The sequence below is a fragment of the Paenibacillus sp. MMS18-CY102 genome, assembly GCF_009789195.1.
GTDB lineage: Bacteria > Bacillota > Bacilli > Paenibacillales > Paenibacillaceae > Paenibacillus_T.
Genome location: NZ_WSTC01000029.1, coordinates 1 through 57,671, shown reverse-complemented (window position 1 = coordinate 57,671; position 57,671 = coordinate 1). Strand labels below are relative to the sequence as shown.

The window sequence follows — 57,671 nt, the reverse complement described above, 5'->3', positions numbered from 1 at the left end:
GCCGAGTTCGAAATCTCGCTGCAGGCGAGCATAGCCGTCGAACGGATCGAGCGCGGCGAGGAAGCCGCCGGCTCGGTCTGGCAGCAGATGACGCAGCGGAACCGCGGCGCTGACGCTGCTGGGGCGGCCGATTCGGAGTAGGCAAGCATATTAAAAGCGCACGGACAAGCGATCACCTCGCTTCCCGTGCGCTTTTGTTGCTTGTGCGCAAACATAGCGCTGGCGCGACAATAGGGCAGGTTTCTATGCCCTATTGGGCGCTTGGCGCCGCTTGCGCGACACTGCCCACAGCTTTATCTCGCTGACGGAATAAGCTCGATGTGCAGCAGCACCGAACCATCCGTTCGATAAGGAATGCTCCGAACGGAGTATCCTTCCTTGATTCCCGCACCATCAATGGCTACGCGGATATCATCTTGCCACGACTCGCCGTCCATGTACCGGATGGTCAGCTCCAGCATTCCCCGGGCGGCGATGTCCGCCAGCTTCCCCGTGAGTGAGGCAAGCGATTCCACTGTCCGCTCAGGTTTCAACCAGTCCAATCCGATCGCCGTTTCCAGCTTCGATAAGCTTGCCGCCGCAATATCACTGGCTGTCTTTTGCTCCGTATTAAGTACACTAGCATAACTAACAACCGCCTTCGGATAGGGCTTCGTCCACTTATGATCCGCACTTATCTGGTCATCTGTCAGCATATAATACCGATATCGCACCTCGCTGCCAATCGACTTGGCAAGAACCGTATCCTTCAGTGCTTTCGTATCTGGTGCAGCGTCATCCCACGTCGCATCAAGATGATACCAGTTGCCACCAAGCTTAACCAAGTTCCATGCATGATTGCCGGACTGTACTGTGCCCTCTGCGATCTTATCCTCAAATCCCGCTTTCTCCAACATCCGATGCATGAGCAGCGCGTATCCTTGGCACACCGCTTTTCCGTTCACCAATGCATCATAAGCAGTGTAGCGCTGAAGCGAGGTATCGTACTCGACCCGTTCAACGACCCAATCATGAATCGCTTTTACTTTCTCGTGGCCACTCATTCCCGGCTTCACAATCGTAAGTAAAGCATCATCCGTGATCCTGTCAACCTCCGCCGTCTGCGCAGCAGATTCACGATAACGAACAATCAATTGCAAATCCGCCCGCTCCGCGCGCGACCGTATCGTATAGTAATAGGAGTCCATCACGTATGCCGTATAATCATCAGCAGCTATTGCCTGCTTAATGGATTGCTTAATCCTAGCTTCCGAGAAGCCCACCCCACTTAATCGGATCGAAAAACGCTCAGTGCGCGCTTGCAAATGTTGATGGATGCTATCGACTAGCGACGGCTCATTTTGCACGAATTGGGCTGGACGGGCGGCAGAATTAAGCCATTCCGATTGTTTCAGCAGCTCCATCAACTTCCATCCCCCGACTATAGCTAGAACGATCGCCAACACCATGATCCGAAACAAACGCATAGATGGTTAATCCCACCTCTCCACCCATTCTAAGTAATTACCATTTATTATAACCGAACCATAGGGATTCAGAACGTCCTCCGCCAGCCAAGAATCAATAATTCGATCATAAAAAAACACGTGCCAGTACCGGATATACCGACAACCTGCACGTGTAAGCTAACCTACAAGGCCTTGCTGTTAACTCGTTGTAACAATGAATACAGTAAGCTTTTCTTTATTCCACTGCACCTTACAATTAAATACTTCGCTGACGAATCGAAGCGGTACAAAGGTCGAACCGTTCACTAACTGTGGTGCAGCATTCAATTGAACCTTTTGATTATTACTGTAAGCAGTCTTGTTGCCGATCTGCAAATAGACTTTCGTTGAGCCTTTTTGAGCTTGAATCGTCTGCAAGCCCTGGTCCCAGCTTACCGATGCTCCTAATCGCTCGAATATGTCCCTTAGCGGTACCAGCACACTCCCGTTATTCATGAGCGGCTTCGGATCAATATCAACTTCCTGGCAGTCCATGAATATCCGAATCTCCGTGTTCTTAGCATACGGATTGTCCGATGCGAACGGATCACATGCAGCATCAACAGTTCCTGCTTGATTATCTGTTAAAGCAGGACCCTCTTGTTCTGCCATTGGATTGCCGGATTGCATGTCTGCCAACTGCTTGTTTGTAGGGCGAAGCGTTATAATGCCATAGTCCATGACAAGCAAGTCACCATTAGCTTTCATATAGATGTCACTGGTGGAATACCCGTCTATATAGTGAAATTTAAAACGGAGCTTTCCGTCCCGATTGAGGCTATAGATACTGCCATCATCGTCAGAGAAATATACATTGCCGAATGAATCCGCCACTAGCGGTTCATCACCAAAAGTGATGCCCAACTTATAGGTCCAATTCTTAACGCCATGCTTATTCATTTGGACAATGCCTGCGGAGTCGACAAAGTAATAGTTTCCTCTTCCATCCCCCGGAATCAATGAACTGGCCGCTGAGTTTTCAGGATCCGAAATGATCTCCTTTTTGCCATCCATTGAACGTATGAGCGATCCACCGACATTCCGTTGATTAAGCAAGTACTCATGATCATCGGTCACTAGCAGATGGGAACTATACCGCTCTCCTTCAATAGGCGTTTGCCATAAAAGCTTACCATCCAAGCCCATTCCGTAGGCTACTCCCGTCCACTCATTCACTGCCACTACCCTATCATTCTTGGCCGTAATATACGTCAATTCGATATCACTAAAATAATTAGCGTTACTGTAACCTGCTACCATTGGCTCTGATTGTTTAAGGACAGAAATATTAGCATTTTTCCAGCGAAGTTTGCCACTCGTGTCGAATGAACCGAAGCCCTTATCGGTATCCACATACAAATTTCCTTGGTCGTCAAAGCTAGCGTTCCTAGGAGAATACGTAGGCGTCGCGACGGAAGCGTCCAGCGTATAAGAAATTGTTATTTTGCCCTCTTTATTAAAAATGAACGCTTTAGCTGGATGATAAATAAACTTGTTATCTTTATTCCCATATTCACCAACCATCTCGAAAGCCGAGCATTCGTACACGCCAATCTGTCCCCCTGGCGTTATAGAAATGAACCGCAATGAGGAGTCTGTGCGAGGAAAAGTATAGGTCCACTCCAGCGTACCTTCTTGGGTATACGCCATGATTGTGTTTGCGTCAGTGTAATAGAACATCCCATCTGCTCCGGCTACAAAATCAACATCATAGTTTGAAAAAGGAACATAAGATGCTACTTCATAAGGTACGCTGCCTGTCATTTGATAGTGATGATAACCCAATGTGTAGGATGTCGACTCTTCTTTTTGAACGCCTTGAGCAGCCATTGCATGCCCTAAAGGAATAGCTTCGCCTGAAGCTATTAGCATGGCAATAATCAAAACTAACAATCCTAATTTCTTCACAATAAACCCCCGACTAATTAATAAAATGTATTCATTTGAACCATAAATGTAATTTTCATGAAATAAATCCATATTGTCAATCACTATTTAAAATGTTTAAAACAAAAAAGACGGCTAAGCCTAATGCTTAGCCGTCCTTACACTTTTCCCAGGCCGGATCGAGCACGCTCAATTACAGTGACACCGGCAGATAGGCCTTATTTTTTTGACGCATATCACAATTAATCGCTATGTTTCGCAGCAGCAGTCTCCACTATAGCTGTGGCTGTAACCGTGGCTTTCGTTTCGGCATCAACACTTGCTGCCGCATAGCGGTTCGCCGGGATCGGCACGCCCAGATTGCCGCGCAGCGTATCGCTCTCGTATTCCGACCTGAACAGCCCGCGTTCTTGCAAAATCGGAACGACTTGCGCAATGAAATCCTCCAATCCGAACGGCACGGCTGATGCGATCATAAAACCGTCAGCTGCGCCTTGTTCGAACCATTCCTGAACACGGTCCGCCACTTGCACAGCTGTTCCAATAAAGGTAGGGCGAGGCGTTGCCGCCGCAAGCGCAACTTGGCGAAGCGTCAGCTTCTTCTCCTTCGCTACTGCTTTGATTCGATCAGTATGGCTCTGGAAGCTGTTGCGGCCTATCTCGCCCAGCTCTGGAAACGGCGCATCTAGATCATATTGGGAGAAGTCATGATGGTCGAAGTACCGGCCCAGATAGAGCAGTGCATTTTCCACCGATACTAAATTAACGACCTCCTGGTATTTGCGCTCCGCCTCTTCCTCGGTGCTGCCGATAACCGGAGCGATGCCTGGGAATATGACGACGTGGTCCGGATTCCGGCCAAACGAAACAGCGCGCGCCTTCACGTCCTGATAGAACGCGATCGCTTCCTCAATCGACTCGTGGCCAGTGAACACGGCATCCGCTTCCTTCGCCGCGTAGTTCTTGCCTACTTCGGATGATCCCGCTTGGAAGACGACCGGGTGTCCCTGCTTCGAACGCGCGATGTTCAGCGGGCCCTGTACGGAGAAGAATTCACCCTGGTGGTTCAACGTGTGCAGTTTGGCAGGATCAAAGAATACCCCGGATTCCTTGTCGCGGACGAAAGCATCATCCTCCCACGAATCCCACAACCCTCGTGTCACTTCCAAATATTCCGTCGCAATCCGGTAACGTTTCCCATGGTCGGGATGCTCCTTCTTCCCGAAGTTAAGTGCCGAGCCCTCCAGCGGAGAAGTCACGACATTCCAGCCTGCGCGGCCGCCGCTTATCACATCCAATGAAGCAAACTGGCGCGCCACCGTGAAAGGCTCACTATAGGAAGTCGACAGCGTCCCTACGAGACCGATCCGTTCGCTAACGGCAGCCAGCGCACTCAGAACCGTAATCGGCTCGAACCGGTTTAGAAAATGCGGGATCGACTTCTCGTTAATATAGAGGCCATCAGCGACGAAAGCGAGATCAAATTTTGCAGCCTCAGCTTTCGCGACCCAGCTTTTGTATAGCTCAAAATTAACGCTCGCATCCGCTTGAATATCGGGATGCCGCCATAACGACGTACTGCTTCCCACTCCATGCAGCATAGCGCCGAGCTTGAGTTGTTTCCGTTTAGCCATCGTTCATTTCCCCTTTGCGTTCTATGGTGTTCGAGCAGAGGCTCTGCAGCTTTGCTGCGATTATTAAATTATTAAATTCCTATTTGTTTAGTGAGAATTATCTAATTAATAATCTACCACCAGCTTGCAATCTGCGCCAATAGACATTCTCTATTAATCGATTGAACATTTGGAGTATCTGGTTCCATTGTACGAACTACAGTGAGAAGACCACCGATAGCACCAACACTGACGCCAACCACTGCGGCGCAAAAAAATAAGGATGCCCCAGCCATTGTGGCTTGTGGGACATCCCCTATTGCGTGCTTTTCCGTCACGTATCATCTATCCAGCTGAACAGAGATACCCTCCGTAAGAATGTTACAATGCGCTTTTAAAACCGGTCACTCGCTCGCTTTCCTCCCATAGCTTTCGCGCTAATTGCAGGTCATGGCTTAGCTTGGAAGAGCGCGCTTCCTTGCAACGAATGAAATATTGGCCACTGACACCCTCTACTTTGGGTGAGGATGCTAGAAATACCGAAGTAGCCGCACCCTTTTCAACCGGAATCATAAAAGGCTTCAGCGCCGCGAAGGAGAGCATCTCAAGGCCCGTCAGCCGTTTCGCAAAGCTTGTTTTTACAATCCCGGGATGAAGACAGTTTGCCGTTACACTCGATCCGCTTAACCTGCGCGCTAACTCATACGTAAACAGAATATTCGCCAGCTTCGATTGCCCATAGGCCCGCGAAGGCATGTATTTATGCTTTTTATGAAGATCATCTACATCTAACTTATACATCTTATGGGCCATTGAGCTGACTGTAACGATTCTCGAACGGCCGCTTGCTTTGAGCAAATCTGCCAACAAACCGGTTAGCAGAAAAGTTCCAAAATGATTAACGCCCATGATCGTATCCAGCCCGTCAGCAGTCGGCGTCCACTCATTCATCATGATGCCCGCATTATTAATGAGAACGTCCAGCTTATCATACGTGCGATTTACCTCAGCCGCGAACTCCCTAATTGAAGCAAATGATGCCAAATCCACCTTTACCACATCGATTCGCCCGTTTCCGCTGCTAGCCATGATCTCCTTGCGGACAGCTTCCCCTTTTGCCGTGTCCCGGCAAGCGAGAATTAAAGAAGCGCCTTTCTTCGCCAACGCCTCAGCTGTTGCCCTGCCAATGCCTGAATTCGCCCCCGTGAGCAATACGCTACGGTCTTTCATATGCATGAATTCCCTCCTAATTATCCGATTTTCGCCCCGTATGAACGCGCAAATAGTACGGCTTGCTCTCTATCCATTCTCATGCCTGTGGCCGTAAACGATTTAAAGTCCACCCCGTCCAGCTTAGCCCCTCTTACATCCGCACCTTGCACCTTCGTTTTGGCCAGTACAGCCATAGTCAGGTCACAATCTCTTAAATCGGCTTTTTCTAAATTAGCTCCTGCCAAATCAGCTTCGTAAAATTTAATTCCACGCAAATCCTGTTTAACTAATCTAGCATGCCTCAAGTTCGTATAGGACCAATCGCCTTGCACAATCGTGATCCCATCCATATTGGTGCCCGAAAAATCCGAACCCGTCATTTTACATTGGTCAAATTTCGCAACAAACAGATTCGCTTCGTTAAAGCTGCAATTCTCAAACGCTGATTCCTTATGAATAGAACCGTTTAAGGAAGCGCCGCGAAAATCACATGCAATAAACCGGCAATTGCTCGATGCAATCTCATCTAACGATCCATTCGCAAACGAGCAACGCGTAAAGGTGCAGCTTATTAGCTCGCCGTACCGCAAATCTTGTGTGCCGAACGCGATTCCTTCGTATTTTTGATTGCTATATTGAAACATCATTATTCCTCCTTGCTATATAGCCGTAAATGTAAGGCTTTCCGAAAAAAATCACTTTTTCACTATAGCATACAGGTGTCAAGTACCCGTCGGATTGCTGCTGAAAGTCAAGCGGTTTATTCTTTTGTATGAAAAAAAGCCTCGGCCAACCAACGGCCAAGGCTTTGCATTTTCGATATTAATGCCCCATCATCGCAGCAGCGTCCGGATTGTTCCCGCCGGCGGTTCCATCTTCCTTCTGCTGCTTCGGTTTACGCAACAGGAGAGACAATGCGACCCCCGCGGCCGCGAGGCACGCGGATAGGAAAAACGTATCGCCGTAACCCGCGACGACAGCGCTCAGCGGATTCGCATCCGCTCCCGCGCTTGCAGCGTGAGAGGCGATTTGCGAAGTCAGATATCCCGTCAAGCCCGCTACTGCAAACGAAACAACGACTTGCTGGGCCGCAGTAGTCAGAGGCGTAACGCGGCTCACCAATTGGCGAGGCGCAGAGTTCAGGACATGCGTGTTCAGCGGCATCATAGAGAAGCCCATACCTAGACCCATAATGCAGATGCACAAAATAATTACCCATAGCGAAGTATCCACTGAAATGCTGGACAAAATGAACAGGGAAGTGGATACGGCGGCAAGGCCGGCAAAAGCAAGCGGGCGCGCGCCGATCTTGTCAAACAAGCGGCCGCTGATCGGCATGCCGATTCCCGCGCACAGTGCTTGCGGCATCAGAATCCATCCCGTTTCAAGCGCAGAGTAATGCATGACGCCTTGCAGGTACAGAGGCACGATCAGCATTGCGCCAAACAGCGCAAGCTGTACAATCCACACCAAGATGATGCTGCGTGTAAAGTCGGACGACTTGAACACCTTCAGCTCCAGCAGCGGCTGCTTTTGCCCCAGTTCTACAAAGATGAAGAGGATGAGCGCAACGCCGCCGACGGCCAATCCTATGATCGTTGATAACGAGGTCCAACTAGTGCCACCCTCGCTTACGCCATACGCCAGCATTGAGAATGCGATTGGCGCAAGGCACATGCCGAGAACGTCCAAATGCGGTGCCGCATGGCGGTCCGATTGTGGCAAATACTTATAACCGAGAATCAAAGCGATAATGCCAATTGGCAAATTAATGATGAAAATCCAATGCCAGCTAACAGAATCGACTAACCAGCCGGATAGCACTGGACCAAACGCCGGAGCCATCAGCATAGGAATGCCGAGTACGCCCATAATCGATCCGCGGCGCTCAGGAGGCGCGAGCTTAAACACCATCGCCATCCCGATTGGGGCTACCATGCCGCCGCCCAAGCCTTGAATAATGCGGTAAATAATCAGTTGCTCCGGCGTTTGCGCGATGCCGCACAGCACAGAGCCAATCGTGAACAGGGCAATGGTTATCATGAAAATTTGCTTGGAGCCAAATTTATCGGTCAACCACCCTGCAAGCGGTATTACGGCTGATAGGGCCAGCGTATAGCCCGTGACGGTCCATTGAATCGTCTTCAGGTCAGTGTGGAAGTAGTCAACGAGTTTCGGAATGGCATTGTTGACAACCGTGCTGTCTAGAATAACCATAATCATGCCGACAATGATTGCCATAAGCGGAGGCAAGATCGCTTTTAGCGAGAAGTCGTCCCCACCGTCTGCCATCGGTTTTGTTTGCGTAGGAGCTGTCATAGGTCCCTGCTTTCTGCTCATCGAGCTTTAAATGGATGTTACTAATGGCCACGGAACAAAATTGGCGCGTTCGCACTCCTTTTTCGTTTTTTTAGGCAAAAAAGCGCATTGACAAATTAACGTTTCGGATGTAGAATTAAAGTAAGGATTAAACTGAATACAATCAAATTTTAATTTGCCAATAACGCTATTGATTATATCATAGCGTTATTTCTTGTTCAATTTATTTTTTTATGTACATTACAAGATTGACTGCAAACGGTTACGATTTTGTAATCTTTCTGTAACGTTCCACTCAGGTTCCTTTCATCTAGGGTCCCTATAATAAGTGACAAGACCCCCTTATGAATATATAAATTGAAAAGCCTGCGGCGAATGCTGCAGGCTACTTTTTTGCATTTTTATGAAAGAATCTCAATGATAACGTTATCTGCTGCGATGGTGAATTCCTTTAAAGGATTCTCAAATAAAACGTGAAGCTCAAATCCGCCTTCTGCTGCATATACTTCATCAGAAATCCAGTCACTGCCCACACTTAAATCTAGTGGTTGTAGATTTTTCACGCCTACAAATGTTACTTTGATATCGGTGCCATAATGCATGCTCCCTCTACAATCTAAAGTCATGACGAATATGCCATCGGAAGGCATCTCAAGCGAAAGAACTCTGGCATCGTGTAATGACTTTTCGTACAATTGCACAGCATTGTCTGGGAGTGATCCTTTAATTGATAAATAGTGGCCGCGGCATTCTTTTCCAATAAGGCTCATTCGCTGATCTAGCCCACTTCGCCACTGCTCCGCCATTTTCCTAAGTTCTTCTGAAGGAAACTGTGTATTTAACGTTCCTTCTTGAATATAAGGGTGAAAGAACTCTGGCAGAAATTTTAGCAAGTCTTTTTTGCTATACTCTAAACTGCTCCGATTCATTTCCTCAAAGTCTAACCCTTCCGATCTATGCCATGCGACATTTTCATCCCAATCCTTTTCCGTTTCAGGAAATGACAAAAAGCTTGCAATTTGCGTTTCCTCATATAGCTCTTTCGTAAAATATTTCATTCCCTATCAACTCCGAACCCAGCGCTCTCTGCCCAAATAATAATAAACGAGCTGATCCCTCAACTCTTGCTCTCTTTCGAATTTAAGTTTTTCTAGCAGTTTAATCGACCGCTCGTTCTCCTGTTCCACCGTAGCTTCGATCAAAGCTAAGCCCATATCATTAAACCCAAACGCGATTACAGGCTTCATCGCTTCATGCATAAATCCTTTGCCCCAATGCTCCTTGCCTAAATCAAAACCGATCTCAGCTCTAGCCTGTTCGCCCTGCATCCAGCAATGGAAGCCACATGTCCCAATGAATTGCCCATCCGATTTGCTAACAATTCCCCAGCGGCATCCGGTATCTTCTATATGAAATCTTATGATTTCTTCAGCTTCGCTTATGTCCTTACACGGGCTTATATCCATAAATCTCGTTACATTTTCATCTGCAAAATGGCTATAGACTGCTGCGGAATCTTCTAAGGTTAGTAGCGAAAGCTTCAATCGTTCTGTCTCTAATGCAGGAAATATAACCATAAAATCATCCAGCTCCTATTATTTGAACTCGATAAAATATCCTGTCGTTTCTATGTAATCATCAAACTCTTTATAGATATCCTCAATCTTGCCGGCTGGAGGCCCAAACCTTCGCTCGAGCGATTTTTTAATATCAGGCCAGCCCATCTTGTCAAAGAAATAATCATAGCTATACATATCCGATAAATAAATCGCTTCTGTGCTATCAAAATACCCCATCGTTTCCGAGCATATTTTTCTTACCAATTCTGTTGTCGGTGCATAACTTACGAAGTCGGTCCATCCGCGGTTAATTACGATGCACCCCGTTTGTGCATGCCTTATTGGAGCAAACATATAATCGACTGTTCCACATTTAAATTCAATATAATCATCATTGTCGGCCTGATACTGTTCAATCTGCATCTGGCGGTTGTCCGACCTATTTATATAAGCTGCTGCAGGGAAGAAGTTATCATCAACAAGCTTATCGCAAAATTTCTCAAGATCTGCGTTATTGTTTACTTGAAACAAAACCGTACATATTTCTCCTACGACAGAACCCTCCACTGAACAGATGATCACAACCTTGATCATAACACATAACAGGTAAAAATTTACACACTCGCATTGAAAGCGCGCACAATATTGTAATCTTACTGTAACGTATCACTCAGGTTCGTTTCAGCTTAGGTTTTTATAATTAGTGACAAGACCCCCCTTATAATATATACATTTGAAAAGCCTGCTGCTGAGAGCCGCAGGCTACTTTTTTGTTTATTTCTTTCATACTTTTTAAACGTCTTCATATTGTAATGATCCTGTAACGTAACCCTCAGGTTCGTTTCAGCTTAGTCTCCTATAATAAATGACAAGACCCCCTTATGATATATAAATTGAAAAGCCTGCGGCTGATGCCGCAGGCTACTTTTTTGCTCTTATTTTGGCTTCACAATTCGATTATAGCTTCGCTGCCACGTCAACGAACTGCCGTACCCGCTCCGTCACACGCTCATACTCGCCTGCCCGCACCCAGTCGAGGTTTACGAGCTTGCCGCCCATGCCGACTGCGCATGCACCAGCACGGAAGTAATCGCCGATGTTGTCGAGATCGACACCGCCGGTAGCCAGCATCGGAATCCGGTCCAGAGGTGCGCGGATTTCCGCGAGATACTTCCAGCCCAGCGTTCCCATCGGGAACACTTTAACTGCTTCTGCGCCCGCTTTCCATGCGCGTACGATTTCAGTTGGCGTCATGCACCCTGGCCATACAGGCACGCCGTGCTCAATCCCATAACGAATAACATCCTCGTCCAAATTAGGCGAGATGATGAACTGCGCGCCAGCGGCAACCGCTTCCTTCGCCATGTCGATATCAAGCACTGTGCCTGCGCCAATACGCGCTTCGCCGTCGCCAAAGCTTGAACGCCAGCTATTGATAATAGACGTGGCACCGTCCGTATTCATCGTCACTTCCAGCAGCCGAACGCCACCGTCGATGATCGCCTTCGCGGTTGCATCCGCATGCTGTAGCTCGATGCCGCGCAGGATGGCAACGATTTTGTGCTGCTGCAGCATCTCTAACAAACTGCCCATTCCCGTTATCCCCTTCCGGTTATTCCCCAATAATCGTGAAGCAAGCGCAAGAACAAATTAGGAAACGCTAGCGTATCTAACGCTTCTTGGCCGATCCAGCGATAGCCTGCCGGCAAATCGCCAACGAATGGCCCTTGCGCTTCTTCGCCGCCATCGCCTACCCCGTACATAGCAACTGTCTCAGCAGCCAAATCAGACCGAACCGGCTGTCCCGCTTCGCCACCCGCAACTGCTGGCATATCTGCCTCGAACACATCCATCGTCCAATGAATGTGGCTAAACACATGGTCAGCTTCCGCTCGATAACCCGTTAGCCGCACGAGCAGCTTCTCTTCCTCATGCAGCGTTCGCGCCAGCAGCCCGGCCAGCTTAGGCAGCAGTTCTTCCGCTATAGGCACGCCTTTCTTTCTGCCTTTGCTTCCAATCGCCTTCTCAGCGTCCTTGGACACAAGTACATGCGGCAGCTCCCACATCTTCGCTAGCAGCCCCGTATCCGGCCGCTGCCGGACGAGCACTTGCCCTACATGCTCACCTGAGCCTGCGACAATAACGCCTAGACGATGCTCCGGACGCGGCGGCTTCGCCTTCGTCTTGATCGGCAGCACCAGCTCCTTGCCTGCCAATCGCCCTGCACAGTGCTGCATGACCGGGCAGGTTAAGCAGCCCGGCGATTTAGGCGTACAGACTAGCGCGCCAAGCTCCATCAGCGCTTGATTGAAGTCGCCAGCTCGTCCCTCAGGAATGATCGAACGGGCAAGCTTTTCGATACGTACTCGCGTAGCCGGCTTCGCAATATCATCCTCCAGCTCCCAGAAGCGCGAGAGGACGCGCATGACGTTACCATCCACGGCAGGCTCCGGACGGTTGAACGCAATGCTCATAATCGCCCCAGCCGTATACGGCCCGACACCTTTGAGCGAAGCGACAGCCGCCGCATCATCTGGGACAATGCCGCGGTATTGCGACACAACCTCACGCGCGCCAGCCTGCAGATTTCGCGCACGCGAGTAATAGCCAAGCCCTTCCCAATGCTTCAATACATCCTCTTCCGGCGCTTCAGCGAGCGCTTGAACCGTCGGGAACCGTGCCATGAACCGCTCATAATACGGAATGACAGTGTCCACTCTCGTCTGTTGCAGCATAATCTCCGACACCCATACCCGATAGGGGTCACGGTTTTGGCGCCACGGCAGCACACGTTTAACCATGTCATACCAACCAAGCAGCTCGCGCCCAAAATAAACCGCGACATCCTGTTCCTCACCGGTTTGTCCAATCGGCTCCGTTGCCTGCGTATCCATACGCATATTATTTCTCCCCCCGTTCCACCTGCATGGCGGATTCAGCCGGCTTCATTTCCCATTCGCCTTCTTCATAAGGCTGTACCGCTCCATCAATCGATTGCGAGAGCTCCCGATACCTGCGTGGCGTAATGCCATATTGCTGTTTAAACAGCCTCGACAAGTAATGATTCTGCATGCCGATTCGCTCTGCAATATCCATCACAGGCAGCTCCGTATCGGATAGCAGCGAACGTGCCAGCTCTAGCCGGCGTTCATTCATATAGTTCACTGGAGAAAGGCCCGTCAAGCTTTTGAACATCGTTACAAAATAGTTCGGGTGCAAGCAAGCGATTTGCGCTAGCTGCTCAATCGACAAGCTTTCAGACAAGCGCTCCTCGATAAAAGCAAGCACCTCATCGAATCGTTCAATCATCTCCTGCTTCGCCTCAAGCTTTCTTTCCAGCTCTACGCTCTCTAGAAAAATAGCAGAAAGCTCCAACAGCACCGCTTTGGCACGCCAATTGTTAATTAATGCCGTCGATTGCTGAAGCATGAGCAGCCTATCAAAATGCGCGACAAGATCACTATGCTCCTGTACCTTTACTTTCATCTGAAACGGAACGTCCAATTCCTTCAACAAATTATAATCTGCCATATTAATGCGGTAATGCGTCCAATAGAAGACGAAACTATCGCTTCCCTGCGTGCCAAATGCCTGATCCACATCGCCTGGCAGCAAATAGAGATGGCCCGGGCGAAGCTCATAATGGTGTTCGCCGACCCTCAGCCAACCGGTGCCTTCCAGCGGATAAAACAATCGGCTTAACCCTTGCGAGGCCGATTCATGCACCCAACCTGGCTCACGGCTCGAAATGCCGCTTAATAAATGCTCCACGTCGATCTGTTTTAACCGCCTGTATAGAATACTTTCATAAGTCAATGGATTTATAACTCCTAGTAGGTTCGTTTATATTTTAAACAAAGTGTATCCCTTCTTATTATAGAGAGGTGCTAGGCAGATGAGAAGCCACAGTAAAATATGTTAAAATTATAGCGTAGAATTGGATTGTCCAAAATGAGATGAAATGCTTAGAGAGGAATCCATATGCCCATGATAAAAGTAGCAAAAGCAAGCTCCAATCGGTTTCTATCCATTGCTATTTTCGCCACTTTACTAACTCTTGCTGGCTGCGGATCGACAACAAGCAAGCCCTCCTCACTCGAAGGTCCCGCTGCGGCTATCGAGCTATACAACAACAGCTGCATCAGCTGCCATGCTTCAGACCTAAGCGGCAAGGTAGGGCCCGACAGCGACCTGCGAAAGGTCGGCAGCCGTATGAGCAAGACCGAGATTGCCAACCAGATTACGAATGGGGGCGACATTATGCCGCCGTTCAAAGGCAAGCTATCCGCAGATGAGATATCCGCCTTAAGCGACTGGCTCGCGGCACGCCAATAAGCCGGACCTCAATAACGCTGGCCGGCTTATTGATCGTTCCTTCTCAGTACAAACTATCCGTGAGCCGGACCGATCCACGGCTGCGCGTCCGCATTAATGCGGACGCGTACGTCCAGGTGGTCGCTCCCATCTCAGGATGGCGAGGAAACGCTTCCCCTCTTAGCAGATGCAGTTCCCCACCCCATCCATCAGTGTAGATGCCATCGTACAATACGCTTGTCCCTGTTTTGAATCGTCTAGCCTCTTGCGGCAACCGGCTGTTCATCGTTTCATCGCCCTCGCCTCATATGGAATATGGATGCTATACCTTATTCCTACTATAGGCAAATGGTGCCGTGCCTAAACTTAAAGGGCAGGCAACTGCTCAATAACAACGAAAGCCGAAGCTAGCCCACGTTCATGCGTAATGGTCACATGGAGCTGGCGGCGAAGCCCCTGATTCTCTTCCCCGCCCAGCCATCCAAGCTTACGCATCGTTGCGTTCGATAACCTCACTTCTGGTTTGCCTAGCGGATCACGCCCCACCTCAATATCATGAAGGCCTGCCGTCGCGCCAATTCCGCAGCCAAGCGCCTTAACTGCCGCTTCCTTCGCAGCGAACCTGCCCGCAACGAATTCCGCTAATCGCCGTCCGGTTAAGGATGACGCAATTTCCCGTTCAGAGCCGACTAGCACACGATCAATAAACCGCTGCCCCGTTTCTTTCTTCAAAATGCCGGCAACCCGTTCGACATCTGCAAGGTCATGGCCAATGCCTATAATCAATCCAATCCCTCCGCCCCGTATCTATACATGCGCAAAAACCGGGCTGCTGCGACGAATCGCATCGACAACCCGGTTTCTATTATGGTATCAACATGTTGTAATCATTAAATGCCTGGAATCGGCGAACGCTTATGCTCAGTGCGAAGATATTGCTTCTCGAGCTTCTCGCGCGCTTCTGGGGCAATTTCTTTTCCTTCGAGGTAATCGCTATTGTCATCATAAATGATGCCCAGCTCAGCCTCATCGGTCTGGCCTTCCCACAAACCTGCTGTTGGCGCTTTGTCGAGCACGCTCTGCGGAACGCCGAGCTTGGCTGCAACTTGGCGAACTTGGCGCTTATTCAACGAGCTGAGCGGCGTAATGTCAACTGCACCATCGCCCCACTTCGTGTAGAAGCCTGTAATCGCCTCCGACGCATGGTCCGTACCAACGACGAGCAAGTTCATATCAAACGCGATTGCATATTGCATAACCATCCGCGTACGCGCTTTTACGTTACCCTTGCCTCCGCGGCTCAAATGGCGGCTGATGCCGATCGCCTTCAGGCTGTGTTCAACCTCAAGGGCAATTTCATCTACCGTCTCGCCGATATTCGTTTCTACACGATGGGTCAGCTTGAAAGCTTCCGCTACCGCGTAGCTATCCGAGATATCAACCTGCTCCGTATACGGCTGGAACACGCCAAGCGTAATATATTCCTTGCCCGATTCCGCCGACAGCTCATCCGTCGCCTGCTTGCACAAGCCAGCTGCAACTGCGCTGTCGATGCCTCCGCTAATTGCGATCAGCAATCCCGTTGTACCGGACTTCTTCACATATTCCTTCAGAAAATCGACGCGTTTACGAATTTCCGCATCCGGATCGATCGTCGGCTGTACGCCGAACCGTTCAATGATTTCGCGTTGCAAGCTCATTCTCGTATTCCGTCCCTTCCAGAAACGTCTATCTACATTACCGGCAGAAGCGGTCGAATGCAGCCGTCAGGTCAGCTGCAATGTCAGCCGCCGAGCGGTTCTCGATTTGGTGGCGCTCGATGAAGTGAACGAGCTCGCCGTCCTTCATCACCGCAATCGATGGGGAAGATGGCGGGTACGGAGCAAAATACTCACGAGCCTTAGCCGTTGCTTCCTTGTCTTGGCCTGCGAATACCGTATACAGATGATCAGGCGTTACTTCATGCTTCAGCGCTTCTGCTACACCTGGACGGCATTGGCCAGCTGCACAGCCGCATACCGAGTTCACAACAACAAGCGCCGTTCCCTTAGCGCCCGGAATGCTTTCCTCAACTTGTTCTGGCGTACGCAATTCTGTGATGCCAAGACGGGTCAGATCATCACGCATCGGTTGTACCATATCCAGCATATATCGTTCGAAGGACATCGACATGTTCTCCACTCACCTTTCGCTCCATGTAGCGTTATTATTCTTACTTTATAATTCTTATTATAAACCTCATGGAAAATGAAAGTAAAGAAAAAGCAGCCGGTATGGCACGGCTGCCCTGTCCTTCCCGATACGCTATTCTTTAGCGCTTTGAGCCGATGCCGAATCGTTAATGGCAAAGCCAACATCCTTGTCAGGATGCATGAATATGCCGGGCAACGGCTGCTCGCCTTCCTCGAAAATCGCACGGTTGTCCGCTGTCAGAAATCCGATGTCCTTGTATGGATGAACCCACTCATCGCCAGCCATGATCGACGGGTCGGTATCCGTTGACCATTGCTCAAGCGGCGAATCATCGGATGCGTACATATGGTCTCCGATGACGATGCCATGTGAATTAACGAATGGCGCCCGGCCACCCCTGCCTTTGCGAAAAGCAGGCAAAAAATTTATTTCGTAGGGGTCAAGCTCCGGGTCGTCATGATTGCCATACAACTGGTCATAACGCCCCTCGTCCCGATCATCATATCGTGATGCACTCATCGTTTACTCCACCGCCATTTAAGTCGAAGGACGATTCGGGCCGTCCAGCTTTTTGTCAAACCCCTGCGAATCTGCCGGCTTGCTGGAGTCCTCGCGATGCTTCGGTGCTGCTACAGCATCGCGATTGTTTTTATTCTTCGCCATAAAATGAACCCCCTTCCGAGCGTTAGTATACGCGCGCAGGGGGTTCATTATCCTCCATATTCTAACCTTCAGCCAGAGCGCGGTCTGAAGCTGCCGATGCTTCCGCCATGCTCTGGCCAAGCATAAATTTCACAATGAAGGTTGTGCCTTTGCCTTCCTCTGACTCCACATCGATGCGGCCATGATGCCGCTCCGCAATGCTTAAGCAAACCGGCAGCCCAAGCCCTGTCCCCTTCGTCTTCGTCGTAAAGAACGGCTCGAACAATCGCTCCATCTGCTCTTGCGAGATGCCAACACCGGCATCCTGGACCCGAAGCTCCACCATATCGGCTGAAGTATAGGTAGATAACTGCAAGGAGCCGGCGCCTTCCGACATCGCTTCCAGCCCATTGCGTGCAAGGTTTAGTATGAGCTGCTTAATTTCTTTATCATTCAAGAACAAATCCGGCAAATTCGGCTCTAGCCGGCACTCGACAGCCAACCCGCGAAGATTCGCATCGGCTGTTATAAGGGGCAGCATTTCCATCAATAAATTGTTAAGCGACATCATGTTCTTATCGATCAACCGATCCTGGGCAAGTGACAGGAAGTCATTAATGATCGCATTCGCCCGGTCAAGCTCATCCATAATGATTCGAAAATAATCCTGCATATCTTGCCCGCTTCGCTCCTTCAACAGCTGGACGAAGCCGCGAATAACGGCCATTGGATTGCGAATCTCATGGGTGATGCTCGCCGCCATCTGCCCGACAAGGCTGAGCCGGTCCATTCGGTCAAGCTCTGCCCGCAAGTAACGCAGCTCCGTAATGTCATGAACAATCAGCGCGGCGCCCGTAATCGAGTTCATTCCGGAGCTCTCCGAATCGTGCAAGGAAAACGCGGTTTTGACGAGTACGCGCCCTTCCGTTTCGACCAGTTCTACCGACGAGCGCCTGCCTTCAAGCGCCTTAGCCACCATATTCAGGCAGGTTTCATCGCGCAATGGATCAAACAGCTCGACATACGGGTTCCCCCTCATTTCCCGGGTGCATTTTGTATTATTAGGCCCAGCAAAAAGGTTTAACGCCACTTCATTGAGATGTGTAATCTTTCCTTCAATATTCGTCAACACAACGCCGATAGGCGTCTCGTCTATAAACTGCTGCAGCTTCTGCACCTCTCCCCGATACTTATCGGAAAGCTGCTTCAACTGCATCTGAAGCAATTGCTTTTCTTTTATGCTTTCAATAATATGTACGGAACTCCAGACCATCGAATAAGATAAAGCGGATAAGACGATAAATAGCAATAAATGATTGCGCAAGCTGCTCGATCCCTCGTCCGAGGCATATAAGAGTACAGTAGCAGTAAAGAAGAGTTCTACGACTGTGAATAGCACCATTACGATCTTATGTTTATCCGCCCGCCTGGCGAATTGAAAGGGCCGGATCGATAACAACAGCAATGGGACAAACATAGCAATAAAAAGACCGAAAACGATAAAGTTCGTGCCCGTATCAATAAATGGCAATCGGAATGCCACATAAATCACGGTCAGGTAAGCTAAACTCCAAACGCCGCCGTACAATGATCCGATTACATAAGGGATATGCCGAAAGTCGAATTGGTACCCCTCACTCGAACGATGTGCCATCACCATGCACAGCATCATAGCTGCTCCACTAACAAATCCGATGAAACGTGCACCAGTTCTGTCGGATCGTTCTGCACGGTCATTCCACATCTGATAGGCTACAGCCGGCAACAATGAGATGAACAGCTGCAGCATCATCGTTTTCCACATTGGGAAATCTCCTTCTCTGCTATCTCTATTCCCTACGTTCCATTGTTATCATGTTATCTATCTATTAACACAAATTAAATCACAGATTCCGTAATTTTACTATACATCCACCTTAAATTTCCGCCCATTCACCTCGGAAAAAGTGGAAAGGCAACTATCACGACGAGATAGTTGCCTTTTTTGTAACCTTTTTACACAAACATCCTATTCCAAATACATTGCTTGCAGCTTCGTCCGCTCTGCTTGGGTGATGCCAAGCCCTTTCTCAACAAAAGCATCGAGCGAGCCGTACTGCTCCTTCATCGTGTCGATCGCCGCCTGCAAGTATTCCTTGCGAACATCCAGCAGCGCTTGGAAAGAAGCGAGCGCATCCTTGTCTTTAATGACAGTGCCCATATAAGCCATCGTTTGTTTATTGGCTTCCTCACGATAGACGTTGCTAAGCAGGTAATCGTCCATTACCGTCGATTCCGGTACGCCGAGCGTAAGGAGGACGAGGGCCGAGCCAAGGCCTGCCCGGTCTTTTCCTGCGGTACAGTGCTGAACGATCGGAGCCGCCTTCGCATCGAGCAATGCGTCCATCAACATAACGTAAGCATCGGGTGCTTCGATGAGGCCTTTATTCGCTTCAACCAACAATTCGCCCGGCTTGCCCAGCGCGCTGTAATCGCCAGAGGCGATCAGGCTGTTCAAGTCCGCCCCGTTGCTGCTGCCCTCCGTCTCTTTCATAGCTGGGATGCGAACGTTCGCCACGCCGCTTAGTGCTGGATCTGGCTTTTGTGCAACTTCTGCATTGCTCCTGTAGTCGATTACCGTCTTGAGCCCAATTGCCTTCATTTGCAGCTTGTCCGAGTCTGTCAGCCCCGCCAATTCGCCAGAGCGGAATAGCTTGCCCCACTTGACATGGCGCCCATCTGCCGCCTCATAGCCGCCAAGGTCGCGGAAATTAACAACGCCTTGCAGCTCGACTGCCCGCTCTGCTGCTTTGGCCGTTGCGCCATTTCCGCCTTTTACCAAGAAGTAGACACGTTGTCCCGGCAGCGGATCAGCCGCTACGAGGCCATTGTACCGCGTATAGGTACGCGCTAACTCTTTGCCATTCTTCTCGATATTGTCTGGTGATGTGCTCCAGTACACTTTAGCCGCTCCGAGATCCTGGTCTGCCTTCCAACGTATGATATAGTTGCCGTTCTTGCCGCGCTCTACGGATGATTGGATAAAATGCCCCGCCGATTGTTTGGCCGACACGGCCGGTACAGCAGCATTCACCTGAATTGGGCTAAATATTGCTGCTGCTGCGATAGATGCCGTTACAACAGATGCTGCGCAAAAACGATTAATAGGCTTCAACCTTCATCTCTCCTCGATGAATACATAATGGACTTGTCTCGTATACAAGACCATTATGGTTGTCCTCTGTTAACCGAATATCACGCCTATATAATGTTTTTGTAAATACAGCGATTCGTTCGTAATGCCTACCGATCCCTTAGCCAATTCGTCACGGTCCGCAACGTCTCAGGCCCCTCTGGGTCATGATGAAGCTCATGATAGCCGCCTTCGAGCGATACATATGTGCTCAACTTAGGGGCCATTGTTTCTGCCAACTGGCGGCTAGCAGAGGCCGAAGTGATACGGTCTGCTGTACCGTGCAAAATAAGGGTCGGCACGCTCAGCTCGCCCCCATGCTTGATTGCCCATTCCCCGCCGTCTGTCATCGCGTTAAACATTGCAGCTGAAATTTGCCCATGGGACCATTCGTCCTTATTCGAGGCAGCCAGCGGGTTTCCCGCCCGATAAAGCTCACCCGGCTGCAATCCAGCCGATTGCGTAAAGGTCGGCCAGATCGACCCGATCATTCGGCTTAACCGGACTTTCCACTGTGGCGGCTGGAAGGCAAGGCGAAGCCACGGGCTAGACAAGATCAGGCCTTGAAGCTTCGGTTGATGCCGAAGTGCGCAGTTCACTGCCACATTGCCGCCCATGCTATGGCCATATAGGAATAGCGGCACTTCCGGATATTTGCGTGCTGCCTCTTGAATAACCGCCTCTGCGTCCCGAGTCAAATGCTCGATATAGCGCGCATGCCCCCTTCGGCCTTCTGAGCGCCCATGGCCCCGCTGATCGTAGCTAAATACCGCAAAGCCCGCTTCGTGAAGCGGACGGATCATCGCCATCTGGCGCCCTTGATGCTCGCCCATTCCATGGATGAGGCAAACTACACCGATAGGCGCTTTCCCCGCCGGCCATTCATAAGCTTGTAATCGGATGCCGTCTACCGGGCTTGCCAGTGCAAAAGCATTGGATTGTACCATCGCCGCTTCCCCCTTTTTACTTTACGTTTATCATGTTTATATGCGAAATGCAATCGCTTCATTCGATGCTAGAATTAGTGAGGATGTGGAGTTTTGCTTGATGGGCATATTCCGATTACAATGAAGGGCATAGCATGGGATGATACGGAGGCTGGAAGCAACATGAATTACGATGTGATTGTAATCGGCGGCGGGTCCGCTGGATTAATGGCAAGCATTGCAGCAAGCAAGCACGGCGGCAATGTCCTGCTGCTGGACAAAGGCGACAAGCTGGGGCGCAAGCTCGGCATTTCTGGCGGCGGCAGATGTAACGTTACGAATATTAAAGAGATGGACGAGCTCATTAAGCACATTCCCGGCAATGGGCGATTTTTGCACAGTGCACTCAACAATTTCGGCAACAAGGACATCATTGCGTTTTTCGAGGGGCTTGGCATTCGCTTGAAGGAAGAGGATAACGGCAGGATGTTCCCTGTCACCGATAAGGCGAAGACCGTCGTCGATGCACTCGTTAATCAAGTCGTAAAGCAAGGCGTCACGATCAAAGTGAATGCGCCTGTTGCCGAAGTGCTATATGCAGGGGGCGCTGTCGCGGGCGTACGTTTGCGGTCGGGAGAACGTTTGGTGGGCAAAAGCGTTATTATTGCCTCCGGCGGAAAATCCGTTCCACATACCGGATCGACTGGCGACGGCTATGGCTGGGCAGAGAAAGGCGGGCATTCCATTACGGAGCTGTTCCCGACCGAGGTGCCGATTACGTCGAACGAGCCATTCATCGTCTCGAAGGAGCTGCAGGGCGTATCGCTCCGCGACGTTGAGTTGACCGTCTGGAATCCTAAAGGCAAGCGGATCATCTCGCATCGCGGCGACATGCTGTTTACCCACTTCGGCATCTCTGGCCCGATCGCGCTGCGTTGCAGCCAATTCGTTGTCAAAGCGCTCAAGCAATTTAAAGCCGGCAACATCGTGCTGACCATCGACCTCCTGCCTGACCTGACAGCTGAAGAGGTGTATTCAGAGACGTTAAAGCTCGCGCAGGCGGAATCGAAGAAAGCGATCAAAAACGTGCTGCATGGCTATTTGCCAGACAAAATGATCCCGCTTCTGCTCGCAAAAGCCGAGCTGGAGGAAAGTATCACCTACGACAATATTCCAAAGCAGCGCTGGCTGGAGCTCGCCCGCAGCGCCAAAGCTTTCCCGCTCCGCGCGTACGGCACGCGTTCCATCGAGGAAGCGTTCGTTACCGGCGGCGGCGTGAACTTGAAGGAAATCGATCCGAAGACGATGGCGTCTAAGCTGGTGAACGGGCTATATTTTTGCGGCGAGGTGCTCGACATCCATGGCTATACAGGCGGCTACAACATTACCGCAGCATTCTCCACCGGGTATGCTGCGGGGCTAAGCGCAGCCGAAACGGCGCGGGCGAGGTAAGCAAGGGGTGGAGTGAGCGCTGCGCGCGTGCGAAGCACGTGGCGCGCTGAGCGGTCCGGCGCAGGCGTAGCACGCGGAGCTCCGCAGGCGCGCAGCGGTCCGTGCTCGACACTGGCGCTGCGACGAGCTGCCGCGTCCCCTCCTCTCGCTAACGGACCCAGGAGGCGTTATTTTGCGATATTCCGCCTTTTTCTAGAGCTAACGGACTCAGGGGCCGCTATTCTTCGCATTTGGCTTCAAATCGATGCCCAAACGCCATAATAACGGCCATGAGGTCCGTTACAGTCGCAAATCATGTAATTCTGCCCCAATAACGGCATCTGGGTCCGTTAGAAAAACACACTATAGTAACATCAGCCTCACGAAATAAGTTTGCGGAACGTTGTGCAGATTGAGTTAGCGATGATAAACGTTGGTATTGAAGACACACGGACATCGGTGACGCATTCGCTAGTTGTTGAAGACACAAAGCCAGCGCTGGTGATGCGCGTGCTCATTGTTGGCGGGTACACGCAACATTCAGAGAGTGTAACGCTAACGGACCCAGGAGGCGTTATTTTGCGATATTCCGCCTTTTTCTAGAGCTAACGGACTCAGGGGCCGCTATTCTTCGCATTTGGCTTCAAATCGATGCCCAAACGCCGTAGTAACGGCCATGAGGTCCGTTACAGTCGCAAATCATGCATTTCTGCCTTAATAACGGCATCTGAGTCCGTTAGGCTCTCGCACGCATATTTGCCATTTAAGCACAAAAGGCTGCACAGGGTTCAAGAAAGAACCTGTGCAGCCTTTTGAACTTTCACCGATCTGCGGGGCCACAGCTGAAACCATTCGCTAAGCCTGGCCGCTCCATCAAATATGGACATCGCCGGATATGTAGTCATAAGAGCCGCCATCCGGCCGATAGTCGTCCGCATCGGGGGCGTCATCGTCCCAATTGGACAGCCCATCTGGCTGATTCTTTTCGTTGCTGTCCCCCGCCGCGTACGCCTCAGTCCAATCCTCGTTCACGGTATGCGCTGGGATCGGAATCCCATCTATGCCATAAGCGGTACCCGCCAAAGCTGTAGACTCCATCGGCTGCTGCTCCACTAGCTCCCCGCCATGGGAGAGCGCGATCTCCAATGCCGACGTTAAATCGCTGCCCTCTAGATGAATATGCAGCCGCCCGTCCTCATGCGCGACCGGATCATAGCCGAATTCTTGCAACGTTTCACTTGCATCAGCTGCGCTGGCATCATCGGCAAATTGGAACAGCAAAGCGGAGTTATCTGTGCTACTCATGCTTCATTCCCCTTTTCGCATGGATATCTGATTAGAACCCTTTACCAGATTACGATGCCCATACGAAGCCCAGTCTAGTCAGCCCGTTGTTTCTTCTGGCGGCGAATTTCGCTTGCGAATAAGAGCAGGGGCAGCAATATGATAGCCAGCCACAAATAGCCGATGCCAATCCCAAATACTGCACCTATGATGCCCGTCGCCTTCCAGCCTGCCAGCCCTCCCAGCAACGCCGCAAGTGGCACCAACAAGTATATTAGCGACTTCTCCATGCCTTCTTTTACTGATCCGGCGTCCCATGCGAAGCCTTTGATGAACGGCTCCTCCATCCATCCTTCAAACCGGTCTCTCGCCCACACGGTTCCAATAAGCGGAAGCACCAAAGCGCCAATGGCTGCAATCCAGCCTGGAGCAATCAACAACGCAACTGTCGAAATAACATAAAATAGGAGAAGCAGCCGTACATATTCGATTTTGCGCAGCAGCGATTTCATAAACGAGTCGGCAATAATCGCCTGCTGCCCGTTACCACGGATTAACCGTCCTGATCGGCTAAACAAAACCGGTCTCGTCCGCATCGGGCGCGGACGCTTAACGGGCGCAATCTGCCTTAGCACGAGCGAGGACAACGTTAAACGAGACGCCCGCTCGCTCTCAATATCAGCTTGCAGCGTGCCGTGGAACCGCAATCGGAGCAAGAAGCCCACTGCTGCCGCAGCAAGAGCAATGCCCGCAGCAACTGCTAGCCCCGTGAGCCCCGCCGCCTGCACCTGCGTATGCCGGCTAGCCGGCTCATTAACGCCACCGCCAAGCAGCCCTGGGATTAACCATGTATATCCTACCGTAAGCAAACTTGCCAATGTCCATAACAATATCGTCCGCCGCAAGCCTTGCAGGTTCGCTTCAATAATGCTGCGCAGCGAAATCGCAACAATCGCGATGGCAGCCGTCAGAACGTACCATAACGAAATCTGCCCAGCAGACAGCCCCTTCACCTGCACCGACCAAACAAGCGTCACAGCAATAGGTGCAGCCGCAAACAGCAACCGCCAGAACATGCTATATAATGCACCCCGAAGGCGCAAACCGCTCAGCCACTTCGGCCGCTGCAGCAGCATGATCGCATCGGGCTCTTCTATAAAGGTTCGAAGCCGTCCCATGCTGAACAAAATAACAGCGAAGATCGCCGCGAACGTGCCTAACCGCAAGTTAACCATCCATTCGGGAGGCGCCTTCCACCAATGGCGATAAATGCTTCCGCCATACAGCGCCGCCGGAATAAACACATACACCCAAACCGTCCAGTCAATAACCGTCCGCCATACTAGCCACTGCCATCGCAAATGCTGGCCTACACGCCTGCGGAACAACGCTGCTGGCGTTCGAATCGGGCGGGTCGCAGGCACTTGCTCCATCTTCGCTACAGTTGCTTCTTCTTGGCTTCCACTCGTCATCTCTGCCATCTTAAGTCAACCTGCTGAAGCATGCGAATAATGAATCCTCAGGCCCGCCGCCCGACTGTGTGCGAATATCAGATAAAGACCCGCTCACCACAACTGTCCCATTATCAATAAGAACGAAGCGCTCGCCGATTCGCTCCGCTGTATCCAGAACGTGGGTAGACATTAGAATGCCTGCCCCACGCTGCCGCTCGGATTCCAATAACTCAAGAAACTCCATCGTCGCACGCGGATCTAGGCCAACGAACGGCTCATCCACGATATAGACATCCGGTTGAAGCATAAAACCGATGATGAGCATCGTTTTTTGCTGCATCCCTTTGGAGAACGACGACGGCAGGTTGTGGCGCACCCCCGACATGCGGAACCGTTCCAGCAGCCGCTCCGCCCGCTCTTCAAACTGAGCCTCTTCCATATGAAACACGGACGCTGCCAGCCGAAGATGCTCCCATAGCGTCATATAGTCGTACAACACCGGCTGCTCAGGAACGTATGCGTACCGCCCTTCCCCATTGCCGATCTTCACTTTGCCGGACATATGCCGCAGCATCCCGATTACACCTTTTACAGTCGTGCTTTTGCCGGCCCCATTGGGCCCGATCAACGCAACGAGCTCCCCTTGGCGAACATTGAACGAAATATCGTGCACGATCGCTTTTCCTTCTTCATACCCCGCTTGTTGAATTTGCACTTCAAGCGCTAGGTTGCCTTCTGCACGTTCAATTGCTGTTGTTTCCATACGAAGCTCACCATTCCTAACAAATTTAATTAACTGATGTCAGGTTTTATAACATCAATTGTGCTACAATTCAATTACATGTATTTCAATCGGTTAATCGTTACATAACCTTACGCAAACGAGGTGCCAGCAGATGTACGACGTTTTCACGTTCTGTCCCGATCCCATCTTCATTGCCGATGCTTCATCGGATTCCATTAGCATTATTGATATGAATGATGCCTTCAGCGAATGGAGCGGTTACCGCAAACACGAGCTGCTGGGCACCAGTCCAAACCGCTTATTTCCCGACAAAGACGGATCCGGCCTATTCCATCGATTAGCTGAACTGGCAGATGCCAAAACAACTTCCGCCAGTTGCCTATTCCGAACGGTTCGAGGCATGGACTTCGACGTGCAGGTTGAAGCCATTCGAATTGGCGCAGACGAGAAATCACTCTTATTCGCTATTGTACTCCATGATGTGTCCGAACAGCGATGGATAGAGTCTATCATTCGGGAAGAACGCGCCATCGGTTCCGTCATTCTTAACCCAGACCATTCCATTCGCGCCATGATGAGCTATATTACACCAGTTCGCTACGATTCAAAGCAATTCCTTCACCAGCATGCGTTTCAGTTCGTCAATGAAGGCGATTTGCGGTTGGTGAAACGTGCAATGGATTATGCATCGGCGAATCGGACCGCTCAGCCATGCTCCTTCAGCATCGAGCTGGGCAACGAATCTTACATGGCCCGTGCAGTTATCTTGACGTTCCACCACTGGCACGGCGCACTGAAAAGCACGGCTATCGTGCTCCACAGCCTGGAACAGCAGCAAGAGGAAGTCGACTCCTCCTTCAAGCTTCGCGTGCTCATGACCGCTAAGAATGTCTCTGTGACGGAGCTTGCGCGTTCTACGCATATTTCATTAACGACAATCTCGAAGATCCGCAATGGCAAAATCAAAAAACCAAAGCGGCTAACCGCAGAGCTGATCGCCGGCGAGCTTGGTGTCGTTCCCGAGGAAATTTGGGGAAACTATAGCTACAGTTACGGCGTTTAATAGAAATCGCTATACACGAACAAAGCCCGCTCTTTTCCACCCTGAATAGGGCCTGGAAAGAGCGGGCTTTGTTGATATTAGGCTATGGTCGAATATGATGTGTTGCGAATCGCATCCCCAGTCACTTGCGGTAAGCAGCCAGCGCTTCGTTCAAGCCCTTGGTTTGCTCATACACTTGCTGATAGAGGCGGAACAAGCCGGCATACGTCTCCACCGCTTCCGCGTTCGGCGCATAAGATGCGCCTCGCTTCACGAACTGTTCCGCGCAAGCGTCCAAGTTGGCGAACCAGCCGCAGCCGTACGCAGCAAGCATCGCCGCGCCAAGCCCTGGACCTTGCTCGTTCTCCAGTGCGACGACCGTCGCGTTGAAGATATCGGCTTGCATTTGGAGCCAGGCTGGATTTTGCGCGCCGCCACCGATTGAGATAATCGTCTCGACCTTCTTGCCAGCCTTCCGGAAAAGGTCCACGGACTCGTTCAGCGAGAAGGTGATGCCCTCCATAACCGCACGGGCAAAATCAATGCGTCGATGCGAGCCATCCACGCCAATAAAGCTAGCGCGAATGTTCGCGTCCGCATGCGGCGTCCGTTCGCCAACAAGATAAGGCGTGAACAGCAGGCCGCCAGCGCCAGGCTTCACCTCGCCAACACCATCGAGCAGTTGATCGAACGATTCCCCTGCAGCAAATGTGTTCTTGAACCAGCTGAGGCTGTAGCCTGCTGCGAGCGTGACGCCCATGGCGTAAAATGCATTTTCTTTGCCATGGTTAAAGAAGTGGACTTTGCCCGCGAAGTCAGCATTCTTGTCATTCTCGTAGTTTAAGATAACGCCGGACGTGCCGATGCTCGACAGGGTGAGCCCTTCGGATAAAATGCCGGAGCCGATTGCCCCGCACGCGTTGTCCGCGCCGCCGGCGAATACCTTTACCGAAGCGGGCAAGCCTAAGCGTTCTGCAACGGCAGGCAGTAAAGTGCCGACTTGTGCATGCGAGTCGACGAGTGCCGGACAGAACGATGCGGGCAGGCCGAACGCTTGCAGCGCCTCAGCGCTCCAATGCTTGTTCGCTACGTCAAGCAGCAGCGTGCCTGCCGCATCGGAGTAGTCCATATGCAGTTTGCCTGTTAGGCAGAATCGCACATAATCCTTCGGCAGCAAGAAAAGCTCAGCTTGTTCGAAAGCTTGCGGCTCGTGCTGGCGAACCCATAAAATTTTGGGCAGCGTGAATCCTTCAAGCGCTGGATTGCGCGTAATGCCAAGCAGCTTGTCGCCAAGCGTGCGCTCGATCTCCCGGCATTGCGCCGTCGTGCGCGTATCATTCCATAGAATCGCGTTGCGCACAGGATTGCCTTCGGAATTCAACAGAACAAGCCCGTGCATTTGTCCTGAGAAGCTAATGCCTTCAATTTCAGTCGGGTTAATGCCTGATGCTTCCGACAATTCCTTCAACGCTTCAATCGTTGCCTCCACCCAATCATCCGGCTTCTGCTCACTCCAGCCCGTATGCTCGTGAAAGAGCGGATACGCACGCGAAGCCTCGCCGCGAACCGCGCCCTCCTGATCGACGAGCAATGCCTTCACCGCGCTAGTTCCTAAGTCGATGCCAATTACGTAACCCATCGTCCGCCAATTCTCCCCTGTATAGGCCAAAAAGCCAGCTTTGCAGCCGACTTTTTTGAGCTTTATTTTATACGCATGCGCGTTTGCTTCAATCCAATGCACCGGTGGTGCTTAATATCGATTATACGCTGAAAATAATTTCGCTAAGCAGCAGCTTGATGCGCTCTTGGCGGCCCGATTTGTTCACGATTGGGTTGTTTTGCAGCGCGTATTGCTCCAACGATGCAAGCGTTGCTTTGCCCGATACGATTTCGGCGCCGATGCCGCTCTTGAAGCTGCTGTAACGTTCTTCAACAACGCTGTCAAAGACGCGGTTTTCGATCAGCTTAGCTGCTGCTTTGAGGCCCCAAGCGAAGCTATCCATGCCTGCGATGTGAGCAAGGAACAGATCCTCATTCTCGAACGAAGCGCGGCGAACTTTCGCATCGAAGTTCACGCCGCCGCGGCCAAGGCCCCCAGCTTTGAGCACTTCATACATCGTAAGCGTCGTCGAGTACAGGTCTGTTGGGAACTCATCCGTATCCCAGCCGAGGAGCAGGTCGCCTTGGTTCGCATCGAGCGAGCCCAACATGCCATTGATTGCTGCAACGCGGATTTCGTGCTCGAACGTGTGGCCTGCGAGCGTCGCATGGTTGGCTTCGAGATTCAGCTTGAAGTGATCCTTCAGGCCGTAGCTTTGCAGGAACGAAATCGTCGTCGCGGCATCGAAGTCGTATTGGTGCTTCGTCGGCTCTTTCGGCTTAGGCTCAATCAAAAATTGCGCGTCGAAGCCGATTTCCTTCGCATAAGCAATCGCCATATGGTACAGGCGGGCAAGGTTGTCGAGCTCCAGCTTCATATCCGTGTTCAAAAGCGTTTCATAGCCTTCGCGGCCGCCCCAGAAAACATAGTTTTCAGCGCCGAGCTCCTTGCCTGTTTCCAAGCCCTTCTTCAGCTGTGCCGCAGCATAAGCGTATACGTCAGCGTTGCTCGTCGTGCCTGCGCCGTGTACGAAGCGTGGGTTTGTGAACATGTTTGCCGTGTTCCACAGCAGCTTTTTGCCAGAGGCTTTCATGTTGTCTTTGAGCATTGCGACGATAACGTCGAGGTTTTTGTTCGTTTCTTGAAGCGTGCTGCCTTCTGGCGCGATATCGCGGTCATGGAAGCAGTAATACGGAATGTTCAGCTTCTCCATGAACTCGAAGTTTGCTTCGACGCGCGCTTTCGCTTTGTCGAGACCGCTTAGTTTGTCCCAGTCGCGTACAGCCGTGCCTGCACCGAATGGATCTGTGCCGTCTGCTGTATACGTATGCCAGTAAGCGACTGCGTAACGGAGATGCTCCTCCATTGTTTTGCCAAGCACGACTTGGTTCGGATCATAATGTTTGAATGCCAGTGGATTATCGGAGCCTTTGCCCTCGAATTTGATTGTTGGGATGTTAGCGAAATATGCCATAATTGCGAAATCCTCCTTTGGATTAACGAACGTTTAGATGATGAAAGATGATTGTTGAAAACGCTGTATTGTTTGCTATACCGACAGCATACCACTACTAAACTTAGTTTGTCTATTAAACAAACTAAGTTTTTTTATCCAATTTTCATTTCGTATACCGCCGTATTCTGGCCGAATGGCAGGCATCGCATACGCCAACACTTAGATATGCCCCCCACTTCGTTTAATGACTAAACAAACGTGTGCGAGTGTGCTACAATAGAACGATCAAGCAACTACTAGTCCAGCAGAGGATGGCTCAATGATGGCAAAAGCAAAGCCTACCGGCGATCAAACGATGATCAAAAAAATAAATACCGCGATTGTGCTCGACTCCGTACTTAAGAACAGCATGATCTCGCGTGCGCAAATATCCGAACAAACGGGTTTGAATAAAGCGACGGTGTCCAGCCTTGTCCTGGATTTAATTGAATCCCACCTCGTCGAGGAAATAGGCCAAGGCGAATCCAATGGCGGACGCAAGCCGGTCATGCTGCTGTTCAATGCGAAGGCCGGCTATGCCGTCGGCATCGACCTTGGCGTTAACTACGTTCGCGGCGTGCTGGCCGACCTGCTCGGCAATGTAGTGGAAGAACGCGAGTGGCCGATGAAGCGTCCCGACATGGCTTCCGGCTTGAAGCAGCTCACCTCTTGTATAGAAGAGCTTATTGCACTTGCCCCGGATAGCCCTTACGGTATCGTAGGCATCGGGATCGGCGTGCCCGGTATTGTCGATGACGAGGGAACAATACTGTTCGCGCCCAATTTGGCATGGGAACGCGTTGAGTTGCAACGCCTAGTTGAGGAGCGGTTCAGCGTGCCAGTGACGATTGATAATGAGGCGAATGCAGGCGCGCAAGGCGAGCAGAAGTATGGCGCAGGCCGTGGCATTCCGCATCAAATTTACGTTAGCGTCGGAATCGGGATCGGGACGGGCATTATTTTGAACAAAGAGCTGTATAAAGGTGCTTCCGGTTTCTCTGGTGAACTTGGCCATCTCTCGATCGAATATGACGGCAAGCCTTGCCGCTGCGGCAATCGCGGTTGTTGGGAGCTGTACGCTTCAGAAAATGCATTGCTCGAACGCGCAGCCCAGCTCGGCCTGCCGGATGAGCTCGACGGGCTGATCGCATCTGCCGACGCAGGCGATGAGCGCGCGATTGAACTGTTCCGCTCCATCGGTAACTATCTCGGAGCGGGCATCACGAACATCGTTAACGTGTTCAATCCGAACGTTGTCATCATCGGCAACCGCGTCAGCCGCGCCAGCCGCTGGCTCGAAGCTGCGTTGCAGGAAGCGGTCGACCAGCGGACGCTCCCTTACCACCGCGAGCGCATGCGCATCCTGTTCGCGGAACTGCAGGACCGCTCGGCGGTACGCGGCGCTGCGTGTTACGCGATTGACGCGTTCCTAGGCAAAGTACGGAACGTAGGATAACTTTCGAGAGGCCGAGCGCAGATTCGAAACGCTCGGCCTTTTTGCGTTAGCGCAATACGCTCGGTCGCACGTCGGCGGTCAACCTCGCGAACTGTCCGCTCCCTACAAGCTGCAGGCTCCAGTGCGGACTGCCTCCCCCCTCGCTTCCATTGCATTCTATACAATGCCCCACACCTTTTAAGCTAGATATGCTCGGACCATTGCAGATCGTGCAATGATAACTATGCCAAGGCGGGCTGATACGCCCCTTTTTCGCCTCGGAAGCGGTTTCCCATTGTACGGTTTGCAATGGCAATCTTCCGCTCGCCCGATCCTGCTCGATCTCATTGTATGGAATGCAACGGCACCATCGCCCTACCAGCAGGGAATGCGCAAACGTACAAATAAAGCATCAAACGATCGAGTGTAAGAACAAAACAATCGATCGAATGAGCGTACAAAACAAAAAAAGCGATCAGCATCATTTGCTGACCGCTTTGCACAGTTCTGCACGCTCCCTTATCTTCTCGACGCCCATTCCACCGCAGCAACAAGCAGCTTCTGAACGGCTGGATGCTGCAACGACTCTACCGTATGGCCGGGCATCACATTGATCACTCGCCCTTGCCCGTAAGTTTGGGTCCACACCGCCGGATATAGCTCCCCTTCGTATTCATAGTGCATCAGCACAGTGCGGTCGCCATTCGGTGCATCAACAAATGCGTACTGATATGGCTCCTCAGCCAAAACAAAAGGGGCAAGCGATGCTTCCAACTGCTGATCACTTGGATGGCCCTCGTTACCTGTATAGCCTGCATGGTCCACACCGCCCTCATGACCTTCATGGGCTTCCTCATTGCTAACCGTCCTGGCTCCCGCAGCAACCGAGAACGATAAAGGCTGAAACTCAGGATGGCCGACGAATTTGGCGCCGAACAACGGCAGCAGGCGATCATGATTCGCTAGCGAAATCCCGCAATGCAGCGATACGAGCCCTCCGCCGCCTTGAACAAAAGCAAGCAACCCGTCCGCTTGTTCATTCGTTAACGTGCTTGTCCAGCGATCTGCATAGGAGATCAATACGTCCACTTGGCTCGATAAACCAGCCACAAACACATCCGAATCCTCGCACGCGTCGACGCGATAGGCGCTGCCCAGCAGTTGAATGGCTTCTTTATCAATGCCTTGTAGCGGGTGATAAGGTGGGGAGGTATAGTCCCCAAACAAAACCACACGCCGAAATTGAGCGGCATTCGCTCCTATTATATGCTCACGATTCATTGTATTTCTCCTTTATGCACAATTATGCTCCCCATTGATTACCAAGGCAGCCGCTGGCCATATTCCGTATCAATATACGGTGGCTTGCCGTCCACGTCTGGCCATTGGGCCTCATTCATAATCGCGCCAAGCACGTTATCCGCAGACTGCTCGATCGTTAACCGCGCGGATGTATTTAGATCGCCATGCATATAGCTTTGCACCCAGCCGGGATGCAGCACGAGCACGCGGCCGCCGAGCGGTTTCAGTTGATTATGAACGAGCGCAGACTGCATGTTCAGTGCAGCTTTGGACATGCAATAGCCATACCAGCCGTCACGTCCGCAAGTGCCCACACTTCCTGCTTCTGACGAAATATTCGCCACGATCGGGCGGTTCGAGCGAAGCAGCAGCTTGCCGAACGCTTGGGTTACCCGTAGCGGACCAAGCGTATTGACATTCATCACATGCAGCATTTCATCAAAATCAAGCTCATCCGGCACCTGCTTATCAATATCGCCAAGCACGCCTGCATTATTGATGATGAGATCCAGTTGATCCGTCCAGCCGCTTGCCGCAGTTGCCGCCGCCTTTACGCTATCGTCGTCGCTTATGTCAATGCCGACACAAAGCAGCCGGTCACCGGCTTGCTGTTTTAATTGCGTGAGCGATGCCGATGGCTCTCCGTGAGAGGCGGCAATGACATGCCAGCCTTGCTCCAGCAGCTTTTGTGCCAATCCAAATCCAAGCCCTCTGCCCGCTCCCGTTACGATAGCCGTCCGTCTCGTCTCCGTCACTTTGAATCGCTCCCTTATGAGTAAAAACATTAAATGATGGCTGAAGTTCATTAATACGCTTTCATACCCACATTGTAGCATATGCCAAACGGCAACACCGTGGACAAACTTGATCAATAACAGCACGAAAAAAGCCAACCAGAACTCTCTGGCTGGCCTAACGAAACCAAGATCGCCCCGGGCGCCGGTTGCAATAACGGAAGGGACAGCCCTGGCGCAGGGCGCAGCAGCGCAGCAACTCACCAGTAGCTTTCTAGCCGCTCTTCTTTCCTGCTTCCTTCAACGCTGCATCGATCATTGCCTGGCCTTGCTCCTGCATGCGCCCCAGCATGTCATCTATCGTATGCTTATCAGCTAATGCGGCGTCGATTTCATGCTTAAGCATATCATTCATCTTGCTGTAAAAGGCATTGTCTACTTCAACCAGATCATCGTTTGGACGAAGTGCTGGCATTTGCCGGTATAGCGCCTGTTCCCGCTCGTCTTTGGTCCACTGTTGGAAGGAGAGATTGCTCGGCACGCCGTACATAGCGCTTTGAACCGTGGACACCTTTGCTACATAATCGCTAAGCATGAACTGAATAAAACCCCAACTTGCCTCTGTCAGCGGCGAACCTGCACGAACCGCTAATATTTGATTAGCGTTGAATGAACTGCTTCGCGTCCTTGTGCCTTCATCCACAGGAGGATTGACCGCCCCTACTTTGAACTTCACTTTGCTTTCGTTGAAGTTCCCTGCGCGGCCTAGTGACATCGCTGCCTTGCCTTGTCCGAACCAATCCGCGGATTTCATCGCCTGTTCGTCATAATAGGTTGTGCCCTCAGCGCTTATCTTGCCTTCCGGCGTCATTGCACGAAATGTCCCATTCTTGTAATTGGACAGCACGGTCTGGAACACGCTGCGCCACGCCGGTGTATTGACCGTCATCATTCCTTGGCTTAACCGATGCATCGCAATGCCTTCTGTTTCCCCAATACTGTAAGCTAAATCCAATGGACTAGAGAACGACTCATAATAACCGATCACACCACTTGAGGACTTGTCCGCGGCGGTGAACCTGTAGGAAAGGTCGAGCAGCTCCGCCCACGTCATCCCGTCATGCGGCGGCTCGATGCCATACTTTTCGAATAAATCTTTATTGTAAAATAGCTGCAAAGCATCAAACGCCGGCGCTATGCCATACAGCTGCCCATCTTTGTTCTGCTTCATAATCTCAAGCACGCCGGGATGAATATGGCCGTCGTTCAGCCCCGCTTTGTTCATATAGGGGGACAAGTCGGCGAGCAGCCCTTGATCCGCTAATGCGCGGTATGTTTGGTTATTCCGAATAATGATAAGATCCGGTTGCTCCCGCTGGACTAAATCAATGTATCCTTTAATCCGCTCTTTAAACGGCAACGAATAGTCGGAGATCGCCTTGGATGTAATTAGCTTGATTGTCGTATCGGGATAAAGAGCGTTGATGTAATCTCCGTACAACATGTTAAAGTTCATCGCATCGGTGTCGAGAACCTTAAGCACCTCCGGCCGTTCCTTCACGGTGGGCTCATCTGAGCATCCAGCAAGAGTAGGCAAGAGCAAGATAGCCGTAAGCAAAGTAAATAGGATTCCCGTTCGTCTGGAAACGGTCATGGCTGCGCCTCCTTCCCGGATTTGTTCAGCTCCCGATCCAAAATAGCCTGCCCTTGCTCTTGCATCCGCTTGATCATTTCGCCAACCGATTGCTTGCCCGCAATGGCATCCTCGATCTCAAGCTTCTGCATATGCTGGATCTCTCCCATTGCTGCAGACGTGAGCTTAGGACCGTGGTCTGTAGGCTCCAGCGCAGGCATTTGGCGATATAAGCTTGCTGCGAATATATTCCGGGCATGGCCAACAAACGTAATATTACTAGGAACGGAAACTTCCTCTTGCAAGCCCGCCCTCACCTTTGCGACATAATCGCTCATCATGAACGCGATTATATCCCAAGCAGGCTTCGCAAGCGGCGAACCTGCTCGAATGCTCATCGTAAAGCTCGGACCGATGCCGAAGCTTCGCGTATGAGTCGCCTCGTCAACTGGCGGCGTGACTGCCCCTAGCCGGAATGGCACATTAGCGTATTCGCCGTATCTATTGATGGCCATTCCAACATGCCCTTGCACAAATTCATCCTCGTTATCCCCGCCATCCATGAGGGACAGTTGTTGATTCCCCTCACCGGCCGTTCCCGTTACCCTGAATACGCCGTCGCGATAAGCCTCTACGGCTATAGCATAAGCCCGTCGCCACGAAGGCGACTCCGCCAGCATCTGGCCGGTTGAAGTCCGATATGGATAGGCGCCAATCCCTTCGGTCCAAGCGATATTGAGTGCTAATACATTCGGATCACTAGATGGAGGGAGAAATCCAATCGATCCATTAGGCAAGGAGACCGATTGGTTAATCCGCAGCGCCAACTTTAGCATCTCATCCCATGTCATCCCATCATGCGGCGGCTCAACACCAGCCTTCTCGAACAGATCCACATTATAATATAGGAGCGAACCGCTGAAATCTGGAGCTAGCCCATAGAGTTCGCCATCGCGGTTATGCTTTAAACTTTCGATCACGCCTGGGTAAATATGCTTGGCAAGCTCGGGATCAGCCGACAAATTCATGGACAGATTGCTGAACACCCCTTGATCGGCTAACGCATCATAGACTCTGGTATCCGATAACAAAATCAGGTCAGGCTGCTCCTGCTCAATGAGCGCCTTCATACGCATTACCCGCTCCGAGAGCGGCAGCTTAAAATCCATTGCCTCAGCGCTAGAAATGAACTGAACCTCTACATGTGGGAATGCCGCTTGCACATAATCACCATATTGAAGATAATAGCCGGCCTCACTGTAATCCAATACTTTTAACGCTACCTTTTCATCCAATTGGCTCTCGTCCTTAGCGCAGCCTGCCGTTATTATGCCGATGATAAGAAGTACAAGAAATAAGGCCGATGGCTTCCGCCTGCTTCTTCTGCCCATGTGAAATCGATGCTCGATGTACTGTCGATATTTAGATTGAATTTGCATCCTATCTCCCTCATCCACTATTGCTTCTTCGCATTCTTCAATGCTTCATCGATAATTTGCTGCCCTTGCGCATGCATGCGCTTCAGCATTTCGTCAATGGTTTGCTTAGAAGCCGCCCTCCCATCATGGCTGAACCTTCTTCTTACGCATCACTTCCTGCTCCAGCTGCCCCTTGAGCTGTTCAAGCGCTTGCTCTACCGTTAATTTCCCTGCAATAACCTGCTCCATGAGCGGTTGGCCTAACTGGTAAGCGTTAATCGCTAATGTATTGCTCGCAGTCTCCTTACCCAGCCCCGTACTTCTTGCTCTAGAACGAGCGACAAACTCGGATACGTCAAACTTGTTCTGATAAAACGCAGCGATATTCGCCTGTTTGCCCTCAGGCCAATCGGATTGGCGGATCGGGGTATTGCCCCCCATTGCAATAATCCGCTTGGCGAACTCGCGCCCTGTCATGAACTTGGCGAACTCCCAAGCTGCTTTCTCATTCGTCGTGTTTGCCCGTACAGCATAAATTTCATTCACATAAACGCTCGCATTGCTAATGCCAGGCAAAGGCACCGTGATCCATTGTTTTTGTTCATCGCCTTGCCAGACCTGATCGATTTGCTGCATGTAATAGCTGCTGGAAATCACCATTGCAGCTTTTCCACTAAGAAAGGCATCCGAGGGCGTGAACGATTCCACGCTGTTGTCCTTCTTCGCTTCTCGATATAGCCAGCCTTCACGATAACCATCCGCCACCTTCTGCCATATCGCTGCCCATGCAGGGGAATTTACGGTTACTTGCTTCCCATTCTGCACATCCGTTTGCAAGCCCTCTGAGCTTCCAATTCGATCCACCAGACTATAGACGCGATCGGCCGCCCAAGAGTCAGGAAGCAGTCCCGTTACGCCTGTGCCTTGGAATCGAGCGGCCGTATTCAGCAGCTCCTCCCATGTCATCCCTTCGTGGGGAATAGGAATTCCTTTCTGCTTGAACAATTCGGTGTTAACGAACAACACGTAAGTCTGAAAATCCGACGGAAGACCATACAGTTGTCCACCACCACCAGTGCGCAGCATATCCATCACAGGCTCATACATCGCATTTACATCTACCTTATCTTTCTTGATGAGCGCGTCCAATGCTAGCAGCTTCCCTTCATTCGCCAGCAGCACGTACTCATCAAAACTTAATCGCAACACGTCCAGCTTCTCCTTCTCGATCCAGTCCTGAAGCTTATCGCCTTCCTTGGGAACAGGCCGGACTACCGCCTCCACGCCAACCGACGGATGATGAAGCAGGAACGGCCTGGCATATTGCATCGTCGTAAAATTATCGTAAGTATTCTCCATCACCTTCAACGTTACATCCATATCCGCCAGCGAATCATCCTGCAGCGAAGCGGGCACGCCGGCCATTTTATTCGAAGGGTTCATGAACTCCCCTATATCATCCTTAAGCAGCCAGCCTCCGCCCAGCAGCACAGCCATGGCCGTAATTGCCGCTGTCGTCTTTATCCAGCCTCTTGATTTGGTTGTCGATTGTCCCATTCGGATTCGTTCCCTCACTTTGCGTTCAATGTCTGAGGTGAATCCACCGCCCCGGAGCGGTTGACCGGTAAGCTGCCGTTCCCAATACTCTTGCTTGCGCTCGCTCATGTCCACTTCTCCTCGCCCCTTACGGATGGTTCATGTTCGTGTTGCCTATTCTGCTTGTCCAGCATACGGCTTGCCTGAGCGCGCGCCCGAAACAATCGTGACTTGACCGTCCCCTCCGATAGGCCGAGCAAGGCTGCCATCTCCTTCATTCCCAAGCCATGATGGGCATGCAGCAGCAGCACCTCGCGCAGCTTCGCTGGGAGATGAAGCACGATGGACCATATATCATGCACTAGTTCGCGCTGGAGCGCTTCCCGTTCGGCAGACGGATGCTCATCCGAGCTTATCAGCTTGCCCGGCAGCAGCATCACCCGGCGCAGCCAAGAGGAGCGCATCGCATCCCGCGCCGTATTTCGCGTAATGGCAAGCAGCCATGTTTTGATCGATGACTCGCCCCGATACGAATATAGACGCTCGTACACTTTCACGAACACGTCCTGCGCAATATCGTCAGCCAGCTCGCGGTTTCTCGTCAGAAACAACGCATAGTTCCAGACATCGCGCCCATACGCCTTCATCAGGTCGTCGAGCACGGCATCCCGATCCAAGCCATCTGTTACATGTTTCAAATATTCGAAAGACAACACATTCACCTCGACAAGTAGACGATAGCGGGAGTTAATAGTTCCCTATTCTAGCAACTTGTTTAGAATAAGCGGTTAGAGATGGGAGAATCAACCATATAATCTAAGCAAACACAAAAAAAGCCGCAGCACCGGTTTTCCCGACACTGCAGCTATCATGCATCTCGTACTTAATCTACTCGTTGAACAGCTGCACACCCGCTTGGCGTTCCAGCCCAATGCAGGTTGCCTCTAGAGCCGCCAAATCCTTCTTGTACTGTTTGGAGACACTGCGCCGCTGAGGCTCCGGCAGTTGGAGATCCTTATAATCATATTTGACATCATCGCCCGTCTTAAGCAATTCAATCGTTTCATAACGAAATGCCGCTTGGCCATCCCGCTTCCATGCCGCCAATAGGCCTGCACAGTCATGCTCTCCCAAATTCAAGATGAACCGCTGCAAATTCCACGCGGCATCCAGATTAACAGAAGAACCGATATACGATTTGCCGGTTGGAATATGGACGATCCGGTAGACGCCCATTTCCCGTTTCCGATCTTGGTACTGCTCGACAAGCGCCTTGCGTTGTTCTGCATTTTTCACGGCCGTTCCACCAATCCTTTCTATCCCGTGCTATCCTTTCACCCAATACGCGCTGCCGTCATCCTTGCGGTCAAGGAATCCGTATTCGATCAAATACCGCCGAAGCATAACGTAATCATCCTCGCTAAAAGTCTTCAGCCGATCATTGACTTCCTTCTCGGTATACGTATGTTTTCGTTCAAAATAACCCGCCATATGGCGCAGCAAAGCAAGCCGTCGCTTCTCCTTAACTGGGAAAGATTCGAGCGGTCCCTCCGGCCCGTTCGGCAAATAACGTGCAATTAGCCCGTTATACTCCTCTTGCGTCACAGCATACCGTTCATCCACCTGCGTCGCCGTACGATGGATCGGGACAAACTTCGGGCCGCTCGCCCCCTGCTCCTCCAGCAATTCCATGATCGCCAGAAACAGCTTGGCTTGCTTCGCCTTTTCCTTCAAGGCAAACCGGTGGTTGCGTATCGTAGACGTGCTGCCTCCGCCGGTGCGCTTCACGATCTCAGCGTCCTGCAGCCCTTCGGCGAACATGCCGATCAGTTCCTTCTGAAGATCGGTTAGCCCCGTCGTCTTCTTATCTAGCGTTAGCAAATAGTTCAGCATCGAATCATGTGTCGCCGCGCCGTGAATCGCCACTGCTTTGCGCGCCTCATACAGCTTGTTATCAAAAGGGTAAATGGCGCCGTCTTCGTACGACTCGCCACACATTAAGCATACATACGTGCCGGTTGCTTCGTTCCATGTATAGCCGCGCTTCAGATCGGACAGGTTCGCGGACCAAAATTGTTCTGTTAGCTCATGCACCCAAACAAACCTCCACTTCGTCAGTCATTATATAGACATTATATGATTCTGTTTGGTTTTCTTCAAGGGAGAGATGCGTAATAACTGACTTATAGACAGGAATGGGTTAATTGCATGCAGCCCATTTCATGGCTCCCATTGCATTAGGACAGCTTTTTCATTTGGTTTAAGCATGTGCAGATGCACCGCAGCTTGCCGTACACGAGGGAGCGGCTGCTTCTTTTATCGGATTGCCATGCCGCCATTGCATTTTGTGCAATGCGAAAAGCATGAATGGCCTCCCCCGGTGCTTCCCATTGCAGTTCATGCAATGAGGTACATTCCAGCAGAACCATAATGTGCGCAAAACATATAAAAGCCGCCCTTCCCATTGCACCAGATACAATAACACCCCCTCATTCCCGCATACGGGCTGTTTCCATTGTACGAACTGCAATGAGCAGGCTGCTGTACCAGAAATACGACGTACCGCTCAGCCTGCAATTTCAGCGCATAACAAAAAAGAGAGCTCCACTTCGGGAGTTCTCTCGGTAAATGAGCTTCTAAACTTATGCTTCGCCAGCCGAAGGCAATGTTGGCGGAGCAATCACAGCAGCAGTAGCTTCAGGCGCTCGGTCCGTTACCGCTTTCGACGTCAACCCTTGGACAAGCGCGTTCACATCAATGCCGGACACGCTGCGCAACATCTCAGGCGCAGTTGCCATTAATGATGTGACGTAATTGCTAAGGCGTGCAGCCCCTTCGCCATGCCCCGTATCAACGACGGTGAGCTTGTCGATATTGCTGATCGGGGATGCAACGTTCGCCGCAAGCTCCGGCAGCATGCGAACGATAATGTCGAGCACGGCCGCCTCGCCGAACTTCTCGAACGCTTGCGCCAGCTTCTCCTTCGCCTCAGCTTCCGCTAGGCCGCGCAATCGAATGACCTCTGCCTCTGCCGTACCCTTGGCCCGCTCGGCATCTGCGACGGCCAACCCTTCTAATCGCTTCTGCTCGGCATTCGCCTGCGCTTCTGCTTCAATCCGGTATTTCACCGCATCGGCTTCCCGAAGCTGCTTCGCCTTATCCGCTTCGGCTGCCTGCTCGACCGCATATCGGTCCGCATCGGCCTTCTTCTTCACTTCCGCATCGTATTGCTTCTCGCGGCGCAAAATCTCTTTGCCTTCAAGGTCAATTTCCCGCTCCTTGCGCACGAGCTCAACCTTCATTTGCTCCTCGACAACGCTCTGCTTCGTCCGCGCTTCCTGAATCGAGTACGCTTGATCCGCTTCCGCCCTTGCCGTATCTTGGTCGCGCTTGAAGGTTGCGACTTTCATTTCCTTATCCTTCTCCGCCTCGGCGATATTCGTATCCCGTAGCAGCTCCGCCTTCTGCCCCGCCTCTGCCGCCAGCGCCTTCTGAATTCTCGCGTCCCGAACCGCTTCAGCTTCGGCGATTTCCGCATCTCGCTTCACCGCTGCGATACGCGGCTTGCCGAGCGCGTCTAAGTACCCGTGCTTGTCACGCAGGTCTTTGATGGTGAAAGAGACGATTTGCAGCCCCATCTTCTTCAAATCCTTCGCTGCTACGCCCTGCACCTCTTGGGCGAACTTGTCCCGATTCTTGTATACCTCTTCGACCGTCATCGTGCCAAGAATCGCGCGCAAATGGCCTTCAAGCACCTCCTGCGCTTCGCTCTTCAACGCCTCTGTCGGCTTGCCGAGAAACTGCTCCGCAGCAGTTGCGATATCCTCGACCGATCCGCCGATTTTGATAATGGCAACGCCGTCCGCCATAACTGGAACGCCCTGTTCGGTGTACACCTCTGGTGTCGATACATCGAGCTTGTGCGAAAGGAGCGACAGAAACTCTGCTTTCTGAAAAATAGGAAGGATAAATGCGCCGCCGCCGCGGATGATTTTGACTTTCCGGCCGGATTCGTCGACCAATGTATTGCGTCCCCCGAGAAATGAGCCCGTTACGAGCATCGCTTCATCAGGGCTTACTGTTTTATAACGAGCCCAGAAAGCCAGGCCAAGCACGACCAATACACCAACTACGACAACAGGAATAAGAAGATAATCTTGCAAAATTTACATTCCCCTTTCTGTTTCGTCACTGAGCAATGGCAGGTCTACCTGTGAGACAAGCAGCGTATCATTCGTTGCTTCGACGATAACGACACGTGCACCTCCCGCGATAGGCTCGCCATCGTAGCTTGCTGCGATTTGATTCGTGAAGCCCGCCCCAACCTTTACCAGCACCTCGCCACAGCCTGCTGCTGGGATCGGGACCAACACCTCTGCAGCCTTGCCTACTAACGATTTCATCGAGAATGCCGTTGAGTTCTCGCTCTGCTCCATCGGGCGAATATATAAGAAGAACATGGCAATCCCCATTACGATGGCAACTAATAAGGCTGCGACCAGAACGGATATTGCACTAAGCATGGTGTATCGCTCCAGCAGCAGCCCAGCACCGCCAAACACCGTAATGCCGCCGACAATGGCCGTCGAATGCAGCCAAGGATGTCCATCCGCTGATAGAAAATCGAGCGCCCCATCCAGCATTTGCCCAAGCCAGTCTCCTATAAGCACACTAACAATCGCATAGAGCACGCCTCCAATGAGGCAGGCCAGAAACAGTGTTTCCATCGCTTCCCCCCCTTCATAAAAACTAACCCCATATGAAAGATATATGATGAGATTCGGTGAAACAGCCTTTTGCCAGTTAATCGATTTTTATTACAAAATTGGGGGAAGCAGCTTTCCCGTCAGCCACCACAAACATATCGCTGATTATTTGCAACATTTTTCCTATTGACCTATAAAACACATAATAATTCCCATCTGGGAGATAAGCATCATAGCTCCCGTCAGGCTCAATCGATACGCTAGCCACGGGAGGCACGGAAAAATCGGCGACCGTTGAAAAAACTAACTCATCAATATCACTGATTGCTATGGCTGACGATCCTTTCATAAACTGAACGTTCCCGCTAATGAAGCTATCAGGCATTTCCCAAACGATAACTGTAGCCGTGTTTACATTCTCGTCCGTTATCGTAATCGCCTTATCTATTTTAAATTTCTGGCCGTTACTATAACTGGTGAAATTAACCCAATGATACGTACCTATAGGCAAGTATAAAACTATTTCACCTTCCCATAAGTTGTACAAAGGAGAGAACTGCATTGCCAATTGCGGATATTGAAGTTCCATTGCTCCATTTTGGAGCTTTCCATTGTTCTTCGCCTGTAAACGGACATTCGGACGATGTACAACGACATCTACGGCTTTATTCCGTTCATTCGGATCCACATCATAAAGCTCATACACGTCCCATTCATTATAATTGCTGTTATTGACAGAGATTTCATCAATAAATAGCTGCCCTTTCTCACTAACCTTATATTCGGCTTTCCCCTGATCGATTTCGATTTTTGCTTCTCGGCCATTCAGCCGCAGAACGAGCGAGCCATACTCCACCGGCTGCCCGTCCTCATAATGAACATTAATCATCAGATTAGGTTTTGGCTGCGCCAAATGAACGAATACGCGATCGTTATTTCTGATCTGAACGTTAATATCTGGCAAATTAAATGTATAATCATTGATCTTAAGCCTAGCAGAATAAGTGCCCTCTTCTACTTCAATTCGGTAAAAACCATTCCAGAATCTTAGCTCATAACCAACTAGCTTTGGGCTGAAGCTCGATAAATATATTTCTCCTCGCGTAACAGGCTGCCCATACTTATCGACGGCATAACCGTAAATAATAGCCTTCTTGTTTTTCGTCGTTAGCTCAACTGTTTTTTCATTTGGCTTGTATCCCGCATTAATTCCAAACACATTTACTATGGCCTTAAATGGCAAGTATAGCTTGCCGTTAAGCTTCACTGGCACCTCCGGCAAAAGCACCTCCCCGCCGTTAATGGTTGCTTCCTTAGTCCCGCTTGCCAAAATAACGGCCATGTCGCCCCATTGCACCTTCGTTTTGTCGATTGCATCCTCCACCTTGCCTCCAAGCGCCGCTGCAATCGGGGCGACTGGCACCATAGTCGTTCCTTTATTGAGGTAAGGCTTATCAGCTATAGGCCGTCCATCGATCGTGAGCTTCAGCCATGCCGTCGATTGGCCCGTCCCTTCCTTGCCCCCTGCCGCAGCTTCAACACTTCCCTTAATAACGAAAATTAATAATATGACTGCTGTAACGATCATCCATCTGTGCCGTCTCATTCTGTCACGCCCTTCTTCATGTCATGACGCCATCAAGCTTTCATTTGCATATAAATAAGATTCTCCATTATTTTAAATCCCAACTTATGGAACAACAACTAAAGATCCCTTAAAGTTTATGCCACAAAAAAGAGGCCCCACTAGTGGAAGCCCCTTTCATGTGTAGCTATTCTAGCAATCTTAAGCCTTCGTCGCTTGACCGGCGTTTTCTACACCAGGTCCTGCCTTCGGCTTATCCTGCTTCGTTTTGCGAACCATAAAGCTAAGCGGGAGCGCAATGGCGGCGATAATCGTCGCGATGAAGTACACATCGTTCACGCTCATCGTGAACGCCATCATGCCGACATGCGTAGGGTCCTTGTCGCCTGCTAGGGTTAAATCCTTAGCATGGGACGTTGTGTAGGAAGCAAGCAGCGTTGTAAAGATCGCAATGGCGAACGAGCCGAACACATTTCTTGTCCAGTTCATGATGGACGATGCATGGCCCGACAGCTGTGGCGGAACCGTCTCCATCCCTGCATTGCTGGCCGGCATCATAATAAAGGCAATGCCAAGGTTACGGACGATCATCCATAACAAAATGTACGTATGCGATACGTCAATGCTGAGCCAGCTTTGCGTTAATGTGCCTATGCAGAGCAGAACGATGCCGACAGCCATCAAAATGCCTGGCCCTACTTTCGAATAGAGCTTGCCGACAATCGGCATGGCGAAAGCCATTACGAGCGAAGCAGGCAGCAGGATCAATCCTGTATCCATAGCCGAAACGTGCTGAATACGCTGCAGGAATACCGGCGTCAGGAACGTACCGGAGTACAAGCTGATCGTGAGGATATTCGTAATGATCAGGTTGATCGTATAACGGCCGTTGCGGAAGACGCGCAGGTTAAGCAGCGGGGTTTCCGTCGTCAGCTCGCGCCAGATGAACACGATGAGCGCTAGCAAACCGATGATGAGAAGCCCGATAACTTTGGTCGAATCCCAGCCCCAATTATGCCCTTGGCCCAGTGCAACCAGCAATGATGCACTGCTCACGATAACGGTAACGAAACCGATGCTGTCGAACCGTTTTGGCACACTAAGCCTGTAATAAGGAATGTACGCGACAACGAACAGGATCGCGATCAAGCCGATCGGAATGTTCATGATGAACAGCCATTCCCATGCGAAGTTTTCGAGCATCCAGCCGCTTAGGGTTGGGCCAAACGCTGGCGCCAACATGGAAGCAAGGCCCCAGAGCGCGATTGCCATCGCCTGCTTTTCTTTTGGAAACACTTGATAAATAATAGACATTGTAGCCGGAATAATAAGTCCACTGAATGCGCCTTGGAAGACACGGAAGGCAATCAGCGAGTATTCGTCCCATGCTAGTGCACATAAGCACGACGCCAGCGTGAAGCCGATAAGCGAGAACAGATATAACCGTTTGTAGCTGAACTTCTCGCCCAAATAGCCGACCAGCGGCGCTGTCGTTCCCATCGCCAGCATAAAGCCAGTTAACGTCCACTGAATCGTGCTCAGGCTCGTATGGAAGTGGTCCTGCAAAATCGGCAACGCGATATTAATGGTCGTCGATGCGAGCACGCACAAGAATGAGCCGATAAAAATAGCAACCAATATCGGTAATTCACGTATTGGTTTCTGAGTTTCCTTACTCAAGGTTGAATCCTCCTCTATGATCTCATACAATATGTCTATATTTACATATAAGAAGAAATAGACAAATCCGATCATACTATGGGAACTTGCATATGTCAAAGTTTACTTATGGAAGGCGTGGCAACATTGAATACATTAGCCTACGGGCTGCTCAGCTTACTAACGAATGAAATCTACAGCGGCTATGACTTAACCCAGCGTATCCAGCCATTCTGGCCGGCGAAGCATAGCCAAATCTACCCGTTGCTGTCCTGTATGGAGCAGGAGGGTTATGTCCGTTATGAGCTTATTGAACAGAAGGACAAACCTGACAAAAAAATGTATGCCATCACCGATGCTGGCAAAGAGAAGCTGCGGGAATGGCTCGCTGTCCCGCCGGCTGAGCCCGCACTTCGCGATGAGCTTTTGTTTAAAGCCTTCTGCCTCGGCTCTATCGTCAGCCCCCAAGAGGGAAGGCAGCTGTTCGAGGATCGCGCCGCCTATTGCCGAAGCAAGCTTGATTATTTGGACCAAAAGAAAATGGCCATCCAGCAATCTGCGGATTGGCCAAGCACGGCGCCCGTGCTAAACTCCCCTATGTTCGGCATTTATATTTTGCTAGACAAAGGCTACCGCCGGTTCAAAGCTGAGCTCGAATGGTGTGAATCGGTGCTGGAAATGTTGGAGGGCTAATCGTTTGTAACAATTGCGTTCCGCAAAAACAGGGGGTTACCAAGCTAACATCAGCTTGGTAACCCCCCTTTCATTTATTTGGCGATTAAATAGACGCCTATAAGAATAACGGCACAGCCGATCAGCTTCGTCGCGGATAACGACTCGCCAAAGATGAACCATGCGGCGAGCAGTCCGAGCACATAAGCGGTGCTCTGCATCGGATAAGCGACGCTTAGCGGCAGCCGTGTAAGAACGGCGAACCAGAGCAGTGTTGCAAAGCCATATAACGCAAGGCCTGACCATATCGTTGGCGACAAGGCGATGCGCGCCCATTGCAGGCCGCCTGCCTTTTGCAAGCCCCATTTGAACAAAATTTGCCCCGCTACTAGCAGCAGAACGTTGCTGAAAAGTAGCAAATAACTAATCGTTTTACTCAATTTCGTTCTCCCTCTCCATCAGTTCGTTTCCCCTTCATAATTGCAAGTTCCTGCGTCAGCCTCAGCACTTGGCCGGTCAGCTTGGACACAACAATCGTCAAGTGAAGGATGAAAGCGAAGCAGAACAGCAGCCCGAACAGGAAGAGCAACGCTGGTGCATATTTGACATCTAGCCACTCGGCAACCCGCTCCAAAAAGCGGACATTAATTGAAACGGCAAGCAGCAGCACGCCGAACAAAATCCATAACAAGGAATATTGTTCCTTTAGCCTTTGGCGCCGCACAAGCTCAAACACGATTACAAGGAACAATATCGAAAAGGCGATCGATAATACATAAATGCTCATCCGCTCGTTTTCACCCCGCGAATGCGTGTTGCACTCATGAGAACCGACAGCGTAACCTTCACCATATAATAAACCGACCGAATGGGCGTAATCGACGAGCGTCCCGCCTCACGGCTGCGCATCTCAGCAGGCACTTCCGCAATCTGGCACCCTCTGCGCTTCAAATAAACAATCGACTCAACCTCAGGATAGTCGGCTGGATAATAGCTCGCATACAACGCGATAACTTTACGATTCGCCGCACGGAAGCCACTCGTCGTATCGGTGAAACGTTGTCCGGTTACCATACTGACAAGCCCAGAGAAAAACAGCATGCCGATTCTCCGGGAAGCGGACGAACGGTACGCTGTTTGCTCTACATAACGCGAGCCGATGACGAGATCGCTCGACTTCGCTTGCTCCAGCAGCTGAGGCAAATCCTCCGCCCGGTGCTGGCCGTCTGCATCCATCTGTACAGCTACGTCATACTGGTTATGAAAAGCATAAAGATAACCTGTCTGCATGCCCCCGCCAATTCCGACGTTGAACGGCATCGTGATCACATCAGCGCCCGCAGCACGCGCTACGGCTTCGGTTCGATCCTTGGAGCCGTCGTTCACGACAACAACATCCACTTGGGGTGCATGCTCGTGAATATTGCGAATCACTTGGGCAATACTGCCCTCTTCATTATAAGCTGGAATAATAATGAGCGTCTTCATGAAGCGGATCCCCCTCTCTCTAGCGCGCGCTTAGCGCCGCTGCTGTTCTTGGTGTTGGCATCGGTGGACTTGCTGCGGTCGCGCAAGAAGGAGTATCCACGCTCGATTAAGAAAGCGCTGAAGAACGTCAGCAGCACCACATTCGGGTACCCATAACGTGAGAATGCAACAAACGGCAAGTAGATCGCTGTAAAATATAGCAGTGTCAGCAGGACAGGCAATTGACGCGCCAATGGACGGCGAACTACTGCCCAGATCAGGCCAATGATGCTTGAATAAACGAGCAGCTGCTGCATCCACTTCATCGTATCCCGGCCAATTGGCCAAACCGGACGCCAGTAGTACGGGTTCAAGTATAGCTCCGCCATCTTGCCAAGCGTGAACCAGTAGCTGTATTTGAACGGCTGGTGCGTGAAGCCGTATTTGATAACGTCCAGCCCTTTTTGAATCGCTGTGCTATCCGAGCCCTTGAATAACGTCGCGCCCGTATATTCCGGATGCTCCACGAAGAAGCCCGGCGGCGGCAGCTGCCCTAGGATGCGCGTGCCGAGCAAGAAAGGGCTGCCCGCCGAGTTCGTGAACAGCACGAACCGGTCGAACGTAATCATATTGCGAATCCACCATGGCAGCAGAAGCACGACATAGGCCCCTGCGATCGCTAGGCTAAATTGGAACATTTGCTTAAAGGAATACTTGTTCTTCAGCCAAAGAATGAGAAGGACCGCAGGATACAAGGAAGCATGCGGCTTAAAATAAGCTGCGGCTGCGACCAACGCCCCTACTGTGGCATACCAGCCCCAGCGCTTGCGCTGAATCGCCGTAATTGTTGCTGCAACAAGCAGCAGCAAGATCGTCTTGAAGCTCGTCTCAGTCAAAATTTCGCCCGAAGAGAAATAATCCGGCCAATAAAGCGCGCTTAGGAAACAAGCAATAATCGCCGCCCGCTGGTTGAACATATGGCGAACGATGAAGAATACAAGATAAATCGATACTGCCTGCTGCACGCATTGAAATAACCGGAACGCAATAACGCCGCCGTCATGCCCGAACAGCCACATGAATCCCGACAGAATGAGCACAATGCCCGGCATGATGAACAGCGTCGGATTCGTCCCGCTGTTGTACGCGAGCGTCGATTGCTCAAGCAGCACTTTGGCGCTGCGTATGTACTTTACATCATCATTGTTCGGCTTGTTAATGTCCCCTAGTAAAAAATAATTGCCATATGCAAGTACGATAATGGCCGACACAAGCAACACAACGACGGCGAGAAGATGAACCGTACGCCGCATCGGAACGCTAACATCGGATAACTTAAACAATTTTCTCCCACTCCATTCTCTTTCTATTACAACTATTGACACGAATGCTGCTATTCAGCCACCTAGGCGGCATTTCAACATTATACCAGATGTTAGACGCTTCAAAACTGGGAATAGTTCCGGTTTTCTTATAAATATTTCGTAAGGCGGCAATCGTTAGGCGCAGCAAAGAGGGTGTCCCTAGCGCGTAGGCCGGGGGCACCCTTCTTTTATTGGTAAACAAAGATGATGTTTTGTTTGTTGGAAATTCTAACGGACCGAGCGGCCCTTATTTGAGCATAATCAGGCATATTTATGCGCTAACGGACTGAGCAGCCGCTATTTGGCCAATATCGCCCTCACGAGATAACAAAAGGGCTAAATAACGGCTGTGGAGTCCGTTACGTTTTTCGATGGGCACTTTTGGAGGGGATAACGTCTCTGGGGTCCGTTTAGAAAAGCTTATGTGCGGCTATGCCTGCCTATTGCACTGCAGCAAGCTTGAATTGTTCTCCCGCCACATCGATATCGAATGATTGCCCGAAGCCAACAACATATCGCCCTTGTAGGGGCGATAGCTCAAACATAGAGAAATCGAGCCCACGCAGCATGCCAATCATCGGCTCGCCGAACGATTGCTCCAGTAATCGGAATATCGGCTCGTACCCTTCATTGCCAATGTTAGCTGCCGTACATGAGAGCCTTGCCCGCTGCCGCGCGAACAAATTCGCTGAGCGTGACTCATCCTCGATGAGCAGCACGTCCACTGCAGCGTTGTTTTCCAAATGGCGATAATGTTGCGCAATGCGGCTTATGTAAATGTACAGCTTGCCTTGGCATTGCACGAAAGGCGCGTAGGACAGAAACGGCTTGCCCTCCACATCGATCGTGCCGAGCGTGATTGTCTTCACGCTGCTGATGAATGCAGCGAATTGCTGCTGCATGTTATCTATATTGGGCGGCTTCATCGGATTCGCCTCCTTCTTCGCACGCTCGGGCGCTGCTGCGCCGGATAGGACACAGTAGCGCCTCGCCTAGAGCTGCAGCTGCTTCAAATTATAAAACTCACCTTTGTTCGCCATCAGCTCATCGAATGTGCCAACCTCAACGATGCGGCCTTGCTTCATGACCGCAATGCGGTCAGCGTCACGGATTGTTGACAGGCGGTGCGCAACGATGAAGGTTGTGCGGCCTTTGATCAGCTGCTGCATCGCCTTTTGCACATGATGCTCGGACTGGTTGTCGAGCGCCGAAGTCGCTTCGTCGAGAATAATGACGCGAGGATCGCGGATAAGCGCGCGCGCGATGGCAATGCGCTGGCGCTGTCCGCCGGACAGCTTGCCGCCATGTTCACCGACCATCGTGTCGAGCCCTTGCGGCAAACGCTCGATCATTTCGCGCAAGTTCGCCATTTCCACAACTTGCTGAATCTGCTCCTCGGCGATATTTTTGAGGCCATACGTAATATTGTCCCGAATCGAGCCGGAGAATAGGATTGTCGTCTGCGGCACTACAGACAGGCGCTTACGGTAGCGCGATAAATCTACAGCAGCTAGATCGATGCCATCGACCAACACCTGCCCCGCCGTCGGCATCAGGAAGCCTGTAACCAAGTTGAGCACGGTCGACTTCCCCGCACCTGATTCGCCTACGAACGCAATGCACTCACCCGCTCGAACATCAAGTGTAACGCCATCTAATACATGATGCTCATTGCCGGGGTATACGAGCTTCACATCCCGGAACGAGAACTCCCCGCTCACATTAGTCAGCTTCAGCTTGCCCGTATTGTCTTCAATCTCTTGCGACCGAAGGACTTCGCGGATCGAATGAATCGACTCAAACCCTTTAGCAATGTTCGGATACACATTTAACAAAGAAGTAATCGACCCGAGAATCATGCCAAAAAACCCTTGGTACATCACGACGTCACCGACCGGAATTTTGCCGTGATAGGCTAAGTAAATCGTAAATAAGAGGCAACAAACCTGGAATAACTGAAACAACACCCAGTTGGACGAGCCGAAAAATGCTTCTGTAATATCGAGCCGGTAGCCTTTGCCCTGCAATGAACGAAGCGTATTGTCCATTTTGGCAATCTCGACCTTCTCAAGGCCATGCGCCCGCGTCACGGGAATCATCTCGACCATCTCGGACACGCGCGACGACATCTGCTCGATCTCTTTGCGGAACTCCTTGTTCGTGCGGCGAATATTGCGGCGGAACAGGTGAATCACAAGCACCGATGCCGGAATTGTCATTAAGAAGAACATCGAAACCGTCCAGCTATTGCGGGCCGTCAGGATACACGCGATGATGATATTAATGATCGATGGCAGAAAAGACATCATTAGCTGCTTCGACAAGCCCTCAATCGACTCTGCGTCACGAAGCACTTTCGATTGCAGCATGCCCGCCTGAAGCTCACGATGGTAGTTGATCGAGAGCTGCTGCAGTTTCCGGACTAGTGCGCTCCGCAAGCCTGCTTCAACATGGCGAACCGCCCGGCTCATAAACGATACGTGGAAGTGTTGCGTCGGAATGTTTTGAATGATGGAAACGCCTAGGACAATGAAGTTAATCCACAGCTCCCGCGTAGAATGCGCCGCCGGATTAGTCGCAATGTTGATCATATTCGCTGTTACGATTGGCAAAATGAAGATTGGTGAATGCTTGATCATAAAGAATACAAGCGATATAGCAAGATTCATTCGATTGCCTTGGTAAAGCGTAAACAAAAATCGGAGAGGGCTTTGTGTTCTCTCCATGGCAGCGGCTTCAAACGTACGCTCGTAATCGACGCCGGATGCCGTTGCCGCAGCTGTTTTGCTCATGATGCACCTATCCTCTCTTCTCTATACAAATGTAGGTAACTCTGAATTCAAACTGAAATAATCTTATGGGAAACTGTGCCTAGTGTAAATATCCGCTATTCGCCATAAATCATCATATTCCACCATAAGCGCTTACATTCGCCGATTTGGCTCATAAGGCCCTGCCATTTGGCTAAAATGCTCTGTCGTGAGACTGCATGCTTATCAGATCAAAAAAGTGCAGGCCATGCGCCTAACAAATTTCAACAGTTGCAGCATTACGGTTGCTTATTAAATTTTGATGAATTTGCTGAGATCATCATGCTGGAGAAAGGCGAGCATATTTCGTTCGCTAACTGCGGTTTGCCATATCGGTCCCTGTGAACAATAGCGCTACCTTCATCGTATTTGATGGCAATTTGGACAAAGCAATAGCTTCCTTCATCTTGGCGAACGATGCTGCTGCCGCAGGTAAAAAGGTAACGATGTTCTTCACCTTCTGGGGCTTGAACATGCTGCGCAAGCATACAGGCCCATTCGTGCAAAAATCCGCCGTTGAGCGCATGTTCGGCTGGATGATGCCGCGAGGCTCCAAGAAACTGCCAATGTCCAATATGCACATGCTCGGCATTGGCCCGAAGATGATTCGTGCGGTCATGAAAAGCAAGAACATCGCTTCGCTTGAAGAGCTAATGGAGTCCGCTAAACAGCAGAACGTCGAGCTCGTCGCCTGCCAGATGCCGATGGATGTCATGGGCATCAAGCAAGAGGAACTAATCGACGGCATCAAAATCGGCGGAGTCGGTTATTACCTCGGACAAGCAGACAAAGCTAGCACGAACTTATTCATCTAAAATCAAACAGGAGAGCCCTATTGTTATGGGGCTCTCCTGTTTTGATTGGCGGGAGCGAGTTGGGTTGTTCGAGCATAGCCTCACTCCCTCCTCTGGCTTCCCATTGCAATTCGTACAATTGCAACGGCGAAGCGGCGCAGCTCCACACAACTTGATAGCTACGATTCTTTCGCCGCCGCAGCCGTCCGTTCGCGCGGCAGCAAGAAAGCAAGCAGGCCCAGCAGCGGCAGGAAGCTTGCGAGAAACATCATATCTGCGCGGCCAAGGCTATGCGAGATTTGGCCCAATACGACGGCACCGACAGCGCCCATTCCGAACGCTAGCCCCGTAACGAGGCCCGAAGCCATGCCGACGCTGCCGGGAAGCAACTGCTGCGCGTACACCACACTTACCGAGAAGCCGGATTGCAAGATCAAACCGATGATGAACATGACCGGATACACCCAAGGCAGCGGCACATGCGGCAGAAGCAGTGCGAACGGAGCGGCGCCGGCGATTGAGAGCACAATCATTTTTTTCAAGCCGATGCGATCCGCTAGAATGCCCCCGAAGAATGTCCCAATAACGCCTGCTGTCATATAGAGAAAGACTGGCACTTGGGCCGCTTTCTTGGTTAAGCCGTATTGGTCCTCCGCGAAAAATTGATAGAACGTCGTGATGCCTGCAAAATACCACGAGCGTGCGAACACAATAATGACGAGCAGCGATAGCGCGAAGATGACCAGCCGTTTGTTGCTGCGCGCCTCAGCCATAGCGGCTGGCGCTGTTGCAGCCCGTTTCTTCGGCGGTGAACCGTGTGCGAGCAATTGCCCTTTATACCAAGGGGCAACGCGCATCAACAGCAAAATGGCTGCCGCTGCGATGACCGTTCCCCATACCGCACTGCGTTGGCCGAGCGGGAGAAAGATGAAGATCGCCATGAGCGGCGCCAGCGCCTGCCCGAAGTTGCCGCCCACCTGATAGATCGACTGCGCCATTCCTTTGCGGCCGCCTGCGGCGAAATGAACGACGCGCGATCCTTCAGGATGAAAGACGGCTGAGCCGAGCCCGACCAAAACAACGCCGCCAAGCAGCGTCCAGAACGTAGGCGCTAAGCCTAGGATGACCATCCCAACCAAGCTTATCGCCATGCCGATGGGCAGCATGAACGGCATCGGCCTTTTGTCTGAATATAAGCCTACAATCGGCTGCATAACGGAAGACGTCATATTCAGCGTAAACACAATCCAGCCTAACTGGATATCATTGAGCGTTAGCGAATCTTTTAGAACAGGAAAAAGGGCAGTGACGACAGATTGCATCGCATCGTTAAGCAGATGGGACGCGCTAATAGCGAACAAGATGGAGTAAACTGTAGCCGTGCGAACCGCTTGCACGCGGCTATCTCCCGTAGTGGTGGATGACATGTTAGGTTCAGCATCTCCTTCTAACCCTGAATAGGCTCGTCAGTATAAGGTGAACATGATTGTTAAGGAACATACCATACGTGCGGGACGGCTAGCAACCATTTTGGCGATAAAATCTCGTGTACACCGATCGCTTTATATGGGTATAATTAGGATAAAAAATCGAGGTGAATTGGCGATGTCCATTACGTTATCCACGCCATTCGAGCATGGCCGGCTCCAATTGCGCAACCGCATCGTGATGCCGCCTATGTGCCAATACTCAGCTGAGAACAATAACGGAATGCCTACGGATTGGCATGATGTGCATTATGTATCCCGCGCCGTCGGCGGAACCGGCTTGATTGTGATTGAAATGACCGATATTGAGCCGGATGGCCGCATTTCGGAGCAATGCCTTGGCTTATGGTCGGACGAGCAGATTCCTGCGTTTGCACGCATGATCGAGCGGATGAAACGGCATAGCGCGAAGGTCGGCATCCAAATCGCACACGCTGGACGCAAATCGAATTGCGCGCAAGTTCCCGTCAGCTCATCGAACGCCGCTTTCAGCCCAGCCTATAAGCAGCCCCGCGCCTTATCGACCGATGAGACAAAACAAATGGTCGAGCGGTTCCGGGATGCCGTCTCCCGCGCGGTCCAAGCTGGCGTCGATACCATTCAGCTGCATGGTGCGCACGGCTATCTCATCCATCAATTCCACTCGCCCAGCATTAATGATCGGACGGACCAATACGGCACAGATGACCCTACCCGCTTCGGTGTTGAAATCATTCAAGCCGCCAGGAGCGTCCTGCCCAGCCATATCCCGCTGCAAATGCGTGTTTCTGCCGTCGATTACGGCGAAGGCGGATACGATCTTGCCTACGGCGTAGAGCTATGCCGAAAGTACCAAGCAGCTGGCGTAGAGCTGTTCGATATTTCCACTGGGGGAGGCGTCGCGACAAGCCCCGTTATGCTGGATGTGTATCCAGGCTACCAACTGCCGATGGCCCGAGCGGTTAAGCAAGCAACCGGCCTGCCGGTTATTGCTGTTGGGTTGCTCGATGAGCCTAAGCTCGCCCAAGCGGCAGTCGCCAACGGGGATTGCGATCTCGTTGCCGTCGGCCGAGGCATGCTGCGCGATCCTTACTGGGCACTGCACGCCCAGCAGGCGACCGGCTCCAAGGCGGAGCCGCCGAAGCCATATTTGCGCGGCTACTAATACAAGTCAAGCCCGTCCATCTATCGCAGATGGGCGGGCTTTATTTTGGGCAGGCGTGAACGGGAGAATAGCGAATATTTGCACATAACAAGAATTGACAGCAATCGGCACTCATACAATGTGGCAAAACAGGTACGGCGTCGGGGCGGATAATCACGGGTTGCTGCATAGCCATTGATTTGGGGACAGGAGTGAGGCCTATGAAAGCGGATGCAGTATTCGAGGGCGGCGGAGTACGAGGCATAGCCCTTGCTGGTGCGATTCAATTATTTGAGGATGCCGGATATGCCTGGCAAAGGGTCGCCGGCACTTCCGTTGGCGCTATTGTCGCGTCTCTAATCGCCTCCGGCTATACGGCAGCCGAGTTGAAATCGATCATCACATCCATGAATTATCGCAAGCTGCTGGGCAAAGGCGTGCTGAATCGAATACCGCTCGTTGGCGGCGGCCTGTCTCTGCTGTTCAAGCTTGGACTATACGTCAACGAACCGTTGGAGCAATGGTTGAGCGAGCTATTGCAGCGCAAAAACGTCCATACGTTCAGTGACTTGCCGCGCGGCAAGCTCACTATTATCGCTTCAGATATCTCCAATGGCAAAATGCTTGTGCTGCCCGACGATCTGCATGATTATGGCATTTCGCCTGACCAGTTTCCGATTGCAACCGCCGTTCGGATGAGCACATCCATCCCGTTTTTCTTTCAGCCTTACCGCTGGCGGCCGCCGATCAGCATTCGCCCGACGTATGTCGTGGACGGAGGCATTTTGAGCAACTATCCAATATGGATATTCGATACGGCAGGCGTGCCGCGCTGGCCGACGTTCGGCTTCAAGCTGTCCGAGCGCACAACGATCGCCAATCCGAATCGGATTCACGGTCCGTTCTCTTTGTCCAGAGCCCTGTTCAAAACGATGCTGCAAGCCCACGACCAACGGCATGTCGACGAGCATGGCAAGAGCCGGACTATCTTCATCCCAACCGGAAAGATCACAACAACCCAGTTCTCGCTTGGCCCCGACGAGATTGCATTCCTTCGCTACTCTGGAACAAGAGCCGCCGAGAAGTTCTTAGCGAACTGGGACTTCGCGGAGTATAAGAGCAAGTTCCGGTCTACTTAAGGGATGCGTAAATTTGGCATAGTTAGTGTGGAGCCTAAATAAGTTTATCCTACTTTCCCCACTTCAGCTTATTTAGCTCCTCTTTTTGCTTGAAAGATTGTTCGAGATTTATTTTAAAAACGTTAGCCAAACAAATAGTGTAATAAAGAACATCGGAAAGCTCTTCTTCAATCGTTCCCTTAATGCCTGTGTCACTTTGTCTTTTGTTTTTTCTAATTACCTCTGCTAGTTCCCCTACTTCCTCAATTAGTTTATAAAAGTAAGCCATAGAAGCATCTTGATTGTAATCCTTCTGTTTGATGTATTCATGACTTATGCAGTTCGCCCCAACAACTGTAAGGACAAAAGTTCAATAGATTTCTAGCTAAAAACAAGATAAAACACTTGACAAATAGAAGTCGCCTAAATAATTGCGAAGGATACCTTTTTAAC

At 51.2% G+C, this 57,671-nt stretch carries 54 protein-coding genes and 1 pseudogene (1 of these 55 running past the window's edge); 9 read left to right on the top strand and 46 right to left on the bottom strand.

Annotated elements, in window-relative coordinates; genetic code table 11:
• A protein-coding gene (locus GON22_RS19690; protein WP_160397823.1) for a virulence factor crosses the window boundary here: on the top strand, positions 1-141 show its final stretch. The gene continues 1,041 nt to the left of window position 1, outside the view; 141 of the gene's 1,182 nt are visible here — the last part of the coding sequence; the start codon falls outside the window, past its left edge; the stop codon is at positions 139-141.
• Between the two features lie 152 nt (positions 142-293).
• On the opposite strand, the gene GON22_RS19685 is transcribed toward GON22_RS19690, so the two are convergent.
• The 12 genes from GON22_RS19685 to GON22_RS19630 form a co-directional block, all read right to left on the bottom strand.
• Positions 294-1,466: a transglutaminase domain-containing protein gene (locus tag GON22_RS19685; RefSeq protein ID WP_160397822.1), complete on the bottom strand. Its 1,173-nt coding sequence runs from the start codon at positions 1,464-1,466 to the stop codon at positions 294-296.
• Between the two features lie 180 nt (positions 1,467-1,646).
• Positions 1,647-3,467: a stalk domain-containing protein gene (locus tag GON22_RS19680; RefSeq protein ID WP_160397821.1), complete on the bottom strand. Its 1,821-nt coding sequence runs from the start codon at positions 3,465-3,467 to the stop codon at positions 1,647-1,649.
• Between the two features lie 149 nt (positions 3,468-3,616).
• Positions 3,617-5,008, bottom strand: a complete 1,392-nt coding sequence (locus GON22_RS19675; RefSeq protein WP_237179253.1) for an LLM class flavin-dependent oxidoreductase — start codon at positions 5,006-5,008, stop codon at positions 3,617-3,619.
• Between the two features lie 360 nt (positions 5,009-5,368).
• Positions 5,369-6,217 carry an SDR family oxidoreductase gene (locus tag GON22_RS19670; RefSeq protein ID WP_237179252.1) on the bottom strand — a complete coding sequence of 283 codons (849 nt, stop codon included), beginning with the start codon at positions 6,215-6,217 and terminating at the stop codon, positions 5,369-5,371.
• A 20-nt stretch (positions 6,218-6,237) separates the two neighbouring features.
• Positions 6,238-6,843, bottom strand: coding sequence for a pentapeptide repeat-containing protein (locus GON22_RS19665; RefSeq protein WP_160397819.1), 606 nt, complete (start codon positions 6,841-6,843; stop codon positions 6,238-6,240).
• A gap of 178 nt (positions 6,844-7,021) precedes the next feature.
• A complete protein-coding gene (locus GON22_RS19660) occupies positions 7,022-8,518 on the bottom strand; it encodes an MDR family MFS transporter (RefSeq protein WP_160397818.1) in 1,497 nt (498 codons plus the stop codon).
• A 401-nt stretch (positions 8,519-8,919) separates the two neighbouring features.
• On the bottom strand, positions 8,920-9,576 hold the full coding sequence (locus GON22_RS19655; protein ID WP_160397817.1) for a DUF4085 family protein: 657 nt from the start codon (positions 9,574-9,576) through the stop codon (positions 8,920-8,922).
• A gap of 6 nt (positions 9,577-9,582) precedes the next feature.
• Positions 9,583-10,095, bottom strand: a complete 513-nt coding sequence (locus tag GON22_RS19650) for a GNAT family N-acetyltransferase (RefSeq protein ID WP_160397816.1) — start codon at positions 10,093-10,095, stop codon at positions 9,583-9,585.
• Between the two features lie 18 nt (positions 10,096-10,113).
• Positions 10,114-10,608 (bottom strand): hypothetical protein, encoded by a 495-nt coding sequence (locus GON22_RS19645; protein WP_160397815.1) that lies wholly within the window; start codon positions 10,606-10,608, stop codon positions 10,114-10,116.
• Positions 10,609-11,034: 426 nt separating this feature from the next.
• A complete protein-coding gene (locus GON22_RS19640; protein WP_160397814.1) occupies positions 11,035-11,670 on the bottom strand; it encodes a bifunctional 4-hydroxy-2-oxoglutarate aldolase/2-dehydro-3-deoxy-phosphogluconate aldolase in 636 nt (211 codons plus the stop codon).
• Positions 11,671-11,675: 5 nt separating this feature from the next.
• The gene (mutY, locus tag GON22_RS19635; protein ID WP_160397840.1) at positions 11,676-12,971 is read right to left on the bottom strand and encodes an A/G-specific adenine glycosylase; all 1,296 of its coding nucleotides are present in this window, start codon (positions 12,969-12,971) and stop codon (positions 11,676-11,678) included.
• Between the two features lie 7 nt (positions 12,972-12,978).
• Positions 12,979-13,893 (bottom strand): helix-turn-helix transcriptional regulator, encoded by a 915-nt coding sequence (locus tag GON22_RS19630; RefSeq protein WP_160397813.1) that lies wholly within the window; start codon positions 13,891-13,893, stop codon positions 12,979-12,981.
• 165 nt (positions 13,894-14,058) lie between these two features.
• On the opposite strand from GON22_RS19630, the gene GON22_RS19625 reads away from it, so the two are divergent.
• Positions 14,059-14,412, top strand: a complete 354-nt coding sequence (locus GON22_RS19625) for a c-type cytochrome (RefSeq protein WP_160397812.1) — start codon at positions 14,059-14,061, stop codon at positions 14,410-14,412.
• A gap of 43 nt (positions 14,413-14,455) precedes the next feature.
• On the opposite strand, the gene GON22_RS19620 is transcribed toward GON22_RS19625, so the two are convergent.
• From GON22_RS19620 to GON22_RS19585, 9 genes are all read right to left on the bottom strand, one after another.
• Complete coding sequence (locus GON22_RS19620) at positions 14,456-14,677, bottom strand: hypothetical protein (protein ID WP_160397811.1); 222 nt, start codon at positions 14,675-14,677, stop codon at positions 14,456-14,458.
• 80 nt (positions 14,678-14,757) lie between these two features.
• On the bottom strand, positions 14,758-15,177 hold the full coding sequence (acpS, locus tag GON22_RS19615) for a holo-ACP synthase (protein WP_160397810.1): 420 nt from the start codon (positions 15,175-15,177) through the stop codon (positions 14,758-14,760).
• A gap of 104 nt (positions 15,178-15,281) precedes the next feature.
• The gene (gene nadE, locus GON22_RS19610) at positions 15,282-16,091 is read right to left on the bottom strand and encodes an ammonia-dependent NAD(+) synthetase (protein ID WP_160397809.1); all 810 of its coding nucleotides are present in this window, start codon (positions 16,089-16,091) and stop codon (positions 15,282-15,284) included.
• A gap of 37 nt (positions 16,092-16,128) precedes the next feature.
• Positions 16,129-16,563, bottom strand: coding sequence for a BrxA/BrxB family bacilliredoxin (locus tag GON22_RS19605; protein WP_160397839.1), 435 nt, complete (start codon positions 16,561-16,563; stop codon positions 16,129-16,131).
• Between the two features lie 132 nt (positions 16,564-16,695).
• Positions 16,696-17,103, bottom strand: a complete 408-nt coding sequence (locus GON22_RS19600; protein ID WP_160397808.1) for a DUF3905 domain-containing protein — start codon at positions 17,101-17,103, stop codon at positions 16,696-16,698.
• 18 nt (positions 17,104-17,121) lie between these two features.
• A complete protein-coding gene (locus GON22_RS26470; protein WP_272898816.1) occupies positions 17,122-17,247 on the bottom strand; it encodes a hypothetical protein in 126 nt (41 codons plus the stop codon).
• 61 nt (positions 17,248-17,308) lie between these two features.
• Complete coding sequence (locus GON22_RS19595; RefSeq protein WP_160397807.1) at positions 17,309-19,030, bottom strand: two-component system sensor histidine kinase NtrB; 1,722 nt, start codon at positions 19,028-19,030, stop codon at positions 17,309-17,311.
• A 204-nt stretch (positions 19,031-19,234) separates the two neighbouring features.
• On the bottom strand, positions 19,235-20,380 hold the full coding sequence (locus GON22_RS19590; protein WP_160397806.1) for a tyrosine-protein phosphatase: 1,146 nt from the start codon (positions 20,378-20,380) through the stop codon (positions 19,235-19,237).
• Between the two features lie 128 nt (positions 20,381-20,508).
• Positions 20,509-21,345, bottom strand: coding sequence for an alpha/beta hydrolase (locus tag GON22_RS19585; RefSeq protein WP_160397805.1), 837 nt, complete (start codon positions 21,343-21,345; stop codon positions 20,509-20,511).
• Positions 21,346-21,507: 162 nt separating this feature from the next.
• On the opposite strand from GON22_RS19585, the gene GON22_RS19580 reads away from it, so the two are divergent.
• Positions 21,508-22,776: an NAD(P)/FAD-dependent oxidoreductase gene (locus GON22_RS19580; protein WP_160397838.1), complete on the top strand. Its 1,269-nt coding sequence runs from the start codon at positions 21,508-21,510 to the stop codon at positions 22,774-22,776.
• 852 nt (positions 22,777-23,628) lie between these two features.
• Here the strand turns inward: GON22_RS19580 and GON22_RS19575 are convergent.
• From GON22_RS19575 to GON22_RS19565, 3 genes are all read right to left on the bottom strand, one after another.
• The gene (locus tag GON22_RS19575; RefSeq protein ID WP_160397804.1) at positions 23,629-24,060 is read right to left on the bottom strand and encodes a hypothetical protein; all 432 of its coding nucleotides are present in this window, start codon (positions 24,058-24,060) and stop codon (positions 23,629-23,631) included.
• A 74-nt stretch (positions 24,061-24,134) separates the two neighbouring features.
• Complete coding sequence (locus GON22_RS19570; RefSeq protein ID WP_160397803.1) at positions 24,135-25,520, bottom strand: ABC transporter permease; 1,386 nt, start codon at positions 25,518-25,520, stop codon at positions 24,135-24,137.
• Between the two features lies 1 nt (position 25,521).
• Complete coding sequence (locus tag GON22_RS19565; protein ID WP_160397802.1) at positions 25,522-26,256, bottom strand: ABC transporter ATP-binding protein; 735 nt, start codon at positions 26,254-26,256, stop codon at positions 25,522-25,524.
• A gap of 133 nt (positions 26,257-26,389) precedes the next feature.
• On the opposite strand from GON22_RS19565, the gene GON22_RS19560 reads away from it, so the two are divergent.
• The gene (locus tag GON22_RS19560) at positions 26,390-27,301 is read left to right on the top strand and encodes a helix-turn-helix domain-containing protein (protein WP_160397801.1); all 912 of its coding nucleotides are present in this window, start codon (positions 26,390-26,392) and stop codon (positions 27,299-27,301) included.
• 121 nt (positions 27,302-27,422) lie between these two features.
• Here the strand turns inward: GON22_RS19560 and xylB are convergent, their stop codons facing one another.
• Entirely contained in the window at positions 27,423-28,919 is a 1,497-nt protein-coding gene (gene xylB, locus GON22_RS19555; RefSeq protein ID WP_160397800.1) for a xylulokinase, read from the bottom strand.
• A gap of 121 nt (positions 28,920-29,040) precedes the next feature.
• Positions 29,041-30,354, bottom strand: a complete 1,314-nt coding sequence (gene xylA, locus GON22_RS19550) for a xylose isomerase (RefSeq protein ID WP_160397799.1) — start codon at positions 30,352-30,354, stop codon at positions 29,041-29,043.
• A gap of 304 nt (positions 30,355-30,658) precedes the next feature.
• Between xylA and GON22_RS19545 the strand changes: the two genes are divergently transcribed.
• Positions 30,659-31,831 (top strand): ROK family protein, encoded by a 1,173-nt coding sequence (locus tag GON22_RS19545; RefSeq protein ID WP_160397798.1) that lies wholly within the window; start codon positions 30,659-30,661, stop codon positions 31,829-31,831.
• A 498-nt stretch (positions 31,832-32,329) separates the two neighbouring features.
• Here the strand turns inward: GON22_RS19545 and GON22_RS19540 are convergent, their stop codons facing one another.
• From GON22_RS19540 to GON22_RS19485, 12 genes are all read right to left on the bottom strand, one after another.
• Positions 32,330-33,091, bottom strand: coding sequence for a ThuA domain-containing protein (locus tag GON22_RS19540; protein ID WP_160397797.1), 762 nt, complete (start codon positions 33,089-33,091; stop codon positions 32,330-32,332).
• Positions 33,092-33,129: 38 nt separating this feature from the next.
• Positions 33,130-33,867, bottom strand: a complete 738-nt coding sequence (locus GON22_RS19535) for an SDR family NAD(P)-dependent oxidoreductase (RefSeq protein WP_336604336.1) — start codon at positions 33,865-33,867, stop codon at positions 33,130-33,132.
• A 253-nt stretch (positions 33,868-34,120) separates the two neighbouring features.
• Positions 34,121-35,500 carry an ABC transporter substrate-binding protein gene (locus GON22_RS19530; protein WP_160397796.1) on the bottom strand — a complete coding sequence of 460 codons (1,380 nt, stop codon included), beginning with the start codon at positions 35,498-35,500 and terminating at the stop codon, positions 34,121-34,123.
• Positions 35,497-36,918 carry an ABC transporter substrate-binding protein gene (locus GON22_RS19525; RefSeq protein ID WP_160397795.1) on the bottom strand — a complete coding sequence of 474 codons (1,422 nt, stop codon included), beginning with the start codon at positions 36,916-36,918 and terminating at the stop codon, positions 35,497-35,499. Before GON22_RS19525 ends, GON22_RS19530 begins: the two co-directional genes overlap by 4 nt.
• 123 nt (positions 36,919-37,041) lie before the next feature.
• Positions 37,042-38,562, bottom strand: a complete 1,521-nt coding sequence (locus GON22_RS19520; RefSeq protein WP_160397794.1) for an ABC transporter substrate-binding protein — start codon at positions 38,560-38,562, stop codon at positions 37,042-37,044.
• On the bottom strand, positions 38,559-39,146 hold the full coding sequence (locus GON22_RS19515) for an RNA polymerase sigma factor (protein ID WP_160397793.1): 588 nt from the start codon (positions 39,144-39,146) through the stop codon (positions 38,559-38,561). The genes GON22_RS19520 and GON22_RS19515 overlap by 4 nt, the downstream gene beginning before the upstream one ends.
• Positions 39,147-39,321: 175 nt before the next feature.
• On the bottom strand, positions 39,322-39,729 hold the full coding sequence (locus tag GON22_RS19510; RefSeq protein WP_160397792.1) for a GIY-YIG nuclease family protein: 408 nt from the start codon (positions 39,727-39,729) through the stop codon (positions 39,322-39,324).
• 30 nt (positions 39,730-39,759) lie between these two features.
• Positions 39,760-40,527 (bottom strand): DUF2087 domain-containing protein, encoded by a 768-nt coding sequence (locus GON22_RS19505; protein WP_160397791.1) that lies wholly within the window; start codon positions 40,525-40,527, stop codon positions 39,760-39,762.
• Between the two features lie 548 nt (positions 40,528-41,075).
• Positions 41,076-42,596, bottom strand: coding sequence for a flotillin family protein (locus GON22_RS19500; protein ID WP_160397790.1), 1,521 nt, complete (start codon positions 42,594-42,596; stop codon positions 41,076-41,078).
• Between the two features lie 3 nt (positions 42,597-42,599).
• Positions 42,600-43,160, bottom strand: a complete 561-nt coding sequence (locus GON22_RS19495) for a protease (protein WP_160397789.1) — start codon at positions 43,158-43,160, stop codon at positions 42,600-42,602.
• A gap of 76 nt (positions 43,161-43,236) precedes the next feature.
• Positions 43,237-44,745, bottom strand: a complete 1,509-nt coding sequence (locus tag GON22_RS19490; RefSeq protein WP_160397788.1) for a copper amine oxidase N-terminal domain-containing protein — start codon at positions 44,743-44,745, stop codon at positions 43,237-43,239.
• A 180-nt stretch (positions 44,746-44,925) separates the two neighbouring features.
• Entirely contained in the window at positions 44,926-46,479 is a 1,554-nt protein-coding gene (locus GON22_RS19485; RefSeq protein ID WP_237179251.1) for a DHA2 family efflux MFS transporter permease subunit, read from the bottom strand.
• 42 nt (positions 46,480-46,521) lie between these two features.
• Between GON22_RS19485 and GON22_RS19480 the strand changes: the two genes are divergently transcribed.
• Positions 46,522-47,076 carry a PadR family transcriptional regulator gene (locus tag GON22_RS19480; RefSeq protein ID WP_442954393.1) on the top strand — a complete coding sequence of 185 codons (555 nt, stop codon included), beginning with the start codon at positions 46,522-46,524 and terminating at the stop codon, positions 47,074-47,076.
• Between the two features lie 74 nt (positions 47,077-47,150).
• Here GON22_RS19480 and GON22_RS19475 read toward each other — a convergent pair whose 3' ends face one another.
• The 6 genes from GON22_RS19475 to GON22_RS19450 all read right to left on the bottom strand — a co-directional run bounded on the left by GON22_RS19475 (position 47,151) and on the right by GON22_RS19450 (position 52,678).
• The gene (locus GON22_RS19475; protein WP_160397785.1) at positions 47,151-47,495 is read right to left on the bottom strand and encodes an EamA family transporter; all 345 of its coding nucleotides are present in this window, start codon (positions 47,493-47,495) and stop codon (positions 47,151-47,153) included.
• A complete protein-coding gene (locus GON22_RS19470; protein ID WP_160397784.1) occupies positions 47,492-47,842 on the bottom strand; it encodes a DUF2304 domain-containing protein in 351 nt (116 codons plus the stop codon). Before GON22_RS19470 ends, GON22_RS19475 begins: the two co-directional genes overlap by 4 nt.
• Positions 47,839-48,543 carry a glycosyltransferase family 2 protein gene (locus GON22_RS19465; RefSeq protein WP_160397783.1) on the bottom strand — a complete coding sequence of 235 codons (705 nt, stop codon included), beginning with the start codon at positions 48,541-48,543 and terminating at the stop codon, positions 47,839-47,841. Before GON22_RS19465 ends, GON22_RS19470 begins: the two co-directional genes overlap by 4 nt.
• On the bottom strand, positions 48,540-49,865 hold the full coding sequence (locus tag GON22_RS19460) for an ArnT family glycosyltransferase (RefSeq protein ID WP_237179249.1): 1,326 nt from the start codon (positions 49,863-49,865) through the stop codon (positions 48,540-48,542). Before GON22_RS19460 ends, GON22_RS19465 begins: the two co-directional genes overlap by 4 nt.
• Before the next feature lie 461 nt (positions 49,866-50,326).
• Complete coding sequence (locus GON22_RS19455) at positions 50,327-50,812, bottom strand: HugZ family pyridoxamine 5'-phosphate oxidase (protein ID WP_160397782.1); 486 nt, start codon at positions 50,810-50,812, stop codon at positions 50,327-50,329.
• Between the two features lie 66 nt (positions 50,813-50,878).
• Entirely contained in the window at positions 50,879-52,678 is a 1,800-nt protein-coding gene (locus GON22_RS19450; protein WP_160397781.1) for an ABC transporter ATP-binding protein, read from the bottom strand.
• Positions 52,679-53,043: 365 nt separating this feature from the next.
• Between GON22_RS19450 and GON22_RS19445 the strand changes: the two are divergent.
• A pseudogene (locus GON22_RS19445) lies at positions 53,044-53,511 on the top strand (DsrE/DsrF/DrsH-like family protein); the annotation flags it as partial.
• A gap of 158 nt (positions 53,512-53,669) precedes the next feature.
• Here GON22_RS19445 and GON22_RS19440 read toward each other — a convergent pair.
• Positions 53,670-54,917: an MFS transporter gene (locus tag GON22_RS19440; protein ID WP_160397780.1), complete on the bottom strand. Its 1,248-nt coding sequence runs from the start codon at positions 54,915-54,917 to the stop codon at positions 53,670-53,672.
• 178 nt (positions 54,918-55,095) lie between these two features.
• On the opposite strand from GON22_RS19440, the gene GON22_RS19435 reads away from it, so the two are divergent.
• Complete coding sequence (locus tag GON22_RS19435; protein ID WP_160397779.1) at positions 55,096-56,121, top strand: NADH:flavin oxidoreductase/NADH oxidase; 1,026 nt, start codon at positions 55,096-55,098, stop codon at positions 56,119-56,121.
• Positions 56,122-56,321: 200 nt separating this feature from the next.
• The gene (locus GON22_RS19430) at positions 56,322-57,239 is read left to right on the top strand and encodes a patatin-like phospholipase family protein (RefSeq protein WP_160397778.1); all 918 of its coding nucleotides are present in this window, start codon (positions 56,322-56,324) and stop codon (positions 57,237-57,239) included.
• A 49-nt stretch (positions 57,240-57,288) separates the two neighbouring features.
• Here GON22_RS19430 and GON22_RS19425 read toward each other — a convergent pair whose 3' ends face one another.
• Positions 57,289-57,507 (bottom strand): MazG nucleotide pyrophosphohydrolase domain-containing protein, encoded by a 219-nt coding sequence (locus tag GON22_RS19425; protein ID WP_160397777.1) that lies wholly within the window; start codon positions 57,505-57,507, stop codon positions 57,289-57,291.
• Positions 57,508-57,671: the final 164 nt, after the last annotated feature.

Coding starts and splice junctions, on each gene's coding strand:
- GON22_RS19680 (WP_160397821.1), bottom strand. CDS start 3,467: ATGGATTTATTTCATGAAAATTACATTTATGGTTCAAATGAATACATT.
- GON22_RS19660 (WP_160397818.1), bottom strand. CDS start 8,518: ATGACAGCTCCTACGCAAACAAAACCGATGGCAGACGGTGGGGACGAC.
- xylB (WP_160397800.1), bottom strand. CDS start 28,919: ATGGGTTACGTAATTGGCATCGACTTAGGAACTAGCGCGGTGAAGGCA.
- GON22_RS19605 (WP_160397839.1), bottom strand. CDS start 16,563: ATGTCGATGTCCTTCGAACGATATATGCTGGATATGGTACAACCGATG.
- GON22_RS26470 (WP_272898816.1), bottom strand. CDS start 17,247: ATGGCGAAGAATAAAAACAATCGCGATGCTGTAGCAGCACCGAAGCAT.
- GON22_RS19470 (WP_160397784.1), bottom strand. CDS start 47,842: ATGAGCATTTATGTATTATCGATCGCCTTTTCGATATTGTTCCTTGTA.
- GON22_RS19540 (WP_160397797.1), bottom strand. CDS start 33,091: ATGAATCGTGAGCATATAATAGGAGCGAATGCCGCTCAATTTCGGCGT.
- nadE (WP_160397809.1), bottom strand. CDS start 16,091: ATGAGCTTGCAACGCGAAATCATTGAACGGTTCGGCGTACAGCCGACG.
- xylA (WP_160397799.1), bottom strand. CDS start 30,354: ATGGCATATTTCGCTAACATCCCAACAATCAAATTCGAGGGCAAAGGC.
- GON22_RS19495 (WP_160397789.1), bottom strand. CDS start 43,160: ATGGAAACACTGTTTCTGGCCTGCCTCATTGGAGGCGTGCTCTATGCG.
- GON22_RS19625 (WP_160397812.1), top strand. CDS start 14,059: ATGCCCATGATAAAAGTAGCAAAAGCAAGCTCCAATCGGTTTCTATCC.
- GON22_RS19620 (WP_160397811.1), bottom strand. CDS start 14,677: ATGAACAGCCGGTTGCCGCAAGAGGCTAGACGATTCAAAACAGGGACA.
- GON22_RS19670 (WP_237179252.1), bottom strand. CDS start 6,217: ATGAAAGACCGTAGCGTATTGCTCACGGGGGCGAATTCAGGCATTGGC.
- GON22_RS19570 (WP_160397803.1), bottom strand. CDS start 25,520: ATGGCAGAGATGACGAGTGGAAGCCAAGAAGAAGCAACTGTAGCGAAG.
- GON22_RS19485 (WP_237179251.1), bottom strand. CDS start 46,479: ATGATCGGATTTGTCTATTTCTTCTTATATGTAAATATAGACATATTG.
- GON22_RS19430 (WP_160397778.1), top strand. CDS start 56,322: ATGAAAGCGGATGCAGTATTCGAGGGCGGCGGAGTACGAGGCATAGCC.
- GON22_RS19435 (WP_160397779.1), top strand. CDS start 55,096: ATGTCCATTACGTTATCCACGCCATTCGAGCATGGCCGGCTCCAATTG.
- GON22_RS19490 (WP_160397788.1), bottom strand. CDS start 44,745: ATGAGACGGCACAGATGGATGATCGTTACAGCAGTCATATTATTAATT.
- GON22_RS19650 (WP_160397816.1), bottom strand. CDS start 10,095: ATGGTTATATTTCCTGCATTAGAGACAGAACGATTGAAGCTTTCGCTA.
- GON22_RS19675 (WP_237179253.1), bottom strand. CDS start 5,008: ATGGCTAAACGGAAACAACTCAAGCTCGGCGCTATGCTGCATGGAGTG.
- GON22_RS19530 (WP_160397796.1), bottom strand. CDS start 35,500: ATGACCGTTTCCAGACGAACGGGAATCCTATTTACTTTGCTTACGGCT.
- GON22_RS19595 (WP_160397807.1), bottom strand. CDS start 19,030: ATGTGGAAAACGATGATGCTGCAGCTGTTCATCTCATTGTTGCCGGCT.
- GON22_RS19450 (WP_160397781.1), bottom strand. CDS start 52,678: ATGAGCAAAACAGCTGCGGCAACGGCATCCGGCGTCGATTACGAGCGT.
- GON22_RS19665 (WP_160397819.1), bottom strand. CDS start 6,843: ATGTTTCAATATAGCAATCAAAAATACGAAGGAATCGCGTTCGGCACA.
- GON22_RS19585 (WP_160397805.1), bottom strand. CDS start 21,345: ATGGTACAATCCAATGCTTTTGCACTGGCAAGCCCGGTAGACGGCATC.
- GON22_RS19525 (WP_160397795.1), bottom strand. CDS start 36,918: ATGCAAATTCAATCTAAATATCGACAGTACATCGAGCATCGATTTCAC.
- GON22_RS19655 (WP_160397817.1), bottom strand. CDS start 9,576: ATGAAATATTTTACGAAAGAGCTATATGAGGAAACGCAAATTGCAAGC.
- GON22_RS19545 (WP_160397798.1), top strand. CDS start 30,659: ATGGCAAAAGCAAAGCCTACCGGCGATCAAACGATGATCAAAAAAATA.
- GON22_RS19465 (WP_160397783.1), bottom strand. CDS start 48,543: ATGAAGACGCTCATTATTATTCCAGCTTATAATGAAGAGGGCAGTATT.
- GON22_RS19640 (WP_160397814.1), bottom strand. CDS start 11,670: ATGGGCAGTTTGTTAGAGATGCTGCAGCAGCACAAAATCGTTGCCATC.
- GON22_RS19560 (WP_160397801.1), top strand. CDS start 26,390: ATGTACGACGTTTTCACGTTCTGTCCCGATCCCATCTTCATTGCCGAT.
- GON22_RS19440 (WP_160397780.1), bottom strand. CDS start 54,917: ATGTCATCCACCACTACGGGAGATAGCCGCGTGCAAGCGGTTCGCACG.
- GON22_RS19520 (WP_160397794.1), bottom strand. CDS start 38,562: ATGAGCGAGCGCAAGCAAGAGTATTGGGAACGGCAGCTTACCGGTCAA.
- GON22_RS19580 (WP_160397838.1), top strand. CDS start 21,508: ATGAATTACGATGTGATTGTAATCGGCGGCGGGTCCGCTGGATTAATG.
- GON22_RS19565 (WP_160397802.1), bottom strand. CDS start 26,256: ATGGAAACAACAGCAATTGAACGTGCAGAAGGCAACCTAGCGCTTGAA.
- GON22_RS19575 (WP_160397804.1), bottom strand. CDS start 24,060: ATGAGTAGCACAGATAACTCCGCTTTGCTGTTCCAATTTGCCGATGAT.
- GON22_RS19455 (WP_160397782.1), bottom strand. CDS start 50,812: ATGAAGCCGCCCAATATAGATAACATGCAGCAGCAATTCGCTGCATTC.
- GON22_RS19425 (WP_160397777.1), bottom strand. CDS start 57,507: ATGGCTTACTTTTATAAACTAATTGAGGAAGTAGGGGAACTAGCAGAG.
- GON22_RS19685 (WP_160397822.1), bottom strand. CDS start 1,466: ATGCGTTTGTTTCGGATCATGGTGTTGGCGATCGTTCTAGCTATAGTC.
- mutY (WP_160397840.1), bottom strand. CDS start 12,971: ATGGATACGCAGGCAACGGAGCCGATTGGACAAACCGGTGAGGAACAG.
- GON22_RS19600 (WP_160397808.1), bottom strand. CDS start 17,103: ATGAGTGCATCACGATATGATGATCGGGACGAGGGGCGTTATGACCAG.